Annotated in this window: 57 protein-coding genes (2 of these 57 cut by a window edge); 35 read left to right on the forward strand and 22 right to left on the reverse strand. The window is 59.8% G+C overall.

Going from position 1 to position 55300, the window contains the following annotated elements:
- Nucleotides 1-523, reverse strand: partial view of a Tim44/TimA family putative adaptor protein gene (locus AB1A62_RS05115; protein WP_366660403.1) — the 5' portion only. The gene continues 134 nt to the left of window position 1, outside the view; only the first 523 of its 657 coding nucleotides appear in the window; its start codon is at nt 521-523; the stop codon falls past the left edge of the window.
- A gap of 115 nt (nt 524-638) precedes the next feature.
- Here AB1A62_RS05115 and AB1A62_RS05120 point away from each other — a divergent pair, with 115 nt between their 5' ends.
- Nucleotides 639-1139, forward strand: a complete 501-nt coding sequence (locus AB1A62_RS05120) for an FxsA family protein (protein WP_366660404.1) — start codon at nt 639-641, stop codon at nt 1137-1139.
- A gap of 56 nt (nt 1140-1195) precedes the next feature.
- Nucleotides 1196-1684, forward strand: coding sequence for a protein-export chaperone SecB (secB, locus tag AB1A62_RS05125; protein ID WP_366660406.1), 489 nt, complete (start codon nt 1196-1198; stop codon nt 1682-1684).
- A 72-nt stretch (nt 1685-1756) separates the two neighbouring features.
- On the opposite strand, the gene dnaQ is transcribed toward secB, so the two are convergent.
- Genes dnaQ through AB1A62_RS05145 form a run of 4 tightly spaced genes read right to left on the reverse strand, consistent with a single transcriptional unit; the run spans nt 1757 to nt 4497 of the window.
- Nucleotides 1757-2485, reverse strand: coding sequence for a DNA polymerase III subunit epsilon (dnaQ, locus tag AB1A62_RS05130; RefSeq protein WP_366660407.1), 729 nt, complete (start codon nt 2483-2485; stop codon nt 1757-1759).
- The gene (gene coaE, locus AB1A62_RS05135) at nt 2478-3071 is read right to left on the reverse strand and encodes a dephospho-CoA kinase (protein WP_366660409.1); all 594 of its coding nucleotides are present in this window, start codon (nt 3069-3071) and stop codon (nt 2478-2480) included. The genes dnaQ and coaE overlap by 8 nt, the downstream gene beginning before the upstream one ends.
- Nucleotides 3068-3901, reverse strand: coding sequence for a shikimate dehydrogenase (locus AB1A62_RS05140; protein ID WP_366660410.1), 834 nt, complete (start codon nt 3899-3901; stop codon nt 3068-3070). Before AB1A62_RS05140 ends, coaE begins: the two co-directional genes overlap by 4 nt.
- Nucleotides 3898-4497: a nucleoside triphosphate pyrophosphatase gene (locus tag AB1A62_RS05145; RefSeq protein ID WP_366660412.1), complete on the reverse strand. Its 600-nt coding sequence runs from the start codon at nt 4495-4497 to the stop codon at nt 3898-3900. Before AB1A62_RS05145 ends, AB1A62_RS05140 begins: the two co-directional genes overlap by 4 nt.
- 410 nt (nt 4498-4907) lie before the next feature.
- Here AB1A62_RS05145 and AB1A62_RS05150 point away from each other — a divergent pair, with 410 nt between their 5' ends.
- The 7 genes from AB1A62_RS05150 to AB1A62_RS05180 all read left to right on the forward strand — a co-directional run bounded on the left by AB1A62_RS05150 (nt 4908) and on the right by AB1A62_RS05180 (nt 12348).
- Nucleotides 4908-5363: a CopD family protein gene (locus AB1A62_RS05150; RefSeq protein WP_366660414.1), complete on the forward strand. Its 456-nt coding sequence runs from the start codon at nt 4908-4910 to the stop codon at nt 5361-5363.
- Between the two features lie 172 nt (nt 5364-5535).
- Nucleotides 5536-6807: a transcription termination factor Rho gene (gene rho, locus AB1A62_RS05155; RefSeq protein ID WP_174145217.1), complete on the forward strand. Its 1272-nt coding sequence runs from the start codon at nt 5536-5538 to the stop codon at nt 6805-6807.
- A 30-nt stretch (nt 6808-6837) separates the two neighbouring features.
- Complete coding sequence (gene mnmE, locus AB1A62_RS05160) at nt 6838-8124, forward strand: tRNA uridine-5-carboxymethylaminomethyl(34) synthesis GTPase MnmE (protein WP_366660415.1); 1287 nt, start codon at nt 6838-6840, stop codon at nt 8122-8124.
- Nucleotides 8125-8137: 13 nt separating this feature from the next.
- Nucleotides 8138-10012, forward strand: coding sequence for a tRNA uridine-5-carboxymethylaminomethyl(34) synthesis enzyme MnmG (gene mnmG, locus AB1A62_RS05165; RefSeq protein WP_366660417.1), 1875 nt, complete (start codon nt 8138-8140; stop codon nt 10010-10012).
- Nucleotides 10009-10626, forward strand: a complete 618-nt coding sequence (gene rsmG, locus AB1A62_RS05170) for a 16S rRNA (guanine(527)-N(7))-methyltransferase RsmG (protein WP_366660419.1) — start codon at nt 10009-10011, stop codon at nt 10624-10626. The genes mnmG and rsmG overlap by 4 nt, the downstream gene beginning before the upstream one ends.
- Entirely contained in the window at nt 10619-11428 is an 810-nt protein-coding gene (locus AB1A62_RS05175; RefSeq protein WP_366660420.1) for an AAA family ATPase, read from the forward strand. The genes rsmG and AB1A62_RS05175 overlap by 8 nt, the downstream gene beginning before the upstream one ends.
- 26 nt (nt 11429-11454) lie before the next feature.
- A complete protein-coding gene (locus AB1A62_RS05180; protein ID WP_366660421.1) occupies nt 11455-12348 on the forward strand; it encodes a ParB/RepB/Spo0J family partition protein in 894 nt (297 codons plus the stop codon).
- On the opposite strand, the gene AB1A62_RS05185 is transcribed toward AB1A62_RS05180, so the two are convergent.
- Genes AB1A62_RS05185 through rph form a run of 4 tightly spaced genes read right to left on the reverse strand, consistent with a single transcriptional unit; the run spans nt 12338 to nt 15167 of the window.
- Nucleotides 12338-12691, reverse strand: a complete 354-nt coding sequence (locus AB1A62_RS05185) for a YbaN family protein (RefSeq protein ID WP_366660423.1) — start codon at nt 12689-12691, stop codon at nt 12338-12340. The genes AB1A62_RS05180 and AB1A62_RS05185 overlap by 11 nt on opposite strands.
- A 4-nt stretch (nt 12692-12695) precedes the next feature.
- The gene (gene hemW, locus AB1A62_RS05190; RefSeq protein WP_366660425.1) at nt 12696-13850 is read right to left on the reverse strand and encodes a radical SAM family heme chaperone HemW; all 1155 of its coding nucleotides are present in this window, start codon (nt 13848-13850) and stop codon (nt 12696-12698) included.
- Nucleotides 13843-14457: an RdgB/HAM1 family non-canonical purine NTP pyrophosphatase gene (gene rdgB / locus AB1A62_RS05195; protein ID WP_366660427.1), complete on the reverse strand. Its 615-nt coding sequence runs from the start codon at nt 14455-14457 to the stop codon at nt 13843-13845. Before rdgB ends, hemW begins: the two co-directional genes overlap by 8 nt.
- Nucleotides 14454-15167, reverse strand: a complete 714-nt coding sequence (gene rph, locus AB1A62_RS05200) for a ribonuclease PH (RefSeq protein WP_174145232.1) — start codon at nt 15165-15167, stop codon at nt 14454-14456. The genes rdgB and rph overlap by 4 nt, the downstream gene beginning before the upstream one ends.
- 142 nt (nt 15168-15309) lie before the next feature.
- On the opposite strand from rph, the gene hrcA reads away from it, so the two are divergent.
- Both hrcA and AB1A62_RS05210 read left to right on the forward strand, forming a co-directional pair.
- Nucleotides 15310-16374 carry a heat-inducible transcriptional repressor HrcA gene (hrcA, locus tag AB1A62_RS05205; protein ID WP_366660429.1) on the forward strand — a complete coding sequence of 355 codons (1065 nt, stop codon included), beginning with the start codon at nt 15310-15312 and terminating at the stop codon, nt 16372-16374.
- 9 nt (nt 16375-16383) lie between these two features.
- Nucleotides 16384-16947 (forward strand): nucleotide exchange factor GrpE, encoded by a 564-nt coding sequence (locus AB1A62_RS05210; protein WP_366660431.1) that lies wholly within the window; start codon nt 16384-16386, stop codon nt 16945-16947.
- Between the two features lie 87 nt (nt 16948-17034).
- Here AB1A62_RS05210 and mutS read toward each other — a convergent pair whose 3' ends face one another.
- Nucleotides 17035-19665: a DNA mismatch repair protein MutS gene (gene mutS, locus AB1A62_RS05215; RefSeq protein ID WP_366660433.1), complete on the reverse strand. Its 2631-nt coding sequence runs from the start codon at nt 19663-19665 to the stop codon at nt 17035-17037.
- 101 nt (nt 19666-19766) lie between these two features.
- Entirely contained in the window at nt 19767-20600 is an 834-nt protein-coding gene (locus tag AB1A62_RS05220) for a flagellin (RefSeq protein ID WP_366660435.1), read from the reverse strand.
- Nucleotides 20601-20898: 298 nt separating this feature from the next.
- Between AB1A62_RS05220 and AB1A62_RS05225 the strand changes: the two genes are divergently transcribed.
- A complete protein-coding gene (locus AB1A62_RS05225; RefSeq protein ID WP_366660437.1) occupies nt 20899-23154 on the forward strand; it encodes an NADP-dependent malic enzyme in 2256 nt (751 codons plus the stop codon).
- A gap of 6 nt (nt 23155-23160) precedes the next feature.
- Nucleotides 23161-24033 (forward strand): ribokinase, encoded by an 873-nt coding sequence (locus tag AB1A62_RS05230; RefSeq protein ID WP_366660438.1) that lies wholly within the window; start codon nt 23161-23163, stop codon nt 24031-24033.
- A 16-nt stretch (nt 24034-24049) separates the two neighbouring features.
- Here AB1A62_RS05230 and msrA read toward each other — a convergent pair whose 3' ends face one another.
- Entirely contained in the window at nt 24050-24715 is a 666-nt protein-coding gene (gene msrA, locus AB1A62_RS05235; RefSeq protein ID WP_366660440.1) for a peptide-methionine (S)-S-oxide reductase MsrA, read from the reverse strand.
- A 148-nt stretch (nt 24716-24863) separates the two neighbouring features.
- Here msrA and AB1A62_RS05240 point away from each other — a divergent pair, with 148 nt between their 5' ends.
- Both AB1A62_RS05240 and AB1A62_RS05245 read left to right on the forward strand, forming a co-directional pair.
- Nucleotides 24864-25772, forward strand: a complete 909-nt coding sequence (locus AB1A62_RS05240) for a D-amino acid aminotransferase (protein ID WP_366660442.1) — start codon at nt 24864-24866, stop codon at nt 25770-25772.
- Nucleotides 25772-26485: an HAD family hydrolase gene (locus AB1A62_RS05245; RefSeq protein WP_366660444.1), complete on the forward strand. Its 714-nt coding sequence runs from the start codon at nt 25772-25774 to the stop codon at nt 26483-26485. Before AB1A62_RS05240 ends, AB1A62_RS05245 begins: the two co-directional genes overlap by 1 nt.
- Nucleotides 26486-26540: 55 nt before the next feature.
- Here AB1A62_RS05245 and AB1A62_RS05250 read toward each other — a convergent pair whose 3' ends face one another.
- From AB1A62_RS05250 to AB1A62_RS05260, 3 genes are all read right to left on the reverse strand, one after another.
- Nucleotides 26541-26825, reverse strand: a complete 285-nt coding sequence (locus tag AB1A62_RS05250) for an SCP2 sterol-binding domain-containing protein (protein ID WP_366660446.1) — start codon at nt 26823-26825, stop codon at nt 26541-26543.
- A 79-nt stretch (nt 26826-26904) separates the two neighbouring features.
- Nucleotides 26905-27369 (reverse strand): DUF1810 domain-containing protein, encoded by a 465-nt coding sequence (locus AB1A62_RS05255; protein WP_366660448.1) that lies wholly within the window; start codon nt 27367-27369, stop codon nt 26905-26907.
- A complete protein-coding gene (locus tag AB1A62_RS05260; protein ID WP_366660450.1) occupies nt 27366-28592 on the reverse strand; it encodes an argininosuccinate synthase in 1227 nt (408 codons plus the stop codon). Before AB1A62_RS05260 ends, AB1A62_RS05255 begins: the two co-directional genes overlap by 4 nt.
- A gap of 138 nt (nt 28593-28730) precedes the next feature.
- On the opposite strand from AB1A62_RS05260, the gene AB1A62_RS05265 reads away from it, so the two are divergent.
- Nucleotides 28731-29495, forward strand: a complete 765-nt coding sequence (locus AB1A62_RS05265) for a hypothetical protein (RefSeq protein ID WP_366660452.1) — start codon at nt 28731-28733, stop codon at nt 29493-29495.
- Nucleotides 29496-29567: 72 nt separating this feature from the next.
- Complete coding sequence (gene ilvA / locus AB1A62_RS05270; RefSeq protein WP_366660454.1) at nt 29568-30794, forward strand: threonine ammonia-lyase IlvA; 1227 nt, start codon at nt 29568-29570, stop codon at nt 30792-30794.
- Nucleotides 30795-30805: 11 nt separating this feature from the next.
- On the opposite strand, the gene AB1A62_RS05275 is transcribed toward ilvA, so the two are convergent.
- Nucleotides 30806-31129 (reverse strand): Hpt domain-containing protein, encoded by a 324-nt coding sequence (locus AB1A62_RS05275; RefSeq protein WP_366660456.1) that lies wholly within the window; start codon nt 31127-31129, stop codon nt 30806-30808.
- 186 nt (nt 31130-31315) lie between these two features.
- Between AB1A62_RS05275 and AB1A62_RS05280 the strand changes: the two genes are divergently transcribed.
- The gene (locus AB1A62_RS05280) at nt 31316-32569 is read left to right on the forward strand and encodes a SpoIIE family protein phosphatase (RefSeq protein ID WP_366660538.1); all 1254 of its coding nucleotides are present in this window, start codon (nt 31316-31318) and stop codon (nt 32567-32569) included.
- A gap of 57 nt (nt 32570-32626) precedes the next feature.
- Here the strand turns inward: AB1A62_RS05280 and AB1A62_RS05285 are convergent, their stop codons facing one another.
- Nucleotides 32627-33070 (reverse strand): NUDIX hydrolase, encoded by a 444-nt coding sequence (locus tag AB1A62_RS05285; RefSeq protein ID WP_366660458.1) that lies wholly within the window; start codon nt 33068-33070, stop codon nt 32627-32629.
- A gap of 77 nt (nt 33071-33147) precedes the next feature.
- Between AB1A62_RS05285 and AB1A62_RS05290 the strand changes: the two genes are divergently transcribed.
- From AB1A62_RS05290 to AB1A62_RS05325, 8 genes are all read left to right on the forward strand, one after another.
- Nucleotides 33148-34134: an Hsp33 family molecular chaperone HslO gene (locus tag AB1A62_RS05290; protein ID WP_366660460.1), complete on the forward strand. Its 987-nt coding sequence runs from the start codon at nt 33148-33150 to the stop codon at nt 34132-34134.
- Nucleotides 34127-34735 (forward strand): CoA pyrophosphatase, encoded by a 609-nt coding sequence (locus tag AB1A62_RS05295; RefSeq protein ID WP_366660462.1) that lies wholly within the window; start codon nt 34127-34129, stop codon nt 34733-34735. Before AB1A62_RS05290 ends, AB1A62_RS05295 begins: the two co-directional genes overlap by 8 nt.
- Nucleotides 34735-35886: a CCA tRNA nucleotidyltransferase gene (locus AB1A62_RS05300; RefSeq protein ID WP_366660464.1), complete on the forward strand. Its 1152-nt coding sequence runs from the start codon at nt 34735-34737 to the stop codon at nt 35884-35886. Before AB1A62_RS05295 ends, AB1A62_RS05300 begins: the two co-directional genes overlap by 1 nt.
- A 214-nt stretch (nt 35887-36100) precedes the next feature.
- Nucleotides 36101-37939, forward strand: coding sequence for an ABC transporter ATP-binding protein (locus AB1A62_RS05305; RefSeq protein ID WP_366660466.1), 1839 nt, complete (start codon nt 36101-36103; stop codon nt 37937-37939).
- Nucleotides 37936-39780: an ABC transporter ATP-binding protein gene (locus tag AB1A62_RS05310; protein WP_366660468.1), complete on the forward strand. Its 1845-nt coding sequence runs from the start codon at nt 37936-37938 to the stop codon at nt 39778-39780. Before AB1A62_RS05305 ends, AB1A62_RS05310 begins: the two co-directional genes overlap by 4 nt.
- A gap of 54 nt (nt 39781-39834) precedes the next feature.
- Entirely contained in the window at nt 39835-41082 is a 1248-nt protein-coding gene (locus AB1A62_RS05315) for a class I SAM-dependent RNA methyltransferase (RefSeq protein ID WP_366660470.1), read from the forward strand.
- A gap of 1 nt (nt 41083) precedes the next feature.
- Entirely contained in the window at nt 41084-41893 is an 810-nt protein-coding gene (locus tag AB1A62_RS05320) for an ion transporter (protein ID WP_366660472.1), read from the forward strand.
- Between the two features lie 67 nt (nt 41894-41960).
- Nucleotides 41961-42488, forward strand: a complete 528-nt coding sequence (locus AB1A62_RS05325) for a L,D-transpeptidase family protein (protein ID WP_366660473.1) — start codon at nt 41961-41963, stop codon at nt 42486-42488.
- Between the two features lie 105 nt (nt 42489-42593).
- On the opposite strand, the gene AB1A62_RS05330 is transcribed toward AB1A62_RS05325, so the two are convergent.
- Nucleotides 42594-43076, reverse strand: coding sequence for a CAP domain-containing protein (locus AB1A62_RS05330; RefSeq protein ID WP_366660475.1), 483 nt, complete (start codon nt 43074-43076; stop codon nt 42594-42596).
- Between the two features lie 170 nt (nt 43077-43246).
- On the opposite strand from AB1A62_RS05330, the gene AB1A62_RS05335 reads away from it, so the two are divergent.
- Nucleotides 43247-43864, forward strand: coding sequence for a L,D-transpeptidase family protein (locus tag AB1A62_RS05335; protein WP_366660539.1), 618 nt, complete (start codon nt 43247-43249; stop codon nt 43862-43864).
- 138 nt (nt 43865-44002) lie between these two features.
- Nucleotides 44003-44185, forward strand: coding sequence for a hypothetical protein (locus AB1A62_RS05340; RefSeq protein WP_008557026.1), 183 nt, complete (start codon nt 44003-44005; stop codon nt 44183-44185).
- 78 nt (nt 44186-44263) lie between these two features.
- Here AB1A62_RS05340 and AB1A62_RS05345 read toward each other — a convergent pair whose 3' ends face one another.
- The 3 genes from AB1A62_RS05345 to AB1A62_RS05355 all read right to left on the reverse strand — a co-directional run bounded on the left by AB1A62_RS05345 (nt 44264) and on the right by AB1A62_RS05355 (nt 49331).
- Nucleotides 44264-47272, reverse strand: coding sequence for an aminotransferase class III-fold pyridoxal phosphate-dependent enzyme (locus AB1A62_RS05345; protein ID WP_366660477.1), 3009 nt, complete (start codon nt 47270-47272; stop codon nt 44264-44266).
- A 70-nt stretch (nt 47273-47342) separates the two neighbouring features.
- A complete protein-coding gene (hemH, locus tag AB1A62_RS05350; protein WP_366660478.1) occupies nt 47343-48404 on the reverse strand; it encodes a ferrochelatase in 1062 nt (353 codons plus the stop codon).
- Between the two features lie 102 nt (nt 48405-48506).
- Nucleotides 48507-49331: a methyltransferase domain-containing protein gene (locus AB1A62_RS05355; RefSeq protein ID WP_366660480.1), complete on the reverse strand. Its 825-nt coding sequence runs from the start codon at nt 49329-49331 to the stop codon at nt 48507-48509.
- A gap of 13 nt (nt 49332-49344) precedes the next feature.
- Between AB1A62_RS05355 and AB1A62_RS05360 the strand changes: the two genes are divergently transcribed.
- The 4 genes from AB1A62_RS05360 (at nt 49345) to AB1A62_RS05375 (ending at nt 51699) form a co-directional block, all read left to right on the forward strand.
- The gene (locus AB1A62_RS05360; protein WP_366660482.1) at nt 49345-50073 is read left to right on the forward strand and encodes a ComF family protein; all 729 of its coding nucleotides are present in this window, start codon (nt 49345-49347) and stop codon (nt 50071-50073) included.
- Nucleotides 50074-50155: 82 nt separating this feature from the next.
- Nucleotides 50156-50413 carry a glutaredoxin 3 gene (grxC, locus tag AB1A62_RS05365; protein ID WP_174145295.1) on the forward strand — a complete coding sequence of 86 codons (258 nt, stop codon included), beginning with the start codon at nt 50156-50158 and terminating at the stop codon, nt 50411-50413.
- Nucleotides 50414-50428: 15 nt separating this feature from the next.
- Nucleotides 50429-51259: a carbon-nitrogen hydrolase family protein gene (locus AB1A62_RS05370; RefSeq protein WP_366660484.1), complete on the forward strand. Its 831-nt coding sequence runs from the start codon at nt 50429-50431 to the stop codon at nt 51257-51259.
- Nucleotides 51259-51699 (forward strand): MarR family transcriptional regulator, encoded by a 441-nt coding sequence (locus AB1A62_RS05375; protein ID WP_019295272.1) that lies wholly within the window; start codon nt 51259-51261, stop codon nt 51697-51699. The genes AB1A62_RS05370 and AB1A62_RS05375 overlap by 1 nt, the downstream gene beginning before the upstream one ends.
- A 313-nt stretch (nt 51700-52012) precedes the next feature.
- Here AB1A62_RS05375 and ubiG read toward each other — a convergent pair whose 3' ends face one another.
- On the reverse strand, nt 52013-52759 hold the full coding sequence (gene ubiG, locus AB1A62_RS05380; protein ID WP_366660486.1) for a bifunctional 2-polyprenyl-6-hydroxyphenol methylase/3-demethylubiquinol 3-O-methyltransferase UbiG: 747 nt from the start codon (nt 52757-52759) through the stop codon (nt 52013-52015).
- Between the two features lie 50 nt (nt 52760-52809).
- Here ubiG and pip point away from each other — a divergent pair, with 50 nt between their 5' ends.
- The 3 genes from pip to rimP all read left to right on the forward strand — a co-directional run.
- Nucleotides 52810-53790, forward strand: a complete 981-nt coding sequence (gene pip / locus AB1A62_RS05385) for a prolyl aminopeptidase (protein WP_366660487.1) — start codon at nt 52810-52812, stop codon at nt 53788-53790.
- Nucleotides 53787-54632, forward strand: a complete 846-nt coding sequence (locus AB1A62_RS05390) for an ABC transporter substrate-binding protein (RefSeq protein WP_366660488.1) — start codon at nt 53787-53789, stop codon at nt 54630-54632. The genes pip and AB1A62_RS05390 overlap by 4 nt, the downstream gene beginning before the upstream one ends.
- A 181-nt stretch (nt 54633-54813) precedes the next feature.
- Nucleotides 54814-55300: the 5' portion of a ribosome maturation factor RimP gene (gene rimP, locus AB1A62_RS05395; protein WP_366660489.1), read on the forward strand. Its footprint extends 104 nt past the window's final position; only the first 487 of its 591 coding nucleotides appear in the window; the start codon lies at nt 54814-54816; its stop codon lies beyond the right edge, outside the window.

Genomic DNA, 55300 nt, shown 5'->3' on the forward strand with positions numbered 1-55300 from the left:
CCGAGGTCAGCTCCCCGACGAAGCGCATGGTGATCTCTGCACGGCCCGACTGCGCATCAAATTGCGCGTCAGCCAGAGTAGTTTCGCGGACACCGATGAACTCGGCCTCGATCTTGTAGCCCTGGTCCTCGCGATGCGCGACGGCTTCCACGAAGCTGTCGAACACATCCTCAGCCAGGAAAGGCTGGATGTCATCAAGGTTGCCATGCTCGAACCCCATCAGGATCATCTCGTAAGCGCCGCGGGCGCCTTGGACGAACTCCTGAACCTGGAAAGAAGGTTCAACCCGTTTCATCGCAGCCAGGGCCTGAGCCTGCGGGCTGCCTTCGGCAACGTAATCGGTGATGTCGCGGTCCGGTCCGCCTTCGATCACTTCCAGATCCGGGCGGCGGCTTTTGGCTTCGGACTTCGGCAGCGGCGGCTTTTCGAAACCTTCGCGTGTTCCCAGAACGCTTTTCAAGCGCAGGATCAGAAACACGGCAATACCGGCCAGAACCAAAAGCTGAATCACAGGCGACTCCATGGATACCTCATGCTAGGCGTTCGTGCTTTGTTTGAAACCAAAGCGGTCACGTCTTATGTAGGTGACGGGCGGGGGCAAGTCTACCGCCCGGACGTATGATCGCAAGGAAACCCCCATGTATCTCTTCCTGGCCTTTCTGATGGTTCCCATCATTGAAATTGCTTTGTTTATTCAAGTCGGCGGCGCCATCGGCCTGTGGCCGACCCTGGCCATCGTGGTCCTGACCGCGGTGCTGGGCACCTGGCTGGTGAGAACCCAGGGGCGCATGGCCATGGGGCAGCTGCGCTCATCCTTCCAGCAATTGTCCGATCCGGCGGAACCTTTGGCCCACGGCGCAATGATCCTGTTTGCGGGCGCGCTGCTGCTGACCCCCGGTTTCTTCACCGATGCGGCCGGCTTTGCCCTTCTGATGCCCCCTGTGCGGCTGGCGGTTTACCGCTATCTGCGCTCCCGTATCACCGTAGCGCAATTCCAGATGGGGCCAGGCAGCATGCAGGGCCGCCACTATCCCGGCGGCGCCGGCAAGCCGGATGACATCATCGATGGTGATTACGAAGATGTGACGCCGGGGAAGCAGCCTGGTGGCCCTTCGGGCTGGGTTGACGGCCCCCGTTGAGCTGGCCGGACCAAGCTGCTAAGCACGGTCCAAAGCATATTTTCAGGAGTATCCCGATGGCCGAAAACGGCGAAGCCCAGCAGCAGCCGCAAGTCCAGATGAACATTTTGGCCCAGTTCATCCGCGACATGTCGTTCGAGAACGTTATGGCGCAGAAAGGCACCGGCGGCGAGGTTCAGCCAGACGTCAGCGTACAGGTAAACCTGGATGCGAAAAAGCGTTCGGCTGAGAACCAGTATGAGGTGGTCACCAAGCTGACCGTCGAGTCCAAGAACAAGGAAAGCGGCAACGTCCTGTTCGTGCTGGAGCTGGAATATGTCGGCGTCTTCAACATTGTCGGCGTGCCGGAAGACCAGCTGCACCCGTTCCTGCTGATCGAATGCCCGCGCATGACCTTCCCGTTCCTGCGCCGGATCGTGTCGGATGTGACCCGCGACGGCGGCTTCCCGCCGCTGAACCTGGACAACATCGACTTTGTGGGGATCTACCGCAACGAATTGGCCCGCCGCCAGTCCGAAGCAGCTGCTGCTGCGCCCACGCAGTGAATTTTACAGCTATCTAACCTGGAAACGCCGCTGATCCTCAGCGGCGTTTTTCGTTTTATGGCTTCTTCGGGATCAGGAAGCCTTCCACAAGGCATTATCCCCCATCTTTTCGATGAAGGCCTCATGCGCTGCCATTTCCTCAGCCGTCATTCGCGGCGGCAGCGGAGTCTGCCGCGGGGCTGGGCGCCAATCATCCTCCACCTGCTCATTGCCGGACGAGGCCTTTTGCGTTGACAGGCCAAAATCCGGCTGCCGCCCGCCAATCAGTTCCAGGTAGACATCTGCCAGAATCTCGGAGTCGAGAAGTGCCCCGTGCAGGGTCCGGTTGGAGTTGTCGATGCTGAAACGGCGGCACAACGCATCCAGCGTCGCCGGCGAGCCCGGAAACCGCTGGCGGGCCATCGCCAGTGTATCGATCGCTTGATCCATCGGCAGCTTTGGCAGCCCCATCCAGTCCAGTTCCGCGTTCAGGAACTTCATGTCGAAGCTGGCATTGTGAATGACCAGTTTGGAGTCCTGCACAAAGTCCAGGAACTTCTGGCCGACCTTGGCAAATACCGGTTTGTCCCGCAGCGTTACTGCACCTGGTTCCGGTTTCTGCGGCGGTTCCAGCAGGTCCGGGCCGATACCATGGACCGAGAACGCCTCTGCCGGCATCGAGCGTTCCGGGTTGATATAAACGTGAAACGTTTCCCCGGTCGGCATGTGGTTATAGAGCTCCACCGCACCGATCTCGACGATCCGGTCGCCGGAGAACGGGTCAAAACCGGTGGTTTCGGTATCAAGAACGATTTCACGCATGGCTCAGTTTGCTCCTGATATCTGCGAGGATCTCTGCCACCTGCGCCTCGGCATGTTCGAGCGTATCAGTCTCGATCACGTAGTCGGCACGGGCCATCTTCTCCTCAATCGGCATCTGTTTCTGCAAGATATGCCGGAATTGCTCAACCGTCATCGTGCCGCGGGCAAGAACCCGTTCTTGCTGAGTAGCGGCATCCACGCTCACACAGGCCACTGCGTCCATCTCCGCGTCTCCGCCGGTTTCAAACAGCAGGGGGATGTCGAAAACCAAAATATCGCTCTGCGCAGCAGTCCGGAATGCCGCACGGTCCTGCGCGACAAGGGGATGCACGATGGCTTCGATGCGCTTCAAGGCTTCGGGATCCTTACCGATAATCTCCTTCAACGCAGCCCGGCTGACTTCTCCGTTCTCTATTGCACCAGGAAAGGCGGCCTCCATTGGCGGGACGGCGGAGCCGCCCTGTCCATAGAGCCGGTGAACCGCCGCATCCGCATCCCAAACTGCGCAGCCCTGGGCTGCGAACAGTTGGGCCGTGGTGCTTTTGCCCATGCCAATTGAGCCGGTGAGGCCGAGGCAGAAACTCATCCGAGCACCGCCGCACGGGTGGCGGCATCAACCTCTGGCCGGTGACCAAACCAGCGCTCGAAACCAGGTACCGCCTGATGCAGCAGCATGCCCAGACCGTCAACCACGGCGCAGCCCGCCTCCTCAGCCGTTTGCAGCAGATCGGTTTTCAAAGGCGCATAGATAAGATCGGTGACAACAGCGTTCGGCCGCAACCCGTCCAGCGGCACCCGCAGGCGCGGCTTGCCCACCATGCCAAGCGAGGTCGTATTCACGATCAGCGCACCTTCCTCAATGATATTGCCGGCCTGGACCCATTCCACCACATTAACGCGGCTGCCAAAATCCTTCTGCAGCTGGTCCGCCCGCTCGCGAGTGCGGTTGGTCAGCAGAATCTCTGGCACGCCCGCCTCCATCAGGGAAGCCACCACCGCCCGGCAGGCCCCGCCAGCACCCAGAACAACGGCAGGCCCGGACTGCGGATCCCAGTCCGGCGCGCCCAGGTGCAAGTTGGTGATGAAGCCGTAGCCGTCGGTGTTGTCGGCCAGGATGGTGCCGTCATCGCGGAAGATCAGCGTGTTGGCGGCACCGATCAGCCTGGCCCGGTCCGTCACCTTGTCGGCAATCTCCATCACCGCCTCTTTATGCGGGATGGTCACATTGGCGCCGACGAACCCCATTTTCGGCATCACCCGGATGGTCTCCGCCAAGTCCTCAGGCTCCACATGCATCGGGACATAATGCCCGGCGATGCCATGCGTTTTAAGCCAGTGACCGTGCAGCTGGGGGGACTTGGAATGCGCAACCGGACAGCCGATCACGCCGGCGAGCGGGATTTTTGCTTCTGTCATTGCTCGATTACCCCTTGCAGTCCCAGGTAACTGATAAGCTCCATCAGCGGTAATCCCAAGACATTAAAGTAACTGCCGTCGATGCTGGCAAACAGCCGCACGCCTTCTTCCTCCAGCTTATAGGCTCCAACCGCGTGGCGGATGCTGTCCCAGTTGCGGGTGACATACTCCTCAAGGTAGCTGTCAGTACATGCACGCATCACCAGCCGGACCTGGCCCACATGCCGCCAGACGGGTTCTCCATCGCGGTATATTACTGCCGCAGAAAGCAGCATGTGGCGTTTGCCGCGCATGTCTTTGAGCTGGCGCAGCGCCTCCTCGGCGCTGACAGGTTTGGACAGAAGGTTTCCTTCGAAATCAAGGACCTGATCGCACCCAAGCACCAGCTTGCCCGGATGTTTTCCGCTTATCTTGCGCGCTTTCGCCTCTGCCAGCGCATCAGCAATATCGCGGGGGGGCGCCTGTTCGGCCAGCAAGGCCATCTTGATCGCATCTTCATCCAGACGAGGCACGTCGGTCTCAAAGTCAATGCCCGCCTGACGCAACAGATGCGCCCGGATTTCAGAACCAGAAGCCAGCACTATGTGGGCAGTCATGTGGAAAACCCCGTGGGAAAGAAGCAGATCGTTTCAGGACGTTTTGTATGGTTTTCCGGGCTCAAGTAAAGACTCCAGGGGTTGACGGAAATCTCAGGATTCAGCCGGCTGAGTCGTCCTTTGTGAGTCAGGATAACTTTGTTTCCGTGGATATGCCGGCTTTCCCCGGATCATCCCGCTGTTATCCCCAAACGCAAAAAGGTAAACCGACCCTTAACTGGCCTTATTTCAAGTGCGTTCAGGAGATTTCAATGACTCTTGCCCCATGTGCGCTGGAATCTTGTCCCTGCTGGGGATAAGCGGAGGAAGATTCACTTATCCACCGGAATCCACGCACACTACAAAAACATCATCCTTTTAATATTTCTTTTTTTATTAGGGTGGTCCGAACTGACCCGGGAGAACAGCCCATGGACCTGAGCGATCTGATGTTCACGCTCTACCCATACGCCAAGTCACTGCACATCATGGCCGTGCTCAGCTGGATGGCCGGTCTCTTCTATCTCCCGCGTCTGTTCGTGTATCACGTGGAGCAAGCTGAGAAGGTGCAGGAGGCAGTGCCGATCTTCCTCACCATGGAGGAGAAGCTCCTCCGGATCATCATGCGCCCAGCCATGTATGTATCCTGGGTTGCAGGACTGTTTATCGTGCTGACACCGGGCATTGTCGACTGGAGCTATCTCTGGCCCTGGACCAAGGGCGTGTCGGTCGTCGCCATGACCTGGTTCCATCATTGGCTGCTGTTCCGCTTCCGGGATTTCAAAGAAGGGCGGAATTCAATGTCAGGCCGGCAGTTCAGGATGATGAATGAGGTGCCGACAGTACTGATGGCGGTGATTGTAGTCTCGGTCATCTTCAAATTCTGACGCAGCCGCGCTGCTAGGGGCCTGCAAGGGCGGAACGCTTGCAGCCGGCGTTTGACTCATCTGAAACGAGTCCCTATGTATGGCTCTCAGCGGGCCCGTCCGGGCATTCGTGTTTTCCTAACCTGTCGTGTGACCGACCCCCGGGTAAGCGGGGAGTAGAGGCCGTATCTATATGACCGTTCAATCCCTGAATCTGTCCGATCTCAAGGCGAAGAGCCCCAAAGCGCTGCTGGCGATGGCTGAGGAGCTGGAGATCGAAAACGCCTCGACCATGCGCAAGGGCGAGATGATGTTCCAGATCCTGCGGGAACGCGCGGACGAAGGCTGGGATATCGGCGGCGACGGCGTGCTGGAAGTGCTGCAGGATGGATTCGGCTTCTTGCGCTCGCCAGAGGCGAACTACCTGCCCGGTCCGGATGACATCTATGTCTCCCCTGACATGATCCGCCAGTATTCCCTGCGCACCGGCGATACCGTCGAAGGCCAGATCAAGGCGCCGCTGGAGACTGAGCGTTACTTTGCGCTGACCAATGTCACCAAGATCAACTTCGAGGAGCCTGAAAAGGCCCGTCACAAGATCGCTTTTGACAACCTGACACCGCTCTATCCGGATGAGCGCCTGAAGATGGAGATCGAGGATCCCACCATCAAGGACCGTTCCGCCCGTGTGATCGACCTGGTGGCCCCCATCGGCAAGGGCCAGCGCTCTCTGATCGTGGCGCCGCCGCGCACCGGTAAGACGGTGATCCTGCAGAACATCGCGCATTCGATCGAGAAGAACCATCCTGAGTGCTACCTGATTGTTCTGCTGATTGACGAACGTCCGGAAGAGGTGACCGACATGCAGCGCTCGGTGAAGGGCGAGGTTGTGTCCTCCACCTTCGACGAGCCGGCGACCCGTCACGTTGCAGTGTCCGAAATGGTCATCGAAAAGGCCAAGCGCCTGGTGGAACATAAACGAGATGTTGTGATTCTCCTCGATTCGATCACAAGACTTGGTAGAGCCTTTAACACCGTGGTCCCGTCCTCGGGCAAGGTTCTGACCGGTGGTGTCGATGCAAACGCCCTACAGCGCCCCAAGCGCTTCTTTGGTGCGGCCCGGAACATCGAAGAGGGCGGCTCGCTCACCATTATCGCCACCGCGCTGATCGACACGGGCTCGCGCATGGACGAGGTGATCTTCGAAGAATTCAAGGGCACCGGCAACTCGGAGATCGTGCTGGACCGCAAGATTGCCGACAAACGCGTGTTCCCGGCGATCGACATTCTCAAATCCGGCACCCGGAAAGAGGACCTGCTGGTCGACAAGGGCGACCTGGCAAAGACCTTTGTGCTGCGCCGGATCCTGAACCCGATGGGCACCACCGACGCTATCGAGTTCCTGCTTTCGAAGCTGAAGCAGACTAAGTCGAACTCCGAGTTCTTCGACTCGATGAACACCTGATCCGGGCCGGCAAAAGAGAAAGGCCACCCCATGGACACGATCTTTGCGCTGGCCTCCGCCCAAGGGAAGGCCGGGGTCGCGGTGATCCGCGTCTCCGGTCCGCTTGCGCTTGACGCCGGCGCGGCGCTGTGCCGCGGTCAACTGCCGGCGCGGGGTTCCTGCCTGCGGGTTCTGAAAGACGAATCAGGTGAGCGTCTTGATGAAGCCCTGGTTCTGAGTTTCACTGCTCCAAACAGTTTCACCGGTGAAAATACCGTTGAATTTCAAACACATGGCAGCACGGCAGTTGTTTCAGCGGTTCTTGATTCGCTGGGGCGAATCGACGGTCTGAGAATGGCTGAACCGGGTGAGTTCACCCGCCGTGCGTTGGAAAACGGTAACTTGGACCTGGCCCAGGTTGAGGGCCTTGCCGATCTGATTGATGCGGAAACCGAGGCACAGCGCAAGCAAGCTCAAGTCATCCTCGCCGGCGGCTTGGGGCAGCTGGCTGAAACCTGGCGGGCAAATCTGATCCGGGCAGCGTCCTTGATCGAAGTAACCATAGACTTCGCTGATGAGGAAGTACCGGTTGACGTAACACCTGAGGTCACAGCGCTTTTGGCAGAAGTCCAAGCCGGCCTCGAAAGGGAGACCGCCGGCGTCAAAATAGCCGAACGGATACGCAGCGGGTTCGAAGTTGCGATTATCGGCGCACCCAATGTCGGGAAGTCCACGCTGCTGAACGCGCTGGCCGGCCGGCAGGCCGCGATCACATCGGAATACGCCGGCACCACCCGCGACATTATCGAAGTGCGCATGGATTTGGCCGGCTTGCCTGTTACTTTGCTGGATACGGCCGGCTTGCGGGACACTGAAGATCATGTAGAGGGTATCGGAATTGCCCTTGCGCGAAAGCGGGCTGAAGACGCTGACTTGCGCGTGTTTCTCGCGGAAGACCATGAAGTCCTAGACGTGAAAATGCGAACGGGCGACATCCGGCTGCGTCCAAAGGCGGATCTGCGTTCCGATCAGGTGAATTCAGTCTCGGGCCGGTCAGGGCAGGGGGTCGACCAATTGGTTGACCATGTATCCTCAGTTCTCACGAAGCGTTCCGCGCAGGCGGGTATTGCCACGCGCGCCCGTCACCGGGATGCGATGTTGTCTGCTTTGCTCAGTCTGACGGAGGCACAGGACATCCTGCAGCGAGGACCGGAGTTTTATGATATAGCGGCCGAAGAAATGCGATCGGCGATCCGAGCCCTGGAAATGCTGGTTGGCCGGATCGGGGTTGAAAATCTCCTGGATGAGATTTTCTCTAGTTTCTGTCTGGGAAAATGAAGGAGTGTTTCACGTGAAACATTCATCTTATGACGTGATTGTGGTCGGCGGCGGTCACGCCGGTACAGAAGCCGCCCATGCATCAGCAAGAATGGGAGCAGCGACTGCGCTGGTGACCCTGGAACGCACTGGTATCGGTGTAATGTCCTGCAACCCGGCAATCGGCGGATTGGGCAAAGGTCATTTGGTCCGGGAGATTGATGCGATGGATGGCGTCATGGGCCGGGTAGCTGACCTTGCAGGTATTCAGTTCCGATTGCTGAACCGCCGGAAGGGGCCCGCTGTGCAGGGACCGCGCGCGCAGTCAGACAGAGCTATTTATCGGCAAGAGATGCTTCGCTTGACGGAAAGTCAGCCGAATTTGGATATCGTTGAAGGAGAAGTAACGGATTTCCTGATGAGCGGGGATACTGTCGCCGGCGTGACATTGGCAGACGGCAGCGAAATTGCGGCCAAATCAGTTGTTCTGACTTCGGGAACCTTTTTGCGGGGTGTCATACACATCGGTGATGTTTCAAGGCCCGGCGGCCGGATGGGGGACAAGCCTTCTGTCAAACTGGCCGAGCGTCTTGACAGCTTTGAGCTGCCGCTTGGCCGGCTGAAGACCGGCACGCCACCCCGGCTGGACGGGCGCACCATCAACTGGGATGCCCTTGACGCACAGCCCGGTGACGATGATCCTGTCTTTTTTTCGTTCATGACTAAGTCTCTGAGCGCAAAGCAGGTGTCATGCGGCATTACGCACACCAATGCCAAAACCCATGAGATTATCCGGCAGAACCTGGAACGCTCCGCGATGTATGGCGGTCATATCGAGGGCGTAGGGCCTCGGTACTGCCCGTCTATCGAAGATAAGATTGTTCGGTTTGCGGAAAAGGACTCCCACCAGATTTTCCTTGAGCCAGAAGGTGTGTCCGACCACACGGTATACCCCAATGGGATATCCACCAGCCTGCCCGTGGATGTTCAGGAGGATTATGTCCGTTCGATCGTTGGCCTGGAGAGTGCCGACATACTGCAACCGGGCTATGCGATTGAGTACGACTATGTGGATCCGCGCGCGCTCCAGTTGGATCTGTCTCTGAAGGACGTGCCAGGACTGTACCTTGCAGGGCAAATAAACGGCACAACCGGCTATGAGGAAGCGGCTGCGCAAGGACTCGTCGCCGGCTTGAACGCGGCGCGTCGGGCCAAGGGCGCCGGACCGGTGACCTTCAGCCGGTCAAACAGCTACATCGGTGTGATGATCGATGATCTGACGACCAACGGTGTCACGGAACCTTACCGGATGTTCACCTCAAGAGCGGAATTCAGACTCTCCTTGCGGGCCGATAATGCAGACCAAAGACTGACCCCGATTGCGATTGATCTGGGCTGCGCCGGCGAGGAACGCCGGGTGGCGTTTTTGCAGAAAAGCGAACAGCTGACCTCAGCCCGGCAGACGCTGGAAGCAAGAACCTTCACTCCGAAACAGGTCGCAGAAGCAGGGATCCGCGTCAATCAGGACGGTAACAGGCGTACTGGCTTGGATGTTCTGGCATTTCCGGATGTCGCCTTCGAGGATGTGATTGAGCTGATGCCAGAGCTGGATAGCGTGACTCCGGAAATTCGTCGTCAAATGGAGCGCGATGCCTTGTATGCAAATTACATTGCGCGGCAGGAGCGGGAAATTTCCGTGATGAAGCGTGATGAAGGCCATTTGATCCCTAAGGGTTTTGTCTATGACGAAATTGACGGGCTTTCCAAGGAGCTTCAGCAAAAGCTTTCGCGGGCTTGTCCGGAAACCCTGGCGCAAGCGGCCCGGATCGACGGCATGACGCCGGCAGCACTTGCGCTTATCCTGGCCCGTCTCCGCAAGGAAGGGACCAGGCAGGAGAAGACTGCATGAGTGGCAAGGCCCTCCTCGATCGGCTCAATGTTTCACGTGAAACAATCCAACGGCTCGAGACCTTTGATAGCGTTATTCGAAAATGGAACCCGAAGATCAATCTGGTGTCCCGGTCCAGCCTTGACCAGCTATGGACTCGGCACATAGCGGATTCCGTACAGGTCTTCCGCTGTGTCGACACGCCGGGGCACTGGGTGGATATCGGAAGCGGCGGGGGATTTCCCGGACTTGTAATCGCGCTGCTTGCCGCCGATGAGGCGCCTGAAATGCGGGTGACGCTGATCGAGAGTGACCAGCGCAAATCGGCCTTTCTTCGCACCGCAGCCAGGGAGTGCGGTGCATCAATTACGGTGCTGAGCGAGCGGATTGAAAAGGCTCCATCGCAGCTGGCGGATGTGTTGTCCGCACGGGCACTTGCAGGTTTGGATGATCTTCTCGGTTTTGCAGAGCGCCATCTTGCTGCCGATGGCGTTGCTGTTTTCCCGAAAGGGGAGAACTGGAAAAAAGAAGTGGATAACGCGCGGCAGAGATGGCGGTTTGAAGCTGAAACGGCTAAAAGTTTGACTGAGCCAGAAGCAGTAATCCTGAAAATCAGGGGAGTTGAACGTGTCTGATTATTCCCGCCCGGAGGGGCCTCGTATCATCGCGGTCGCAAATCAGAAAGGCGGGGTAGGGAAGACAACAACAGCCATCAACCTTGCCGCGGCACTGGTCGAATGCGGGCTGCGGGTTCTGGTTGTTGATCTGGATCCGCAGGGCAATGCTTCGACAGGTTTGGGAATTGAACCGTCTGACCGGGATCTGACGACCTATGATCTTCTCGTCGAGGATGCTTCCCTGTCAGATGTTATCCGGCAGACAGAAATTGAAGATCTCTGCATCATTCCGGCTACCGTTGACCTTAGCTCTGCGGACATCGAGCTGTTCACCAATGAAAAGCGCAGCTTCCTGCTGCATGATGCTCTGCGTCAGACGGCAATGGATGAATATGATTGGGACTATGTTCTGATTGATTGCCCGCCGTCTCTGAACCTTCTGACCGTAAATGCAATGGTGGCAGCCCATTCTGTACTGGTGCCATTGCAGAGCGAATTCTTCGCCTTGGAAGGCGTGACGCAGCTTATGCTGACGATTCGTGAAGTGCGGCAGTCTGCGAATCCGGGTTTGAGGATCGAGGGGATCGTTCTGACCATGTTTGACCGGCGTAACAACCTGTCCCAGCAGGTGGAGCAGGATGCGCGGGATAATCTGGGAGATCTTGTGTTCCAGACGAAAATCCCACGCAATGTGCGTGTCAGCGAGGCACCCTCCTACGCGCAGCCGGTCTTGAACTACGACACAAACTCCCTGGGCGCACAGGCATACCGCGCTTTGGCGGAAGAAATCCTGAATAAACATCACAAAATAGCGGCGTAAATGAAGAACACTGACCGGAGGCAACCATGGCAGACAAGAAAACAAAACCACGCGGGCTTGGCCGGGGATTGTCGGCGTTGATGGCGGATGTGAACCCTGCGCCGGTGAGCACGCAGGCTGAGGCGCCGCGCAACGCGGAAGTTCTGGTGCCTATCGAGAATGTCGTTGCAAACCCCAACCAGCCGCGGCGTCAGTTTCTGCAGGAAGATCTTGATGACCTAACGGCGTCCATCAAGGAAAAGGGGGTTCTGCAGCCGCTGATCGTGCGGCCCAGATCTGGCGGCAAATTTGAGATTGTTGCCGGCGAACGCCGCTGGCGGGCGTCTCAAGCAGCGCAGCTGCATGAAGTTCCGGTATTGATCCGGGATTATTCCGACCTGGAAATGATGGAAGTAGCCATCATTGAAAACATCCAGCGCTCGGATCTGAACGCCATGGAAGAGGCGCAGAGCTACAAGCAGCTTATGGAGAAGTTTGGCCATACGCAGGAGAAGATGGCGGAGGCGCTCGGCAAGAGCCGCAGCCACATTGCTAACCTCGTGCGCTTGCTGCACCTGCCGCAGGATGTTCAGATCCTTGTCCAGGAGCGTAAGCTGTCTGCCGGCCACGCGCGTGCACTGATTACTTCAGACAATGCTTCCGAACTGGCGGCGAAAATCGTTAAGGGCGGCTTGTCTGTCCGGGCAACTGAAGCCTTGGTCAAGAAGGACGCGGCTGGGATTCAGGCGGGCGGGGCGAAGAAGCCCAGGAAAGCGCCAGAGAAAGACGCAGACACCCGGGCACTTGAGGGTGATTTGTCCGCAATGCTGAAGATGAAGGTCTCGATTGATCATAAGCCTGGAGGAGAGGCCGGCGCGGTGACGATCAATTACGAGAACCTGGATCAGCTGGACGAGTTGTGTAATCTGCTCAGCCGTTAGGGCGGGTCCAAATAAAGACAAGGACAGCTGACAAAACTACTGCCTGAATGCCTAGGACATGTCCGGGAGCGCCAAGCAGAAGAGAAAGGCCAAAGACGGCGGCAATCGAGACGGTTGCCGCCTTTTTTGCGCCTGGACGGATCGCCCCGTGATCGCGCCAGTCCATAATCATCGGACCAAAGACGTTGTGAGCGACAATCCAGTTGTGCAGGCGCTCAGAAGAGTTGGCAAAGAAGAAGGCAGCGAGAAGCAGGAAGGGAACTGTTGGCAAGAGTGGGAGGACAATTCCGATGACGGCCAAGGCTACGCAAAACAGTCCCAAGCCGGCATAGAGGAAACGCATTGCTTCAATCCATCAAGAGTTCACGGAGGACCGCATTCAATACCGCGCGGCCTTGATCCGTCGCACGAAGCTTTTGGTCAGAGATAGTGATCATGCCCATTTGTACAAGATCTTCCAGCCGGTCTTTAGGTAGTTGCTGACCCGAGAGCTGGTTAAATCGCACCATATCCAGACCTTCGGACAGGCGCATACCCATCATAAGGTATTCAGCCGCAGCATCTTCCATGTTCAGAAGCTCACGCAGGGATTCACCGCTGCCTTTGCTCACCGCATTCAGCCAGGCCCCGGGCGCCAGATGGGTTTCGGTGGCGTAACGGTGGCCATTCAAGGTCAGTCTTCCATGAGCGCCGGGGCCGATGCCGGCATAGTCGCCATAGCGCCAGTAGATCAGGTTGTGCCGGGATTCCGCGCCTGGTTTGGCGTGGTTTGAGATTTCATAACCGGCCATTCCAAAGCCGGCGCAGATCTCCTGGGTGGCGTGGTACATGTCCGCGGCGGTGTCATCTTCCGGCAGGCCGCGCAGTTTGCCGCGGGCATACCGGTCGCCGAAGGCGGTGCCCTCTTCGATGGTAAGCTGATAAAGAGACAGGTGGTCAATCGCCATTGAGAGCGCTTCGCGCAACTCTGTCTGCCAAGCTTTCAATGTCTGTCCCTGGCGCGCGTAGATCAGGTCAAAGCTTACCCGGTCAAAACACTTTCGGGCTATGTCAAATGCGGCTTTGGCTTCAGTGACGCTGTGAATGCGGCCGAGGCGGCGAAGATCCTCGTCATTCAGAGCCTGGATGCCCATGGAGACCCTGTTGACCCCGGCATCCCGGTAGCCTGCAAAGCGGCCGGCCTCGACGGAACCCGGGTTAGCTTCAAGAGAGATCTCTATGTTGTTGGCAAAAGGCCAGATTTCACGTGCCCTTTCGATGACTGCGGCGACCGTATCAGGCTGCATCAGGGAAGGGGTGCCGCCGCCGAAGAAGATGGAGTTCAGAACCCGGCCTGAGAGCTGTTCCGAGAGTCTGTCAAGTTCGCTGAGATAGGCCCTAACCCACAGCTTCTGGTCTATTTTTGCTGAAACATGGCTGTTGAAATCGCAATAGGGGCATTTGGCCTGGCAAAAAGGCCAATGCATATAAAGGCCAAAGCCCCCATTGCGCCAGTCATCCACCGAAACAGCCCTGGATAAACTGAGCGACAGCCTTGCCGCGGTGGCTGATCTTGTTTTTCTCTGCGGGATCCATCTCGGCGCAGGTGATACCGTAGCCGTCCGGCTGGAACATCGGGTCGTAGCCAAATCCGTGTTCGCCACGGATTGGCCAGACCAGCTGACCCGGCATAACGCCCTCGAACACCTCGTCATGGCCGTCCGGCCAGGCGATGACCAGGGTGCAGCGGAACTGGGCGGTGCGGGGAGAATCGGCGCCGGCTGCGGTCAGCTCGTCATTGGCGCGGGTCATCGCCAGTTTGAAATCGCGGCCACTCGGTGTTTCCGCCCAGTCCGCAGTGTGGACGCCGGGGGCGCCGTTCAATGCGTCGATGGTTATGCCGGAATCATCAGACAGAGCCGGCAGGCCGGTAGCCTTGGCAGCGGCATGAGCCTTGATGCGAGCATTGCCGACAAATGTGTCTTCGGTTTCCTCGGGTTCCGGCAAGTTCATCTCGCCGGCGCCAATGACCTGCACCCCGAAGGGGGCAAGGATCTCGGCGATCTCCTTCAGCTTGCCTTTGTTGTGGGTGGCGACAAGCAGCTTGCCGCCTTCCAGCTTGCGGGTCATTTGCTGGCGGCCTTCTGCATCTCTGCCAGCTCGGAGGTGCCTTTGGCGGCCAGGTCCATCAACTGGTTCATCTGATCGCGGGAGAAGACGGAACCTTCCGCAGACATCTGCACTTCGATCAGTTTGCCGGAGCCGGTCATGATGAAGTTGCCGTCTACGCCGGCTTCGGAATCCTCAGGGTAATCCAAGTCCAGCACCGGCTGGCCGGCATAGATGCCGCAGGACACGGCGGAAACCGGATCCATCAGCGGGTCGATCTGCACGTCGCCAGCCTTCATCAACTTGTTCACCGCCAGACGCAGGGCGACCCAGCCGCCGGTGATCGAGGCGCAGCGGGTCCCGCCATCGGCCTGCAGCACGTCGCAGTCGATGGTGATCTGCCGTTCTCCCAGAGCGACACGGTCGACGCCGGCCCGCAGAGCGCGGCCGATCAGGCGCTGGATTTCAACGGTGCGGCCGCCCTGCTTGCCAGAGGCAGCCTCGCGGCGCATGCGGGTGTTGGTGGCACGCGGAAGCATGCCGTATTCGGCGGTCACCCAGCCCAGGCCGGTTCCCTTGATGAACGGCGGCACGCGGTCTTCGATGGTGGCAGTGCAAAGGACGTGGGTATCGCCCGCCTTGATCAGGCAGGAGCCCTCGGCGTGTTTGGTGAAGCCGGTCTCGATCGAGACAGGGCGCATTTCATTCAATTCTCGTCCTGAGGGTCGCATGGCACATCCTTTTGCTGTTGGCTTGGGATATCCCCCGGACGCGGGGCTATGCAAGCCCGATTGACCTTTTCACGAAGTGCTCTTTAATGACATTTTGGCGCTGGGTTCCTATGTTTAGACCGGAAGAAATGCTGGTAGGCTGATGAGCGATCCGAACAACATTCTGAAGGACCTGAATGACCGCTCCCGGGACGTGTTCCGGGCGGTGGTGGAAAGCTATCTGGAGAGCGGCGATCCAGTGGGAAGCCGCACGCTGACCCGGTCGCTGAGTGAAAAGGTCAGTGCGGCCACGGTGCGCAACGTGATGCAGGACTTGGAATACCTTGGCCTGCTGGACAGCCCCCATGTGAGCGCAGGACGGGTGCCCACGCAGATGGGCCTGCGGATGTTTGTTGATGGTTTGCTAGAGGTTGGTGACCTTAATGCAAAGGACCGCGAGAAGATTGACGCGACGCTTGGCAGGAATGCAGGCGACGTTGGCGGCATGCTTGACCGCGTTGGTGCGGCGTTGTCGGGCGTGACGCAGGGCGCCTCCCTGGTTCTGACACCCAAGCACGAAGCTGAGATCCGCCACATCGAATTTGTCTCTCTGGCCCATGACCGCGCTCTGGTGGTTCTGGTGTTTTCCGACGGGCATGTGGAGAACCGGCTGTTTACCCCGCCGCCAGGGCAGACACCCAGCTCGATGCGGGAGGCCGCGAATTTCCTGAATGCGCTGATTGAAGGCAAGACACTGAGCGAGGTTCAGCGGCAGATCCAGCGGGAGATTTCAGCGCGCCGGCAAGAAATAGACAGCCTTGCACACGCAATGATTGAAAGCGGACTGGCGGTCTGGGAAGAGGAAGGCAGCGAACAGGCCCGGCTGATAGTGCGGGGACGGGCGAATCTTCTGGCAGAGACCGGCGCCGCGGAGGAGCTGGAGCGTATCCGCACGCTGTTTGACGACCTGGAGCGCAAGCGTGACATCGCTGAATTCCTCGAACTGACCGAAGAAGGCGAGGGCGTGCGCATTTTTATCGGGTCGGAGAACAAACTTTTCTCACTTTCGGGTTCCTCTTTGGTGGTGTCTCCCTATATGAACGCGGATCGAAAGATCATCGGTGCGGTTGGGGTGATTGGCCCGACGCGCCTGAATTACGGACGGATTGTGCCGATCGTGGACTACACGGCACAGCTGGTTGGCAAACTGTTGTCCGACCGGAGTTAGAGGTGAAACATGGCAGAGCTCAAGGACGAAGACTTTCTGGATGACATCGCCGCCGCCGAGGCTGAAGAGCTGGCTGCGCAGACCGAGGAATTTGATGATGCCTCGCTGGAAATCGATGCGCTCCGGGCGGAACGGGATGAGCTGAAGGACCGCTTTATGCGGGCGCTGGCGGATGCGGAAAACGCACGCAAGCGGGGCGACAAGGCGCGCCGTGAAGCAGAGAATTATGGCGGTTCGAAACTGGCCCGCGACATGCTGCCGGTTTACGATAACATGAAGCGCGCGATCGAAGCGGCCACCGAAGAGCAGCGCGAGGTATCGGCGGCTCTGATTGAAGGCGTTGAGCTGACCATGCGCTCGCTGCTGGGTGTATTCGAGAAGCATGGCATCCGGATTGTGTCGCCCGAGGTGGGCGACAAGTTCGACCCGAAGGTACATGAGGCAATGTTCGAGGCGCCGGTGCCGGGCACCAAGGCGGGCGACATCATTCAGGTGTCTGCGGAAGGCTTCATGCTGCATGACCGGCTGCTGCGCGCCGCACAGGTTGGTGTATCGTCCACGCCGGCCAGCTGATGTAGACAGGCCCTAGCGGGCCTGTGCCTCCGGCGGGAGTACTTCTTGAAAGATGAAAGAGCGGTCCTGATCAGGGCCGCTTTTTTTTCAGTTCGCTGTTTCTTTCATCTTGTAGAGAATCTCCAGCGCTTCCCGCGGCGACAGGTCATCGGGGTGAATGGCTGCAAGCATTTCTTCTGCAGGAGAAGGAGCGGCTGGCTCCTTGGGCTGCGGCGGCGGAGCAGCTGCGAACAGGGGCAAATCGTCAATCTGGATTTTGGAGCCGCCTTCGCGGCTGCCCTGTTCCAGCATGTCGAGCACATCACGCGCACGCGCAACAACCGAGGCAGGCAGGCCGGCGAGCTGGGCGACCTGGACACCGTAAGACCGGTCGGCAGCACCTTTGCGCACCTCATGCAGGAAGATCACTTCGCCCTCCCATTCCTTTACCGCTACGGTGGCGTTATCAACACCTTCCAGTTTGGCGGCAAGCTGGGTCAGCTCGTGGTAGTGGGTGGCAAAGAGCGCGCGGGAGCGGTTCACCTCGTGCAAATGCTCCAGCGTTGCCCAGGCAATCGATAGGCCATCGTAAGTGGCAGTACCGCGGCCGATTTCATCGAGAATGACGAGAGCGCGATCGTCCGCCTGGTTCAGGATTGCGGCGGTCTCGACCATTTCCACCATGAAGGTGGAGCGGCCGCGGGCCAGATCGTCAGAGGCGCCGACGCGGCTGAACAGCTGGCTGACCAGACCGATGTGTGCAGCTTCTGCCGGGACATAGCTGCCCATCTGGGCGAGCAGGGCAATCAAGGCATTCTGGCGCAGAAAGGTTGATTTACCGGCCATGTTGGGGCCTGTCAGCAGCCAGACAGCGGCACCGTCCTGCGCAGTCAGGTCGCAGTCGTTGGCCACAAAGGTCTCGCCGCCTTGCTGGCGCAGGGCCTGCTCCACCACCGGATGGCGGCCGCCTTCGACGTGGAACGCACGGCTGTTGTCGACCTTGGGCCGGGTCCAATTCTCGCCGCGGGCCAGATCAGCCAGAGCTGACAGAAGGTCCAGCTCTGCCAGACCACGGGCGGCAGTGTTGAGGCGCGCCGCTGTGTCCAGAATGGCGCCGGAAAGTCTTGCGTAGAGCCGCTTTTCGATCTCCAGCGCCAGGTTGCCGGCGTTGAGGATGCGGGTCTCGATCTCGCTCAGCTCCACCGTGGTGAACCGGACCTGGTTGGCGGTGGTCTGGCGGTGGATATAGGTCTCGTTCAGCGGCGGCGACATCATCTTGTCCGCGTGGGTCGCGGTGGTTTCGATGAAGTAGCCCAGCACATTGTTGTGCTTGATCTTCAGCGAGGCGACGCCGGTGTGCTCCGCATACTTCTTCTGCATCGAGGCGATAACCGAGCGGCCTTCGTCGCGCAGGGTGCGGGCTTCGTCCAGTTCCGGGTCATATCCGGCCGCGATGAATCCGCCATCACGGGCCAGCAGCGGCGGTTCGGCGACAAGAGCTGCGTCGAGGAGGGAGAGCAGATCATCGAACCCCTGTAGATCCGAGATAGCTCCGTCCATCAGTGCAGGAAGTTCCATCCCGGTACAGAGGTCTGCAATCACCTCTGCCTGCGACAGACCGTTGCGGATGGCGGCCAGGTCGCGCGGGCCGCCGCGCTCCAACGCGAGACGCGAAAGCGCCCGGTCGAGGTCCGGTGTCTTGCGCAAAGCAGCACGGAGGTCCTCGGCGGTCCGCGTGTGCTCAACCGCGAAGTCCAGGGCCGCTAGGCGCTGATGGATGGTGTCCAGATTGCGCGAGGGGCTGGACAGCCGCTGTTCCAGCAGACGGGCGCCGCCCGGGGTGACGGTCCGGTCCACGACGGACAGCAGAGAGCCGGTCCGGCCGCCGGACAGGGACCGCGTCAGTTCCAGATTGCGGCGGGTGGCGGCGTCGATCTGCACCACCCGGTCCTGAGCTTCCTGCTGCGGCGGCTGCAGCAGCGGCAGTTTGCCCTTCTGGGTGATCTCCAGATAATCGATCAGCGCGCCCATCGCCGAGACTTCGGCGCGGGTGAAGGTTCCAAAGCCGTCCAGCGCGCTGACGTTGAACAGAGTGCAGATACGTTTTTCGGCAGCGGTGCTGTCAAAGCTTGCTTTTCCCAGAGGGGTCAGCGGGATCTTGTATTCATCCGCCAGCGGGCGGGCGGCGTCATAGGCGGGACCATCGGCGACAATCAGTTCAGATGGTGCCAGGCGGGCCAGTTCCGGCGACAGCCGCACCCTTGCAACCGGCATCACATGGAACGCGCCGGTGGAAATGTCGGCCCAGGCCAGCGCCGCGTCATCCCGCAGCTCGGAGTAAGAGACCAGGAAGTTGTGGCGGCGGGCTTCCAGCAAGGAATCTTCGGTCAGGGTGCCGGGGGTCACCAGCCGCACGACATCGCGTTTCACGACGGACTTGGAGCCGCGTTTCTTGGCTTCGGCCGGGCTTTCCAGCTGCTCACCCACTGCCACGCGGAAACCCTTACGGATCAGCGTCAGCAGGTAGCCTTCGGCGGCATGGACCGGCACGCCGCACATCGGGATGTCTTCACCGTTGTGCTTGCCGCGTTTGGTCAGTGCGATGTCCAGCGCCTCGGCCGCATTGACCGCGTCCTCAAAGAACATCTCGTAGAAGTCGCCCATCCGGTAGAAAAGCAGCGCATCTGCGTGCGCTTCCTTGATCTCTAGATACTGCGCCATCATCGGCGTTACGGTCATTGGAGGTCCCCCGGGTCGTCTTTGCAAGACATCTACAATGGGGGCGGACCGAGGAAAACCCGGATATGGCTGCCGCCAGGGGCTCCGGCGGCAGCCTGCTGTCAATAGAGATTGCGCAGCGTGTCAGGCATCGTGTTGACGATGGAGAGAGACAGGGTGCTCAGCTGCTGCTGCGCCTGCAGGGCCAGCAGTTTGGTCGCAGCTTCTTCCATGCTGGTATCGATCATCGAGCTGACACCCCGGGTGAGGGCATCGGACTGCTTGCTGACATAGTCGCCTTGGCCAGCCAGCTGATTGGCGCTGGCACCCAGGGCTGCGGAACCGTCGATTGCGTAGGCGAGAAAGCCTTCGATCTCCCCTAAGGCCGTCAGGGCACTGGCGCTGTCTGTGATTGCGGTCCGGCTACCGAGGTCGAACTGCGGGCTGCCTTCAAAATCCACTCCGTCAATGCTGAGGGTGCTCAGGCTGCCGTCGCCGGAAATCGCAGACGGTACTGTCAGACCGGTGCCGCCGGCACCGTCGACATCGGTTTTCAGGAGGTTCACTCCGTTAAAGCCGGAAGATGAAATGATCGAATTGATCTGCTCGGTTTTCTTTTCCATGGCGGCCTCATACTTGCTGAAGTCGCCCATGCCGCTGCTGGCCATGATGGCAAGTGACCGCATTTCGGTCAGGGTTTCCGTGATCTGCTCAGCCCCGGCTGAGGCTACCGCCACTGTAGCTTCGCCCAGCGACAAAGAGTCCGAGACTGAGCGCAATCCGGAAATATCGGAATTCATCAGCTCGGAGATCGCCCAGAGGGCTGCATTATCTTGCGCGGTACTAATATTCTGACCGGTGGAAATGCTGTCCTGCGTTTGGTTGAGCTGAGAATTGACTCCGCCCAATGTTTGCAAGGCCACCATTGCACCGGAATTGTTGTGGAAGCTTATCATTCCTCACTTTTCCTTTGATCCTTTGCCCTTTTGCGGGCGGACAAACGCCGTTCTGACCGTTGCTTGCAGGCCTCTGACTTCCCGGCCTCAGCGCCACCTGGGCCACAGGTGCGCGTTAATACCTATTAAGAAATTGCAGCATTCCGCGGTCTGCTTTGAGGCGAAAACCTGACGGTACCTATCGTCTTTTAGCCGCTTTTTTCTAAAATCTGGCAATACAGATTCTTGAAACCGCGGATTGAGGGGCGCCGTGGGCTGGGCTAAGACGGTCCGCGACGAGGAGAGGACACGAGATTAAATGCCCAAGAACAAGATCACCGACGAAGAAGCCCTGGCGTTCCACCTGGAGCCATCTCCGGGCAAATGGGAGATCAATGCCACGGTCCCGATGACCACACAGCGGGACCTGTCGCTGGCGTATTCTCCGGGCGTTGCGGTGCCTTGCGAGTCCATCGCTGAGAATCCGGAGACCGCCTATGATTACACCAACAAGGGCAACCTCGTTGCGGTGATCTCCAACGGCACGGCAGTATTGGGCCTTGGCAATTTGGGTGCGCTGGGCTCCAAGCCGGTGATGGAAGGCAAATCGGTCCTCTTCAAACGCTTTGCCGATGTGAACTCGATCGACATCGAACTGGATACTGAAGACCCGGACAAGTTCATCGAGGCGGTTAAGCTGATGGGGCCGACCTTTGGCGGCATCAACCTGGAAGATATCAAGGCGCCCGAATGTTTCATCATTGAGCAAAAGCTCAAGGAAGAGATGGACATTCCGGTGTTTCATGATGACCAGCACGGCACTGCGGTGATCTGCGCGGCAGGCCTGATCAACGCGCTGCATCTGTCTGGCAAAAAGATCGAAGATGTGAAGATCGTCCTCAATGGCGCCGGCGCGGCGGGCATCGCCTGCATCGAGCTGCTGAAAGCCATGGGCGCGCGGCATGAAAACTGCATCGCCTGCGATACCAAAGGCGTGATCTACCAGGGCCGCACTGAAGGCATGAACCAGTGGAAATCGGCCCATGCGATCCAGACCGATCTGCGTACCCTCGAAGAAGCAATGCGCGGGGCTGATGTGTTCCTCGGCGTTTCGGTCAAAGGCGCAGTGACTCAGGAGATGGTCGCCTCGATGGCCGACAATCCGGTGATCTTTGCGATGGCCAACCCCGATCCGGAAATCACCCCGGAAGAGGCGCATGAAGTGAGGGTTGACGCAATCGTCGCCACCGGCCGCTCGGATTACCCGAACCAGGTCAACAACGTCCTGGGCTTCCCCTATCTGTTCCGCGGCGCGTTGGATATTCATGCCCGCGCCATCAATGACGAGATGAAGATTGCCTGTGCGCATGCGCTGGCGGCGCTGGCGCGCGAGGATGTGCCGGACGAGGTAGCACTGGCTTATGGCAAATCGCTGACTTTTGGCCGTGATTATATAATTCCAACCCCGTTTGATCCGCGGCTGATCCACCGGATTCCGCCGGCCGTGGCCAAGGCGGGCATGGACACCGGTGCGGCGCGCCGCCCGATCGTGGACATGGACGCCTATGAGGTTGGTTTGAAGTCGCGCATGGACCCGACGGCCTCGATCCTGCGCGGCCTGAATGCCCGCGCACGCTCCGCCCAGTCGCGGATGATCTTCGCCGAGGGCGACGACCCGCGGGCGCTGCGTGCCGCAGTGATGTACCAGCGCTCGGGCTTTGGGAAATCGCTGGTCGTGGGACGGCCGGATGACGTGCGCACCAAGCTGGAGAAAGCCGGTCTGGGGGATGCTGTGCGTGAACTGGAAGTGGTGAATGCGGCCAACACGCCGCATTTCGAGATGTACAAGGAATTCCTGTACAACCGCCTGCAGCGCAAAGGGTTTGACCGCAAGGACATCCACCGCTTGGTGGGCCGCGACCGGCATGTGTTCTCCAGCCTGATGCTGGCGCATGGGCATGGTGACGGCCTGGTGACTGGCGCAACCCGCAAGTCGGCGCATGTGCTGGACCGGATCAACCATGTGTTCGATGCCGACGCTGATCACGGTGTGGCTGGTGTGACCGCGCTGTTGCACAAGGGCCGGATCGTGCTGATCGGCGACACGCTGGTGCACGAATGGCCGGACGAAAACCACCTGGCCAACATCGCGGAACGAGCGGCCGTGGTCGCCCGCCACATGGGGCTTGAACCGCGGGTGGCCTTCGTCAGCTTCTCAACCTTCGGCTATCCGGTGTCGGAACGGGCCGAGAAGATGCATGTCGCTCCCACTGTGCTGGACAAGCGCGGCGTCGACTTCGAGTATGAAGGTGAGATGACCGTCGACGTGGCTCTGAACGAACGCGCGCAGCGGTATTATCCGTTCCAGCGGTTGACTGGCCCGGCCAACGTCCTGATCGTGCCGGCCCGCCACTCGGCTTCAATTTCGGTCAAGCTGATGCAGGAAATGGGCGGTGCCACGGTGATCGGTCCGATCCTGTCGGGCATCGACAAGCCGATCCAGATCTGCTCGACCACCTCCACCACCAATGACATTCTGAACATGGCGGTTTTGGCGGCCTGCAATATCGGGTGATCTGACATGGCGATCTGGAACCTCGGCTCGATTAATGCGGACATGGTCTATGCCATGCCGCATTTGCCAGCGGCGGGGGAAACCCTTGCCGCCCGCAGCCTTGACCGTTTTCTTGGCGGCAAGGGTGCCAATATGTCCGTTGCTGCGACCCGTGCCGGCAGCTCTGTGAACCATATAGGTGCTGTGGGTCCTGACGGAGAATGGGCGGTCGAGAGGCTGAAGGCGTATGGGGTTGGCACCAGCCACATTGTCCAAGCAGTTACCCCGACCGGCCATGCGATCATCGCGGTCGAGCCTGAGGGCGAAAACCAGATCATCCTGTTCCCCGGCGCCAATCGCGCACTGAGCCAGGATCAGGTGGATCGGGCTCTGTCTCAGGCGAGTGCCGGTGACATCCTGGTCATGCAGAACGAAACCAGCATGCAGGCAGAGGCGGCGCGGTTGGGCCGGCAGAAGGGGCTGCGCGTCTGCTACGCTGCCGCCCCGTTTAATGCAGACGCTGTGCAGGCGGTTCTTCCATACTTGGACTTTCTGATCCTGAATGAGATCGAGGCACAGCAGCTGGCGCAGGCAACGGGGAAACAACCGGGAGAGCTTGGCATCAAGGATGTGATCATCACCCTGGGCGCCAAGGGCGCACGGCATATTGACGGAGACACGGGCGCTGTCAGTGACGTGCCTGCCTTGCCAGTCACACCGGTTGATACAACCGGTGCAGGCGATACCTTCACCGGCTACGTTCTGTCAGGTTTGGACCTGGGCCTGACAGTTGCGGAGGCGATGGAACAGGCAAGCCGGGCAGGGGCCCTTATGGTCACGCGCCGGGGCACGGCTGACGTCATTCCTGATTTGAAGGAAGTGCAAGCCGCCCGGTTCTGACCTGGGCACCCCTGCCTCAGTGCCCTTTGGCGAAGGGCGCCGCGTCACCCCAAAGCTGCGACACCTTCGCATCGCGCCCGCAGGCCTGACGGTAGCGTTTGTAAGCTGCCGCCTGCCGTTTGGGGCCGAACCGGGTGAAAACCAGGCTGTCGCCCTTGTAATAGTCCTGGTGGTAGTCTTCCGCCTCGTAGAAAGCCTTGGATGGCAGGATCGGGGTCACGATTTTCTGTCCCAAGGCCTGCTGCGCTTCTGTCTTTACTTGTTCAGAAAGAGCCCTTTCTTCCTTGTTAGAAACAAAAATTGCGGTGCGATAACTGTTGCCACGGTCGCAGAACTGGCCGCCAGGATCGGTGGGGTCCACTGAGCGGAAGAAAAGCGAGAGAAGGTGCTCGCGAGAGACTTTGGCTGGATCAAAGAAAATCTGCACCGCCTCATAGTGGCCGGTGCCACCGCGGGTGACGTCCTTGTAAGTGGGGTTCGCCGTGGTGCCACCCGTGTAGCCGGATACGGCTTCAACCACACCCGGCACCCCTTCGAAATCACTTTCCACACACCAGAAACAGCCGCCGGCAACGGTCAGAACTTCGGTCGACTGCGCGCGCAACGGATTGCCGTTTGCCGCAATTCCGATGGCAATCAAACCGGTCAAAACCAGGGGTTTCAATTTTTCCAGAACTCGCATTCCCGACTCCATCCTGTCATGTTGCCAGCCTGCCGGCTGCCGCGCCTCTGCTCAAGCCGGCACGTCAGGATTTCACGGACTGGTGACAGCACGTTATCGTTTGGATTCCGGATCCAGTATTACTAACGTGCCGGCCAAGGAGGATTCCATGACCGACAAGATGAGCACCCACCAGGCCGAAGAAGATCAGCGCAACGAAGCGATCCTGATTTATCTGAATGGTGAAATCGTTCCCAAGGCTGAGGCCAAGGTCAGCGTTTATGACAGCGGTTTCATGCTGGGCGACGGCGTTTGGGAGGGGCTGCGGCTGTACAATGGCACCTGGGCCTTCATGGATGAACATCTTGACCGCCTGTTTGAAGCAGCCAAGGCCATTGATCTGGACATCGGCTTGGACCGGGATGGTGTCAAGAGCGCTTTGTTAGAGACACAAAAGGCCAATGGGATGACTTCGGACGCTCATGCCCGCCTGATGGTCACGCGCGGTGTTAAAACCCGCCCGTTCCAGCATCCTTCTCTGTCGCGCCAGGGGCCGACGATGACCATTATCATGGAGCATTCGCGCCCCAACCTGCCGCGGCCGATCAAGCTGGCAACGGTGCCGCATCTCCGCGGGCTGCCGATGACACAAGATCCCAAGCTCAACTCCCATTCCAAGCTGAATTGCATTCTCGCCTGTATCGCGGCAGAGAAGGCTGGCGCGGACGAGGCGCTGATGCTGGATGTGAATGGCTTTGTGAACACCACCAACGCCTGCAACTTCTTCATCGTCCGAAAAGGGGCGGTTTGGACTTCCACCGGTGACTACTGCATGAACGGTATCACCCGGCAGAAAGTAATTGATCTTTGCCGCGATAACTGCATTCCGGTCTACGAGCGGAACTACTCTCTTGTTGATACTTATGGTGCGGATGAGGCCTTTCTCACCGGGACGTTTGGCGCGCAAACCCCGGTGGGCAGCATTGATGGGCGGCAGATCGGCAGCGGTCAGATGGGTCCCGTGACAGAGCATATCCGCGGCCTCTACAAGGCGCTGATCGAGAAGGAGTGCGCCTGATGCGGATTGCCATGTGGTCCGGGCCAAGGAACCTGTCGACGGCGATGATGTATGCTTTTGGCAACCGCGGAGATTGCGCCGTTGTGGATGAGCCGTTTTATGCGGCATATCTGGCTATGACAGGCCTCAATCATCCGATGCGTGCGGAAATCCTGGAAAGCCAGCCGCAGGATCCTGAGACCGTGGCGCACACACTGTTGGGGCCGGTGCCGGCCGCCAAGCCGTTCTACTACCAGAAACACATGACGCAGCACATGATCCCAGGCGTTCCGCGTGAATGGATGCGGGATGTCACCAATGTCTTTCTGATCCGGCACCCGGCACGGGTGATCGCCTCTTATGCGGCAAAACGGGAGAATCCGGTGCTGGAGGACATAGGCTTCCGCCAGCAGGCAGAGCTGTTTGATCTGGTGCGCGGCTGGGGACAGGTGCCGGTTGTGGTGGACAGCCATGACATCCGCGAGAACCCGGCTGCCAAGCTGGAGCAGCTGTGCGAGAGGATTGGCGTGCCGTATTCACCTAAGATGCTTAGCTGGCCCAAGGGCGGGCACAAGGATGACGGCGTCTGGGCCACCCATTGGTATGGAGCAGTCTGGACTTCAACCGGTTTCGCCGGCCCGGAAGGCCGTCTGCCTGAAGTGCCCGAAGAACTGCAGCCGGTATTGCAGGCTGCGATGCCATATTACGAGCAGATGAAGGCTGCAAAGATCTGACCGGCGGAGGGGCATTACCCTTTGGGCCTGGACACCTGCAGCCGGAGAAAGCGGGTCAGCCGATCAGCTTGCTCAGTTTCATGGCGACGCCCATGTCGCCGGAAATTTTGATCTTGCCCATCATGACGGCTGTCATCGGATTGAGGTTTCCGGTCAGCAGCTTCTGCAGATTTTCAGCCGACAACCTCAGCGTGCAGTCCGTTTCGCGGTCGTCTGTGCTGGCACTTCCATCCAGCAGGACAATCACACCGTCGGGTCCGCAATCGAACTTCAGTGATCCGTCGAAACTCTTTCCGGCCAGTCCGTCCCGGATTCCAGCCGCAATATCGTCCAATGCCATTTCGTCCTCCCTCGCTTTGCCAGAGGGTTAGGCAGAGAGATAAAACCGGGCAAGATTGACCGCGGGAGAGGCGGAAAGGTTACGCTGCGGCAAGCGCGGCCTTGGTCAGCGGGCAAGGCTGGCCCCCGTAAAAAGCATCCAGAACCTCTTGGAATTCCGCCGGCGCGCCGGGAACGGCGGCAAACAGCGTCATCGAGGAGCGCAGTTTCTTGGCGTCGATGCCGCCAAGGATTTGCGCGGCATCCGCGCCCTGATGAGACAGCATCAGCCGACTGACCTCGACCAGTCGGGCGCGCAGTATCTCGTGGTTCAAATAGGCTGTGGCCTCGGCCAGGTCTTCGATCCCGTAAAGCTGCGCCATATGGGAGCGGCCAAGCTCAGCCAGTTGGGGAAAGACGAACCACATCCAGTGGCTCGTCTTCTGACCTGCAGAGAGTTCGCTCAGGACAGCCGCCCAGACGGTGTCCTGAGCTTCGACGAACATATCCAGCTCTTCCGCGAAATCGTCCTGGAATTCGCCATCTATGCCGTCGTGATCACTCACTTCTTGATCCGGCGCTCGCGGGCGGCCAGCAGTTTGAGACGCAGAGCGTTCAGCTGGATGAAGCCTGCGGCGTCCTTCTGGTCGTAGGCGCCGGCGTCTTCCTCGAAGGTCACATGTGCCTCCGAGTAGAGCGAGTTGTCCGACCAGCGGCCAACGGTGGATGCCAAGCCTTTGTAGAGCTTCACGCGCACGGTGCCGGAGACGAACTCCTGGCTCTTGTCGATGGCGGCTTGCAGCATTTCGCGCTCCGGCGAGTACCAGAAGCCGTTATAGATCAGCTCTGCGTACTGCGGCATCAGCTGGTCCTTCAGGTGCATCGCGCCGCGGTCCATGGTGATGGATTCGATGCCGCGGTGGGCTTCCAGCAGGATGGTGCCGCCCGGGGTTTCGTAAATGCCGCGGGACTTCATGCCGACAAAACGGCCTTCGACCAGGTCGAGGCGGCCGATGCCGTGCTTGCGGCCGTATTCGTTCAGTTCGGTCAGGATGGTCGCCGGCGACATGGCTTCGCCGTTGATCGCAATCGGGTCGCCCTTTTCAAAGGTGATCTCGATGAATTCCGGGGTGTCGGGTGCTTCCTCGGGGTGCACGGTGCGCTGGTAGACGTAATCGGGCGCCATTTCCGCGGGGTCTTCCAGAACTTTACCTTCGGAGGAGGTGTGCAGCAGGTTGGCATCGACCGAGAAGGGGGCTTCGCCGCGCTTGTCCTTGGCAATCGGAATCTGGTGCGCCTCGGCAAACTCCAGCAGCTTGGTGCGCGAGGACAGGTCCCACTCGCGCCAGGGGGCGATCACCTTGATTTCGGGGTTCAGCGCGTAGGCCGCCAGTTCGAAACGGACCTGGTCATTACCCTTGCCGGTGGCGCCATGGGCGACGGCATCGGCGCCAGTCTGTTCAGCGATCTCGACCAGACGCTTGGAGATCAGAGGGCGGGCAATGGAGGTGCCGAGCAGGTAGAGACCCTCGTAAACCGCATTGGCGCGGAACATCGGGAACACGAAGTCGCGGACAAATTCCTCGCGCACATCTTCGATGAAGATGTTTTCCGGCTTGATGCCCAGCATCTCCGCTTTCTTGCGGGCGGGCTCCAGCTCTTCGCCCTGGCCGAGATCGGCGGTGAAGGTGACAACTTCGCAGCCGTATTCGGTCTGCAGCCATTTCAGGATGATCGAGGTGTCGAGGCCGCCGGAATAGGCGAGCACAACTTTCTTGGGCGCGGACATGGAATTCCCTCTCAGGTCAGAACGCCTGCGGCGTACCGGGTTTTGGACGCAAGGGCAAGGTTTTCCGGGGTTTCACGCCAAGCCGGCGGCAACTATGGTCCGCGCCTGACAAGATTTTCAAAACTGGAGCGGATTTTCATGAAACCTTGGGCGCTGTTCAGCCATTCGGTCGGAATGCTTGTACGGAACTTTGGCGATATGCTGCGCGTGTTTCTGGTTCCCACGCTGCTGATAGTCGCACTGTTTGCGACGTTTTTGAGAATGACTGGCCTGTGGGAAATTTTGCAATGGGGTGCAGTAACTCAGTTGCCGGAGAACTCAGGCTTAAGCGGCCCGTTGTTTTTAGTTATCGTTCTCTCGCTTTTGGTCGGGATGTGGAGCGTGGTGGCCTGGCACCGCTTTGTTCTGCTGGAGGAAACGCCGCAAGGCTGGCTGCCGCGCCTGGAAGGTAGCCGGGTGATGGCCTATTTCGGACGTTCTGTGCAGATTGCGCTGGTACTTATCTGTTTGATGATCCCTGTGTTGCTGGTGGTGCTTCTGCTGACGACAATGCTCAGCGGAGCAGGACCGGCTGCCCTGCAGTTGATCAATCTGCCGATTGCGATCTTCATCACCTATCTTGTTCTCAGGCTTTCAGTAATCCTGCCTGCGGCAGCCCTGGGCGCGGACATGGGATTGCGCGCAGCTTGGAATTACACCGGAAACGCCTTTGGCGACCTTCTGGGGCTTGCTGCCATAATGGTTGCCGCACAATACGCAGCCCAATTCATTGCCGAATCCCTAGCTGCATCCCCAACTCTTGCTGCCGGTGTTTCAATCCTCGTGTCTGCTGCCCTGGCGTTGCTGAACATCAGCCTTTTGACCACCCTTTACGGTCACTACGTCGAGGGCCGCCCGGTTTGATTGCCGGTATTCTTATGTATGCTTGTCTCCCGCCTCTTGCCTTGGAGGCGGGCTTGCGCCACTGAAGGATACATGAGCGATTTCAAGACCCAGGCCCGCGCCGCCGAGCAGGCGATGCGCGATGTGTTCCCCGCAACGCCGCTGCAGCGCAATGTGCATCTGTCGGAGCGCTTCGGTGCCGACATCTACCTTAAGCGCGAGGATCTGAGCCCGGTCCGCTCCTACAAGATCCGCGGTGCGCTGAACGCGATGCGCAAGCAGCCGGATCAGGAGCTGTTTGTCTGTGCCTCGGCAGGCAATCACGCCCAGGGCGTCGCCTTCATGTGCCGCCACATGGGCAAGCGCGGCGTGATTTTTATGCCCGTCACCACGCCGCAGCAGAAAATCCAGAAGACCCGGATGTTCGGCGGCGCCAATATTGAGATCCATTTGGTCGGGGATTACTTCGACGTCTGCCTGGCCGCAGCGCAGGAATGGTGCGCCCAGGAGGGCGGTCATTTCCTGTCGCCCTTTGACGATGCCGATGTGATCGAAGGCCAGGCCTCCATCGCGGTGGAGATTGAGGAACAGCTGGGCAAGGCGCCTGATCACGTGCTGCTGCCGGTTGGCGGCGGTGGCATGTCTGCAGGCGTTTCATCGTGGTTTGGCGATGAGGTGCACAGCCTGTTTGTCGAACCCGACGGCGGCGCCTGCCTGCGTGCGGCGCTGGCGGCGGGCAAGCCGGTGCCGTTGGATACTGTCGATACCTTTGTGGATGGCGCCGCGGTGGGGCGGATAGGCGATTTGCCCTTTGACATCCTGAAAGACGTGCCGCTGCCAGATGTTCTGGCGATCTCCGAAGACCGGATCTGCGCCACCATAATTGAGATGCTGAACGTCGAGGGCATCGTGCTGGAGCCTGCCGGCGCGCTGTCAGTTGAGGCGCTACAGGATGTACGCTCATGGATCCGCGGGAAGGCCGTCGTTTGCGTTACCTCCGGCGGGAATTTCGATTTCGAACGGTTGCCCGAGGTCAAAGAACGTGCGCAGCGCTACTCGGGGGTGAAGAAGTATTTCATTCTGCGGCTGCCGCAACGGCCCGGCGCACTGAAGGAATTCCTCGGCATCCTGGGGCCGGAGGACGATATCGCCCGCTTTGAGTATATGAAGAAGTCAGCCCGCAATTTTGGCTCAGTTCTGATCGGGATCGAAACCAAACGGCCGGAAAACTTCGAGCAGTTGTTTGCGCGTCTGGATGCTGCCGGGATGACCTACACGGACATCACCCGGGACGAGACACTGGCGCAGTTCGTGATCTGACGGCGGCGGCGTCAGAACTTCTCGGACAGGCCGGTCAGAAACGCGGACTTGGACGCTTGGAAATTGGCGACGATGGCAGGGATATCGACACCCCCCGCTTCGCCTTGTGCAGACTTCCGCTCGCCATCCAGGCACATCGTGGAAAATTCGTCGAAGCCAAGGTTGAGCGCGCTGCCTTTCAGGAAGTGCAGGTCCTGCTCAAGCTGACCGCGGTCGCCGCCTTCCAGCTTGCCGATTACTTCTTCGACCTCTTCCAGAAATATTTCAACAACTTCCCCGAAGTCCTCGGCGCCCACTTCTTCGCGCAGCTCGGTCACGCGTGGCCAGTCAATCATGTGATACTTCCTTACGATCTTTCGCTGTGCGCACTTCTTAAGTTGATTGCAGTAAAAATATGGTGAAATAAAGGAGGAAGCTCAAATTTTAGGCTTCACCGCCTGTTAAATCTCTGGACCGATAGTATCACAAGATCTTCTGATTTTGCCATTTGTGAGGTGCCTTCGGTGCTGCCAAAAAGTTCGATGGACGACGAGGACCAGACAGTGGCCGGATCAATACGCCGTGTGCTGGTTGTGGACGACAGCCGCCTGCAAAGACGTATCCTTGTGGCATCGCTCAAGAAGTGGGGATTCGAAGTTGTCGAGGCCGACAGCGGCGAGGCAGCGATGGAGATCTGCCAGCAGGAAACCCCTGATCTGATTCTCAGCGACTGGATGATGCCGGGCATGAACGGGCTGGAGTTCTGCCGCGCGTTCCGCGCCCGAGCCAGTGAAGATTATGCCTACTTCATCCTGCTGACGTCCAAGAGCGAAAAAAACGAGGTGGCCGAGGGACTTGATGCTGGTGCCGATGACTTCCTGACCAAACCGGTCAGTTCGGATGAACTGCGGGCGCGGATCTCCGCGGGCGAGCGGATCTTGCGGATGCAGCGGGAACTCTCCGAGAAGAACCGTATCGTGTCTGAAACCCTGGGTGAGTTGCAGCGGGTTTATGACGCGATTGACAAGGATTTGATCCAGGCCCGCAAGATCCAGGAATCTCTGGTGCCGGAACTGTCCAAGGATTTCGGTTCTTCAACAGTCAGCCTGCTGCTGAAACCCTGTGGCCATATCGGCGGTGATCTGGTCGGGATGTTCTCCCCTGGTGTGAACCGAATCGGCTTCTATTCGATTGACGTGTCCGGCCATGGCATCACCTCTGCAATGATGACGGCGCGATTGGGGGGCTACCTGTCTTCCAACTATTTCGACCAGAATGTCGGGATGGAGAAGCGCTTTAACCGGTTCTATGCCCTGCGCCAGCCGGAGGAAGTGGCCAGCCTTCTCAATGCACGCCTGATTGCTGATACCGGTATCGAAGAATATTTTACGATGGCTTACTGCATCGCTGACCTGCGCAGCGGGGTCGTCAAGATGGTGCAGGCCGGCCACCCGCACCCGCTGCTGATGCGCAAGAACGGCGAGTTGGAATTCATCGGCAAGGGTGGCGTTCCCGTCGGCCTGGTGCCGGATATCGGCTACAGCCAGGAAGAGTTCACGATGGAGCGGGGCGACCGCCTGCTGCTGTTTTCAGACGGTTTTACAGAAGCGCGTTTGCAAGACGGGTCGATGCTGGAGCCCGAAGGTCTTCTGGACCTGGTCCAGAAGTGCGGGCCGGAGCAGAACGGCAAGGAGTTCCTTGACGATCTCTATTGGCATTTGACCCAGATGATGAGCAAGGAACATGGGCTGGAGGATGACGTTTCAGCTACCTTGTTCGAGTACCAAGGCCCATAACAAGTTCCAGCTGCGTTCTCTGATGTCCTGGTTGCGGCCGGGATTTTGTGCTTCTTGCTACATGCGGGCTGCAAGCTGGGCGGCAAAATGACGGTCGCCAGCGTTGCCCAGGCGGGCTGCAGCTTCCTGCGGACCTATCCAAAGCGCCTCATGCCCCTGTTCCGCTGGCGGGCCGATCCGGCGCAGCGGCCGGGCCATATAGATGTGGCACAGCTTTTCTGCCCAGAGATCATATTCCGGCATGTAGGCAAAGCGCCTGAAGACGCCCAGTTTTCGCGGGGCCGAGATTTTCCAGCCGGTTTCCTCATACACCTCGCGGTGCAGGGCGGGGATCGGTGATTCGCCCGGATCAATGCCGCCACCCGGCAGTTGAAGATCAGGGTGCGGATCATACTGGCAGGTGATCAAAAGCTTTCCGTCACGCGGCAGCAGGGCATAGGCACCGGGGCGCATCCGGTAGCGCTTCCCTTTCTGGGGAATTTCGCCAAATCGCCTGATCACGGGCCGGCCCCTTCACTCTGGTGTCGTTTCTCCTATATAGCCCCGGTATGCCAATCCCCGGCGCGTAAGGAAACCCCATGACCATTGGTTCGAAAATCGCGTGGGACGACACCGTCCTGCCCTTCCAGCTTGATGCATCCGACATGCGCGGCCGCGTGGCGCGGCTGGACGGTGTGCTGGATGGTATTCTGAAACAGCATGATTACCCGCCAGTGGTCGAGGCGCTGGTCGCTGAAATGGCCCTGCTGACGGCGCTGATCGGCCAGACGGTCGCGCTGCGCTGGAAACTGTCGCTGCAGGTGCAGTCCAAGGGCGCGGTTCGGATGATCGCAACCGACTACTACGCGCCGCAAAAGGAAGGTGAGATCGGCCAGATTCGCGCTTATGCGAGCTTTGACCGTGACCGTCTGACGGACGGCAATCCCTTTGACCAAGTGGGCGAGGGGTATTTCGCCATTCTGATCGATCAGGGCAACGGCACACAACCTTATCAGGGTATCACGCCGCTGTCCGGCGGATCGTTGAGCGCGTGTGCAGAGGCCTATTTCGCGCAGTCCGAACAGCTGCCGACCATGTTCAAGCTGAGCTTCGGAAAATCGGCGGAGCCTGGAGTGGCTGAGCACTGGCGTGCGGGCGGCGTAATGCTGCAAAGCATGCCAAAGGCTTCTCCGTTTGCGGCACAGGGCGAAGGGTCCGGCGAAGTTCTGCAGGCAAGCGATCTGGTGTCCGGGGATGAAGAAGAAAATTGGAACCGGGCCACTACGCTGCTGAGTACGGTAGAAGAACTGGAACTGATCGGCCCGTCGGTTACACCCACCGAACTGCTGATCCGGTTGTTTCACGAGGAACAACCGCGGGTCTACGACACCCAGCCGGTGCGGTTTGGCTGCACCTGCTCAGAGGACCGGGTGCGGCAAAGCTTGTCGATCTATTCAGCCAAGGACATCGAGAAGATGACCACCGACGACGGCCGGGTGACTGCCGACTGCCAGTTCTGCGGAGCGCATTACGACCTGGATCCGTCGAGCGTAGGGTTTGATGCGGAAAACCCGCCCAGTGAGTGAACCTGCCAAGGATCTGAGGGAGCGGATTGCCGCCGCCTTGAAACGTCAGGGCGGCGGCTCGTCTGATTTTGATCTGAACCCGGGTACGGTGCTGCCGGAGGGGCGCAAGCTGCGCCCTGCCGGTGTGCTGGTAGCGGTCTCCATAGGTTCGGGCGCGCCGCGGCTGATTCTGACCAAACGGTCCTCGGCGCTGAAACACCATCCAGGGCAGATCGCCTTTCCTGGCGGCAAGGTGGACGCGGGCGACAAGGATGCCTGTGCCGCAGCGCTGAGGGAAGCCTGGGAAGAGATCGGCCTGCCACCCGACTTGCCCAGGATCATCGGCTGCCTGCCGGAGCATGAAACGGTCACCGGGTTTGCAGTGACCCCGGTTGTTGCGCTGATCCAGGAAAGCTTTGCCGCGCGGCCGGAAGCCGGTGAGGTGGCGGAAGTGTTTTCCGTGCCTCTTGACCATGTTTTGGGCCTTGAGAACTACATCATCGAATCCCGCCGCTGGCGCGGCACCCGCCGCCGCTATTATACCGTGCCCTATGGCCCCTACTATATCTGGGGCGCCACCGCGCGTATGCTGCGCGGGCTTGCGGCACGGATGGAGCAATAATGCGGATAAATCAGCCCTGGTTGAAGGACCGGGCAACTCAGGCGGTGTGTGAGGCTGTCACTGCGGATGGCGCGCAGGTGCTGTTTGTCGGAGGCTGCGTGCGCAATTCACTGCTGGGTGAACCGGTCTCAGATATGGACATCGCCACGGATGCGCGGCCGGAGCAGGTGATGGAGCTGGCTGCCCGTGCCGGGATCAAGGCGGTGCCGACAGGGATCGACCATGGCACCGTGACACTGGTAAAGAACGGCATCCCGCATGAAATCACCACTTTCCGCAAGGATGTGGCGACCGATGGCCGCCGGGCCGTGGTGGCGTATTCCACCGATATCGCCGAGGATGCCCGCCGCCGCGATTTCACGATGAATGCGATTTATGCGCGTCCGGATGGCGAAGTCGTCGACCCGCTGGGCGGGCTGGCGGATCTCGCCAGGCGCCGAGTGCGGTTCATCGGCACCGCGGAAAACCGGATCCGCGAAGATTACCTGCGCAGCTTGCGGTATTTCCGCTTTCATGCCTGGTACGGCGATCACGCAGAGGGTTTTGACGCGGATGCGCTAGGAGCGATAGCAGCCAACCTGGACGGGCTGGTCTCTCTGTCCAAGGAGCGGGTGGGGGCGGAGCTGTTGAAATTGCTGGCAGCACCCGATCCGGCGCCCTCGGTTGCAGCAATGCGGCAGGCTGGCGTACTGGCACAGATTCTGCCTGGGGCCGATGACCGTTCCCTTGCACCGCTGATACACTTGGAGGCAGGCCGGGCGGCTTCTGGCATCCGCCGCCTTGCCGCGCTGGGCGGGGAGGGTCTTCAGGAAGAGCTGCGCTTGAGCAAGGCCCAGGCTTCTCATCTGGCAACGATACGGGAGGCGGCCGCCGGTACTGCGGGGGCAGGGGAGCTGGGGTACCGGTTGGGTGCGGAGAAGGCGCTGGATGCGCTTCTGCTGCGCGCGGCCCTGCTGGAACAGCCGCTTTCCCCAAGTTTAGAGACTGATATTGAGCTGGGCGCCAATGCCAAGTTTCCGGTGAAAGCGCGGGATCTTTTGCCAAATTTGAAGGGGCCGGAGCTGGGCGCGGCGTTGAAGAAAATGGAAGCCGACTGGCTTGCGTCAGGTTTTACCCTTAGCCGCGAGGAGCTGCTGGGCTCTCTTCGCTGACAAGGGGTGTCAGCAGCGTCACAACCTTGGGGGGTGACAAAACGGCAAATCTTGCGTAGCCATAAGGCAGCCACCACATGACGGAGGAATGCTGATGTATTACGGGATCTGGTTTCTTTAACGCCTGAGACCTTGCCCCGTGTGACGTGGGAGCCTTGGGCGGCCCGCTGTCTTCATCTGTATTCCGATTTGCTCGAACTCTTGGAGCACCCGCATGTTTCGCTTTTTTGAAAACCTAATTGACCCTTATTGCGCCTATCCGGAAACCAACACGCCGCCGACGCGGCTGTGGCCGTTCTTGCGCGACTACTCCAAGCCATTCAAAAAGATCTTTGTGCTGACTGCGCTGATGTCGGTTATTGTCGCCGCGATCGAGGTGGGCCTGATCTATTACATGGGCCGGGTTGTGGACCTGATGGCCGGGACGCCGGCGCAAGTTTGGGAAAATCACGGCACCGAGCTGATCCTGGTCGCCCTGTTCATCCTGTTAGTGCGGCCGCTGATCCAGTTCCTGGATGTTGTGCTTCTGAACAACGCCATCCTGCCGAACTACGGCACATTGATCCGCTGGCGGGCGCACAAGCACGTGCTGCGCCAGTCGGTGGGCTGGTTCGAGAATGATTTTGCCGGCCGGATTGCCAACCGGATCATGCAAACCCCGCCTGCCGCGGGGGAGGTGATCTTTCAGGTCTTTGATGCCATCACCTTTTCGCTGGCCTATCTGGCCGGGGCGGCGGTTCTGCTGTGGGTCGCGGACGTACGGCTGATGCTGCCGCTGGCGGTGTGGTTTGCGCTTTATGCGCTGCTGGTGATGTGGACAGTCAAACGGGTCGGGCCGGCCAGCCAGGCTTCGTCTGACGCACGCTCGACCGTGACGGGGCGTGTTGTCGACAGCTACTCCAACATCCACTCGGTGAAGATGTTTGCGCATCACGACCGGGAACTGACCTATGCGCGCGATGCGATCGAGAACACCCGCAAGACGTTTCAGACGGAGATGCGCATCTTCACCATCATGGATGCAACGCTGGTTACGCTGAACGGGCTGCTGATTGTCGGTGTGGTCGGCTGGGCCGTGATGTTGTGGGTGCAAGGTACGGCGTCGGTCGGGCTGGTGGCGGCGGCCACGGCGCTGACCCTGCGGCTGAACGCAATGACCGGCTGGATCATGTGGGCGCTGACCTCCTTCTTCCGCCAGCTGGGGGTTGTGGCTGAGGGGATGGAAACCATCGCCCAGCCCATCGACCTGGTGGATGCCGCGAATGCGGAGTCGCTGAAGCTGACCAAGGGCGAGATCCAGCTGCGAAACCTCTCTCACCACTACGGGCGCGAAGCGGGTGGGCTCGACCGGATCAGTCTGACCATCCAGCCGGGGGAGAAAGTCGGACTGATCGGGCGCTCTGGCGCAGGAAAATCGACCCTGGTGAAGCTGCTCCTGCGGTTCTATGACGTCGAGAGCGGCCAGATCTTAATAGACGGCCAGGACATCCGGGCAGTGACACAGGATAGTTTGCGCAGCCGCATCGGCATGGTCCAGCAGGACAGCGCGCTGATGCACCGCTCTGTGCGGGACAACCTGCTGTACGGACGTCCGGATGCCACAGAGGAACAGATGATCGCCGCTGCCAAACAGGCGCAGGCGCATGAGTTCATTCTGGATCTGGAGGACCCGCAGGGGCGCAAGGGGTATGACGCCCACGTGGGGGAGCGCGGTGTAAAATTGTCAGGTGGTCAACGCCAGCGGGTTACACTGGCAAGGGTGATCCTGAAGGATGCGCCGATCCTGGTGCTGGACGAGGCCACCTCGGCGTTGGACTCCGAGGTCGAGGCGGCGATTCAGGAAACGCTTTATGGGATGATGCAGGGCAAGACGGTGATTGCCATTGCACATCGGCTGTCCACCATTGCGCAGATGGACCGTATCCTTGTGATGGATCAGGGCCGTATAGTTGAAGAAGGCTCGCATGAGGCGCTATTGCAGGCGCAGGGGCTTTATGCACAGCTGTGGGCGCGCCAGTCCGGCGGCTTCCTGAACATCGAGGCAGCAGAATGAACATAGGCAACCTGATCGACGCCTTCCGCCCGGCAGAGGGCCCGCCGCCGCAGCGGCTGGGGGCCTTCCTGCGCTGGTGCCTGGCCGGGGCCTGGCCGATGCTGCTGCTGGCTGCGGCTTTCTCGGCGCTGGCCGGCGGGATGGAGGCGGGCACCGCCTTTATCCTGGGGATGGTCATCGACACCGCCATCGCCAGCGGGCCGGAGCAGTTCTTCTCGGCCGGCAATGTGGCGGTGATCGCATTGGCGCTGGGCTTCTTCCTGTTTGTGCGCCCTGTTCTGTTCGGCCTGTCTGCGGCCTCCAACGCCATCGTCGTGCAGCCCAATGTGAACCCGCTGGTGCTGTCGCGGCTGAACCGCTGGACGCTGGGCCAGTCGGTGCGGTTCTTTGACGATGATTTTGCCGGCCGGATCGCTCAGAAGCAGATGCAGACGGCAACCGCCGTCACCTCCGTAACCACTGAGATGATCAACGTGGTGGCCTTTGCGCTGGCGTCTCTTGCGGGTTCTTTGGCCTTGTTAGGTTCTATTGACTGGCGCATCACCGGCGTGTTTCTGGTTTGGCTGATCGCCTATTTCGCGCTGATCCGGTGGTTCCTGCCGCGCATCCGCAAACGCTCCGGGGCGCGGGCCGGGGCGCGGGCGATGGTGACCGGACAGGTGGTCGACTCGATCACTAACATCAAGACGGTGAAGCTGTTTGCCCATGCCGATCACGAGGAACGTACCGCCCAGGACGCCATGGTGCGGTTCCGCGACAAGTCACTGCATTTCGGCTACCTCTCCGCCAGCTTCCGGTTCTGCCTGATGTGCCTGGCGGGTGTCCTGCCGGTGCTGCTGATCGGTGCGACGCTGTTTCTGTGGCAGTCGGGCACGGCGACCGAAGGCGACATCGTGGCGGCCGGTGCGGTTTCGATCCGCATCGCCCAAATGACCGGTTGGGTCAGCTTCACGCTGATGGCGATTTATTCCAATGTGGGTGAGATCGAGAACGGCATGAAGACTCTGTCGGTCCGCGATAGGGTCGAGGACAAGCCCGATGCCAAACCGCTGCAGGTCAGCGAAGGCGAGATCGTCTTTGACCAGGTGGAGTTTGCCTATGGCCGCGATGTCGGCGGGGTGCAGGGGATCGATCTGACCATTCATCCAGGCGAGAAGCTGGGCATCGTCGGGGCCTCGGGGGCGGGGAAGTCCACGCTCGTGTCGCTGCTGCTCAGGCTCTATGACGGGGAGAGTGGCCGGATTCTGATCGACGGTCAGGATATTGCCACTGTCACTCAGAACTCTCTGCGCAGCGAGATCGGCATGGTCACCCAGGAAACCGCCATGTTCAACCGCTCGGCGCGGGAGAACATTCTCTACGGGCGGCCGGATGCCTCAGAGGAAGAGCTGATCGCGGCGGCGCAGAAGGCTGAGGCGCATGAGTTCATCTCCGAGCTGGAGGACGGGCAGGGCCGCACCGGCTATGATGCCTTTCTTGGAGAGCGCGGGGTGAAACTGTCCGGCGGTCAGCGGCAGCGGATTGCTCTGGCGCGCGCGATTCTCAAGGACGCGCCCATTCTGGTGCTGGACGAAGCCACCTCGGCGCTGGACTCCGAGGTTGAGGCCGCGATCCAGGCGGCGCTGCACCGGGTGATGGAAGGCAAGACGGTTCTGGCCATCGCTCACCGGCTGTCGACGCTCAGCGAGATGGACCGGATCATTGTGATGGAGAAAGGCCGCGTTGCCGAAAGCGGGAGCCACGACGAATTGCTGGCCAGGGGCGGCCTCTATGCCCAGTTCTGGGCGCGACAGTCCGGCGGTTTCATCTGCACAGACGAGGAGCAGGCGGCGGCTGAATAACCTGACTGGCGCATTTTACTTTTGCTGGTCCCTGCGCCGCGCTATTGAGCCGCCATGACTGACACAGCCAGAACCACAGCAACGATCAGCCGGCTGGGCCATCAGGGTGATGGCGTGGCCGATGGTCCTTTGTTTGTCCCGCGGACGCTTCCGGGTGAGGTCGTCAGCGGCATTGCCGAAGGCAGCCGCTTGACAGAGATCCGCATCGAAACCCCATCAGAACACAGGGTGCAGCCGCCCTGCCGGCACTACAAGGCTTGCGGCGGCTGCCAGCTTCAGCACGCCAGCGATGCCTTTGTGGCAGGGTGGAAAACGGATGTGGTGCGCAATGCACTGGCAGCGCAGGGACTGGAGACGGAGTTCCGCCCTATCCAAACTTCCCCGCCCCGGTCGCGCCGTCGCGCCACATTGGCAGTGCGGCGCACCAAGAAGGCCGCGATGGCCGGGTTTCACGGCCAGGCGTCAGATGTGATTACAGAGATTCCCGATTGCCAGCTGCTTGAACCCGCCCTGATGGCAGCAATTCCGGTGGCGGAAGCGCTTGCTCTGGCCGGAGCCAGCCGCAAAACGCCGCTGGCCGTGACAATCACAACTTCGGATGCGGGCCTTGATATGCTGGTCCGCAACGGTAAGCCGCTGGATGGCCCCTTGCGGATCGAACTGGCGCAGCTAGCCGACAGACATAGGATTGCCCGGCTGACCTGGGATGATGAACCGGTGGCAATGGAGCAGCCGCCCGAGCAGCCCTTTGGCGCTGCACATGTCTGCCCGCCACCAGGTGCCTTCCTGCAGGCAACGCGCGAAGGGGAAGGCGCCCTGCTGGCTGCCGTTCAGGAAATAACCAGTGGCGCAAAGAGGATCGTGGACCTGTTTGCCGGCTGCGGCACCTTTACGCTGCCGTTAGCTCAAACCGCGGAGGTGCATGCGGTTGAGGGCGAGCGGGATATGGTGAAGGCTTTGGATGCCGGCTGGCGCAAGGCAAAGGGGCTGAAGAAAGTCACTACCGAAGCCCGCGACCTGTTCCGCAACCCGCTGCTGCCCGAAGATCTGAACCCCTTTGGTGCCGCCTTTGATGCGGCGGTGATCGACCCGCCCCGGGCTGGTGCCGAGGCACAGGTGGCGCAGCTGGCCAAGGCGCGTACGCCGGTGATTGCCTATGTCTCATGCAATCCGGTCAGTTTTGCCCGCGATGCAAAGGCGCTTGTTGCGGCGGGTTACAGTCTGGACTGGGTCCAGGTTGTTGACCAGTTCCGCTGGTCAGCCCATACCGAATTGGCCGCAAGATTTTCCCTGAAAGACTGAGATGACGGATATTCAAGTGATGACACCGACCCGCCGCCTGGAAGCCATTCTGGATAGCAGCCGTTTCGGCCGCTTCATCACCGCGGTGATTCTGGTCAATGCCGTGACCCTAGGGCTTGAGACCGCCCCGTCGGTCATGGCGAAGGTTGGCGGGTTGATCCATCTGATTGATAAAGTCTGCCTGTCGATCTTTGTGGTCGAGATCCTGGCCAAGCTGCTGGTGCGCCGGCTGCGGTTTTTCCTCAGCGGCTGGAACGTGTTTGATTTCGTGATTGTCGGGATCGCGCTGTTGCCCGGCACGCAGGGATTGTCGGTGCTGCGGGCGCTGCGTATTCTGCGGGTGCTGCGGGTTATCTCGGTCGCACCGCGGCTGCGCCGGGTGGTCGAAGGCTTCATCACCGCGCTGCCGGGGATGGGCTCGGTGTTTCTGCTGATGGCGATCATCTTCTACATCGGTTCAGTCATCGCGACCAAACTGTTCGGTCAGGACTTTCCGGAATGGTTCGGGGACCTGGGTCTCAGCGCCTATTCGCTGTTCCAGATCATGACGCTCGAAAGCTGGTCGATGGGGATCGTACGCCCTGTGATGGAGGTGCATCCGCATGCCTGGGCTTTCTTTGTCCCTTTCATCATGGTTACGACCTTTGCAGTGGTGAACCTTCTGGTCGGCCTGATCGTAAACTCGATGCAGGACGCTCATGGCGAGGAAGAGGGGGAACGCACCGATGCCTACCGGGATGAAGTGCTGAGCCGTCTGGAAGCGATTGAGCAAAAGCTATCAAGTCAGGCGGCCCAAGACAGGAAATTGTGAATTTCCTTAATAGCTATTTCGCGCTAAAGCCTGAATAGAGGCAAAAAACAAAATACAGGCTGGGACAATGAACAGAAGGGCATTTGGCATCGGTGCGGCCGTGAGCCTTGCGCTGGCTGGCTGCAGCACCACAGGCGGAACGGTGAGCAGATTCCGCGCCTATGACGGTCCGCAGGTCACTTCGATTGTGATCAACAAGGGCGCGCGCAAACTGTACCTGATGCACAACGACGAAATCCTGCGGGAATATAGGGTCGATCTGGGGTTTGCACCGCTCGGGCCTAAGCAGTTTGAGGGCGATGGCAGGACGCCGGAAGGCACTTATGTGATCAACCGGCGTAACCCGAACAGCCAGTATCACCTGTCAGTTGGCATCTCCTACCCCAACAACCAAGACCGCGCCCACGCGCATGCCAATGGCAAGCGGCCTGGGGGAGAAATCTTCATTCATGGTCAACCGAACAACCCCAAGGAACGCAAGCGCGCTGCCCGGGTTGACGACTGGACGGCGGGTTGTATCGCCGTAACCAATGAAGAGATCGAAGAAATCTATGCGATGGTGCAGGACGGTACCACCATCGCACTGCGGCCCTGATCAAAGAAAAAGCGCGAGAGGTGAAGTCCTCCCGCGCTCAACGAAGCGCTGCCGCTTCTTGCAGTCTTGTGGGGAAAGCGCCGTGCTGAAGCAAGGCGCAGCGGCCTAGTTGGCCATTACCAGTGTCCACCAAATCTTGCCGTTCGGCTCCTGGAACCAGGAAAACCCCATGTTCGCGGCCTTGGGATCAAGAATCACTGCGCGGGTAGCGGGTTTTTCCAGCCATGCGGTCAGGGTTTGCTGCTCGTTTTCGTAGGTTTCAGAAATGTTTTCACCCAAAAGCGTGCCGGTGTAGCCCGCTCGGGCGATCCGGTCCAGCGGCGACGACCCGTCCGATCCGAAATGCCAGGGCCGGTTCTGCACTGACATATCGCGGGAATGGGTGGCTGCGGCTGCGGTCAGCTCAGCGTTCAGCTGCACGGCTTGCGCGCCGGAAGCCTGGCGCAGCGCATTGACTGAGTCGAGCATCCGCAGCTGCACCTTGTCTGCATTCCTGATGCGGTAGGAGCCGCCGGATTCCGACGACGGCGTACAAGCCGCCGCTACTGTAAGAATTGCAGCAGCCATCAGCAGAAAAACGCGGTTCATAATGCTCTCTCGCTCCATCAGTTGCCGATGCATTTATCCTTCCTGTGGCAGCTGTGCAAACGGGCCGGCAGAATTATGCAGACTTGGCGGCCGGATTGATTTGCGACTGCGGCTTTACGGCCATAAAATGCCGCAACCCTGGATCCAGTATGCGCAAGTTGGAAGATGTGATGTCCCGAAAACCTTTTGAAATTTTCAGCCGGCGGCAGTTTCTTGCCGGTAGTGTTGCTTTGATTTCCTCTTCCGCCCTTGCGCAGGAGGATGGTGATACTGCCGAGCAGGTGTATGATCCCTTGCGCCCGCCGCCGGAGCCAGAGCCGCCTGTCCAGCGAAATATCTCGGCCTTCCGTGCCAAGTCTTGGCGGCCCTATTTCGACAATCTTCGCAATGGGGCGATTCTGGTCGATATCGACAGCCGTGCGCTGCATTACTGGTCGGCAGATGAAGGCACCTACAAGCTGTTTCCGTCATCGGTGCCGCTGTCGGACGACCTCACACGCCGCGGCCGCACCCAGGTTGTTCGCAAGGTGGAGGGGCCAAGCTGGGCACCGACACCCAACATGCGCAAGCGCAACCCGGAATGGCCGGCCTATATTCCGCCGGGCCCGGATAATCCGCTGGGCACTCATGCTCTGTACTTGGGCTGGAAGTACTACCGGATACACGGAACCCACGATACGCGCAAAATTGGCCGTAAATCTTCGAACGGATGCATCGGGCTTTACAATGAGCATATCGCCGAACTGTTCAGCCTGGCAAAAGTCGGCACACAGGTGTTGCTAATTTGACGACACGGGGCGGGGCGCTAAGCTGTTAACTATAACAAGCAATTGCAATCCCGCGTTTTTGCTGGTTAGAAAAAAATACGAGGTAAGTCTTGGGTGCGCGGTTCAGTTGTTTGATCCGCGCAAATTCTGGAGGTTAACATGAAAAAACTCGTTATCGCTGCTGCGCTGACCGCTGCTGCTTCGACCGCCACCGCTGGCAACCTGTCCGAGCCGGTTGTTGAACCGCCGGTCATCGTGGAAGAAGCTCAGGGCTCTTCCAGCGGCATCCTGCTGCCGCTGCTGCTGCTGGTTCTGGTTGGCGCAGCTGTTGCAGCAAACTAAGTTTGCGACTCAGTTACGGAAAAGGCGGTGGTTTTCCACCGCCTTTTTTGTTGCCTGAAGCTGATGCGGGAAAGGCCGTCAGGCTGCCTCCACTTCCTGCAGAATGCTATCCAAGGTTTCGACAATCATGTCCGTGCCGTCTGAGTCGATAGTGAGCGGCGGCCGGATTTTCAGGATATTGTCCTTGGGGCCTTCACTGCCAATCAGAATCCGATGATCCCGCATCCGGTTTTTGACATAGGAACAAATTTCTGTGGCTTGTGAGCCATCCGGATTGATCAGTTCCACCCCCAGAAACAAACCCATACCGCGGACATCGCCAATACAGGCATATCTTTGCTCCAGCATTTTCAGGCCTTTAATCAGCCGCGTGCCCTGGATACGGGCGTTGGCCTGCAAACCTTCGTCATCAACGATATCCAGCACTTCCTTACCCGTGCGGCACGAGAGTGTCGAACCACCGAAAGTCGAGAAAAACTCGATTCCGTTGTCGAAACTCTCCGCAATTTCTTTTGTGGTCACAATCACGCCCAAGGGATGGCCGTTGCCGATTGGTTTGCCCATCACAACGATGTCAGGTACTGCTCCCTGATGTTCAAATCCGAAATAGTAGTCGCCAAGCCGCCCCAACCCGGTTTGCACTTCGTCAGCGATACAGACACCTCCCGCAGCGCGAATCTTGTCGTAAACCGCAGGCAAATATCCTGTGGGCGGAATGATTTGGCCTCCGACTGAGGGGAATGTTTCCGCGATGAAGCCGGCTATGCCATGGCCTCTCTCCTGCAGGCGCCGGATTGCCGGTTCCACAAGGTCGGCAAACTTTTGTGCCCGGTCCGGATCATCGCGCCGGAATGAGCCGCGGTAATCATCTGCAACCTCGACGAGCTCTACCCAGTCTGCCTGTCCGATCCCTCGGGGCTTATTGAACTTGTAAGCTGAGATGCTGATCGCACCCGTGGTATTGCCGTGATAGCCATGGTCAGGTGTCACTATGCCTTTGGCGCCGGTATGGGCGCGGGCCAGGCGCAGGGCCAGCTCGTTTGCCTCTGTCCCCGAATTGACAAAAAAACAGACTTCGAAGGGGCCCGGCAGCTTGGACAGCACTTTGTCGGCAAAGGCGGTCTGCGCCGGGTGCAAGTAACGGGTGTTTGAGTTCATCCGCTTCAGCTGGTCTGCGGCAACTGCCTGGATGCGCGGGTGGGCGTGGCCCACATGCGGCACATTGTTGTAGGCATCCAGATACGGTCGGCCCCACTCGTCGAACAAATGATGCTTCCAGCCGCGTACCAGCATCACGGGATCAGTGTAGGTCAGGCTAAGGTTGCCGCCGAAATGCGCCTTGCGCCCGGCGAGAACTTCATCCTTGCTGGTGGGCTGATAGAGGACCTTGTCATCCGGCAGGTTAAGAAGCGCAGCCGGGTTCGGGCAAAGCGCGCGCCACAGGTACATCTCGTCCGGGTCGCCAACCCCTGGCCAGTCGGCTTCGATCCCTTCAGTGGTCAGGGCCAGCTGGAAATGCACATGCGGAGCCCAGCCGCCGTTTTGGCTAGGATCGCCAAGGCGGCAGAATTCTTCACCTTTTTCGACCGCATCGCCCGGCTTCAAACGGTCCAGGACCTCAGGATCCAGGTGGCCGTAAAGAGTGTAGAAGAAATCACCCTCGGGCGTTTCATGACACAGGATGATCACCCCGCCATAGTCCAGATGTCCGCTGCGGTTCTCGGCAACAAAAACCTCGCCTCGCAGAGGTGCGAACATCGCCGTGCCCGCCGGGGCAAAGGCGTCCACGGCCAGATGCACGGTGCGGCGGTTGCTGGCTTTCCACGGCCCGTTGCGAAAGGCTGTGTCCGTGTAGATCAGCCGCGGCTCGTGGTAGTAGCCAAGCCAGATACGGCCGTTATCCTCAAACTCTTCGCCGACCCTGGCCGCTTCTTCCAGAGGCATGTGAAAAGGATTCAGCGGCCATGTAGATTTCTCAACTGACAGTGAACCCATTGGGGCGTCATTGAGATCCTGGCTCATAAGAGGAGCAAAATTTCCGCGTTCCTGTTCCAGCCAGGCTATGACACGCTCGGCGCCCTCGACCACAGGCAGACTGCAGGCTGCGCGCAGCCGGGCATTCAGAAGGCCACCATGCAGCGTGTTACCTTCCAGGAACCGCCAGGCCGGCGCCTGGGAGACGGTGACATAGGGATCATCCGGGTTTTCCGCGGCCATCAGGGTGGAGTTCACCACGCTAACCGCCAGCCGCATCCGCAGCAGCGGCCAGACCATGTCCACCTCGGCGGCGGTCAGCGGGTAGGCTTCGTGGTAGCCCGCTACCAAGGCCGCAAGCGCTGCCTCCGGTGCCGAGTGGCCCAAAACGATGTACGCTGCAGCTATTGCCAGATCGCAAATCCTCGGCGCAGTGCACATGTCACCCAGGTCGATCAGGCCGGAGACCCGGCGCGGCGCGTTCAAATCGCCCGCCACTATAATGTTATAGTCATTGGCATCGTTGTGGATGGCTTGTTTGGGCAGCTCGGCCAAAACAGGCTCTAACTTGGCAAAATCTGCCAAAGTCTGATCTAGAATTTCTCGGCGCGCAGGGTCAGTGATGCAGGAGAGTTGATCCGTAATCCATCCCGCGCGCATCAGGTCCCATTTGAAATCGCGTTCAAGGCCTTCGTGCCGGAAGTCCGCGAGAGATTTGGCCGAGCCGCCCAGAACTTGGCCGATCTCAAAGATCAGCGCGTTGCTTTTCGGCTCTGACTTTGCGTAGCAACGCCCTGGCAACTGGCTCAGCAGCCAGACCAGCCTGTCCTGTCCTTCTTCGTCCTGAAGGGTCAGTAGTGTCTCTCCGGCAAGAGAAGCAATCACTCGCGGGCAGGGCAAGTCTGGCTGGCGCTCTGCGATGTGCCGAAACGCCTTTACCTGCATATCGACCAGCCATACCTCGCAGCCGGGGCGCATGGCCTTGAGGATATAGCCTTGGCCATCAGACCTTTTGGCAAGAAAATTGAGGTCGTATTCACCATCCAGGCGGCTCAATTCCGCTTCGATGCCCCAGTGTTCCCGGAGGGCAGCCGCCCAATGCGCAAGCGTCATCCAATATCTCCCCGTTTTCCGGCCGGTCCGGAAATTGAATATTGGATACTTTCTGGACTGGGGAGGCGTGTTAGTCCAGCCAGCCTTTCAGGTTTTCCTCAATCACGCCTGCCAATGCCGCAACGTGATCGTCATCGTCATTGAGGCATGGGATATAGAGGAAGTCCTCGCCGCCGGCATGCTCAAAGCTTTCGCGGATTTCTTCATTGATTTCTTCCAGCGTCTCAATGCAATCCGCAGAGAAGGCAGGCGCGATCACCGCGATGCTTTTCTTGCCTTCTTTGGCGAGCGTGGCGACGTGGTCTACCGTGTAGGGTTTCAGCCATTCCTCTGGTCCGAACACCGACTGGAAAGTACTGGTGATTTGGGTGTCATCCCAGCCAAGCCGCTCTTTCAGCAGCCGCGTCGTTTTCTGGCACTGGCAATGATAGGGATCACCCTGCATCAGGTACCGCTTCGGCATTCCGTGGTAGGAAACCACCAGAATATCCGGGCGCCTTTCTGCCTTGGCATAGGCTTCTTCCACCGACCGCGCCAAGGCATCGACATAGGCTGGCTGGTCGAAATAGGGTGCAATTGTGCGGGCGGCGGGCTGCCATGGCTCTTCCATAAGCGCGCGGAAGAACTGATCATTCGCAGTACCGGAGGTCGCGCCGGCATATTGCGGGTAAAGCGGCACAAACAGGATTTTTTGGCAGCCGGCCTCCACCATCTGGCGCACCTTGGACTTGGTCGAGGGGTTGCCGTAGCGCATGCAGAAATCGACCATCACCTGATCGCCGTACCGAGCTTTCATCACCTCAGCCATCTTGGCGGTCTGGTCCTTGGTGATGGTCATCAGCGGGCTTTCGCCCTTGTCGTGGTTCCAGATCGATTTGTAGGCCGCACCTGAGGAGAATGGGCGTTTGGTCAGGATGATCAGCTGCAGCAGCGGCTGCCATTTCCACGACGGGTAGTCGATCACCCGTTTGTCGGACAGGAACTCGTTCAGATACCGGCGCATCGGCCAGTAGGAATAATCGTCCGGTGTGCCAAGGTTGGCCAGCAGGATGCCGACCTTCTCTGCCGGGATCTTGGGATGATCGGCAGGGGCGTGGGCAGGGCATTTGGCGGTCCGGGCGGCGTCCAGCATGGGCAGGTCCTGTGGGGCTGAGAATTCGATGGTTGGCGGGAAACTACTGTCTTTACGCGCAGAAGGCCAATTGGATCACATTGGCGCAGCCATTGCGGAAACTTATCGGGGTTTGAGCTTGGTTTCCGGCACTTTCAGCGCATCGGCCAGGCGCATCTGGGCAGAGCCGGGGCGCAGGGGTTTCTGCTGGCTGTCCGATGGCGACCAGCCGGTGAGGCAGACCAGCTCATATGTCGCTGGCAGCCGGCTGTCTGCGGTGGCGAAATGCTCGCGGTAAATGTGATCGGCCAACTGGAACAGGGTGCGCGGGGCCGGGCGCTTCAGGCGCTGGGCGAGGGCATTGGTTTCTCCCATGCCGCGCAGGTCGTGGATCAGATGGGTAAGATCCCGGTATTCTGCGGTCAGCGACACCAGGTCGGCCACCGGCAGCGCAAAACCGGCCCGCTGCAGCAGCCCGCCCAGGTCCCGGATCTCTCCCATCGGGGCGACCCGCGGCGACAGGCCGCCCATCACCACGGTTTCTGCTTCAGCCATGGCCGCGCGCAGCTCGTGCAGGGTCTGGCCGCCGAGTAGGAGGACCAGCAGCAGCCCGTCTTCCTTCAGGGCGCGGCGGCATTGGATCAGCTGCCCGACCGGATCATTGGCCCAATGCAGGCACATGGCATGGATCACCACATCGTGCGCGCCTTCAGCCAGTTCGAGCACTTCCTCGTCCGCAACGATTTTCGCCTCGGGCTGAAACCCTTCCCAGACCTCTGGGAAAGGGCAGATCACCGCAGGGGCTGTAAAGGTTCTGTTAACCAATCTCAGGCGATCCTCTGCCTCGTTCCTTGCCATCTGGTGCAGGAACAGGGCATCCGGCCGCCGGCGTGCACGGCGGGCTTCCAGTGTGCGGCGGTCGAAAAGCTGCATGGGTGCTTGTGTCATGGGGGCTATTTAGATGCTGACGGCCCGGATTCAAACTGCTGTTTCGCTGATCTATCCGTCTCAGTGCCTAGGATGCGGCGGGCTGGTAAGCAGTGACTTTGGCTTGTGTGCTGCCTGCTGGGCAGACGTGCATTTCATCAGCGGCACGGTTTGTGAAGGCTGCGGTGTTCCGCTGCCAGGGCAAACGGACGGGTTTCGCCTGGAGTGCGACAGCTGCCTGCGTCACCCGAGGCCGTGGAGCCAGGGGAGATCTGCACTACTTTACGAGGGGCAGGGCCGCAAACTGGTGCTTGCCCTGAAACATGGCGACCGCACGGAAATTGCCGATACGGCTGCCGACTGGCTGCACCGCGCCGCAGAGCCTCTGCTTAAAGGTGATCCGCTGATTTGCCCGGTGCCGCTTCATTGGACCCGGCTGCTGAAGCGCAAGTACAATCAATCTTCCTTGCTGGCCGCGGCGTTGGCCCGAAAAAGCGAATTGCACCATTGCCCTGACTTGCTGCGGCGCACCCGGCGGACACCTGCGCTTGAAGGAAAAACCCGCGATCAGCGCTATCGTCTCCTGGGGTCAGCAATAACGGTGCCGCCAAAACGAAAAGGCAGGATCAAGGGGCGAGTGGTACTGATCGTGGATGATGTGATGACGTCGGGCGCTACGCTCAACGCCTGCAGTGATGCCTGCCTGCAGGCCGGCGCGACCGAGGTGCGGGTGGCGGTTCTGGCCCGGGTCACGCAAACGTGAGGCTAGCCTCCTGCCTCTGGCAATTGTTGCAATGAATCCCCAATTCCTCCACAACCTTCGAAACCAGAATATGGGGTCCTGAATGAAAACGGTTGAAATCTACACCTCGCCTCTGTGCGGCTATTGTCATGCGGCCAAGCGGCTGCTGAACCAGAAGGGTGTGGCCTTTTCGGAAGTCAACGTGCTGGAGGAGCCGGAGCGCAAGGCGGAGATGATCCAGCGCGCCAACGGCGGCCGCACGGTGCCGCAGATTTTCATCGGCGAGACCCATGTCGGCGGCTGTGACGACCTGTTCGCGCTGGAACAGGCGGGCAAGCTCGACCCGCTGCTAGCGGCCTGATCCCGGAGAGATAAAATGCGCGCAGCTCTGCTTCAGATGACATCCACCGATATCCCGGCCGAAAACCTGGAAACGGTGAAAGCCATGATGGCAGAAGCTGTGCAGGGCGGGGCCGGTTTCGTGCTGACACCCGAGGTCACCAATTGCCTCTCCGGCAGCCGGACGCATCAGAATGGTGTCCTGTGCCACGAGGAGGACGACCCGACCCTGGCTGCCCTCCGCGAAGAGGCATCCAGGCACGGGGTTTGGCTGCTGCTGGGCTCGCTGGGGATCAAGACCCATGACGGCGACGGGCGCTTTGCCAACCGGCAGTTCCTGATCAGCCCGCAAGGTGAAATCACGGCGCGTTATGACAAGATTCACATGTTCGATGTGGAGGTCACGCCGGAGGAAACCTACCGTGAATCCGATGGCTACCGCCCGGGCACCAAAGCCGTCGTGGCGGAAACGCCCTTTGCCAACATTGGCATGACCATCTGCTACGACGTGCGCTTTCCGCGTCTGCACCGTGCACTGGCCAAGGGCGGGGCGCAGATCCTGACTGTGCCTGCGGCGTTCTCCTATGTGACGGGCGCGGCGCATTGGCATTCGCTGTTACGCGCCCGGGCGATCGAGACCGGCTGTTTCGTGCTGGCGCCGGCGCAGACCGGCAAGCACCCGGCCTCCCGCGGGCCCAGCCGCAAAACCTATGGCCATTCCCTGGCTGTTGCCCCCTGGGGCGAGGTGCTGGCGGATGCGGGGCAGGAGCCTGGCGTGACTTACATTGATCTCGACCTCGAAAAAGTGGCAGAAGCACGCAGGCGCGTGCCTTCCCTCACCCACGACCGGGAGTTTGACGAACCCTGATGGACGAGACCCATTCCCTGGCGGTATCGCTGTTCAGCGAGATACTCATGGCTGACCAGCTGGCCCGGTCACGCCTCAGCAAAGTGCTGCCAAAAGGGATGGAACTGTCGCATTTCTCGGTATTGAACCACCTGGCCCGCGCCGGGCTGGAACGCTCGCCCGCCCAGCTGGCCAAGGCGTTCCACGTGACACGCGGGGCGATGACCAACACGCTGAACAAACTGGAAGTGGCGGGCTACATCCACGTCCGCCCCGATTGGGATGATGCGCGGCGCAAGATGGTGGCGATTAGCCCGGCCGGCAAACAGGCCCGTGATGCGGCGCTGGCCGGGATCATCCCGGTGATCTCCGAAGTGGTCGGCGAGCTGGGCAGCGACCGGGTCCGGGCCACTCTGCCGATCCTGCGCGAGCTGCGCGGCAAGCTGGAAGAAAGCGGCTGAGCCGGCCGGTCCCGGCAGCCTGTTGATTGAAACGATTTCCCAAAAAAGAAGGACGCCTGCAAGCAGGCGCCCCTCTTCCCCATCGGTTCCCATCAATCCGTGAGTGGCGGCATCGGCAACCTTTGGGCGGACCCGCCATAAACAGTGGAAAGCAAGCCCTCGGTTCGGGGACTCGACCCCTGGCGGACCGGATAATATTCCAAATCCGATATTTGAGATTAACAATCGGGGCGCTGCAGCTAAAGAGTGCATAAGCGTTAGCACCTATCCTTAAGGATAGGCGGCAAGTCAGGCGCGGCGGCAGGGGGGCAGCTCAGACGGGTTTCACGCTCGCAGTCACATAGTTGACCGACAGGTCCCGTTCGGAAATCGACCAGTTCCAGGTGATCGGATTGAACACGAAACCCTTGCGGTCCACCGGTTTCAGCCCGGCCTTGCGCAGCAGTTCGAACAGCTCATCCGGGGTGATGAACTTGGACCATTCATGAGTGCCGCGCGGTAGCCAGCGCATGATCACCTCGGCACCGACGATGGCCATGGCAAAGCTCTTGGGGTTGCGGTTGATGGTCGAGCAGATCTCCAGCCCGCCGGGTTTCAGCAGCTGCTGTGTCGCGGTCAGATAGCTGAGCGGGTCGGCGACATGCTCCACCACCTCCATGTTGAGCACCACGTCGAATTGCTCGCCGGCATCAGCCAGCGCTTCGGCGGTGGTGTGGCGGTAGTCGATCTCCAGCCCGGATTGTTCCGCATGGATGCGCGCCACCGGCAGGTTGCCCTCGGCAGCATCGGCGCCCACAACCGCGGCGCCCAGCCGCGCCATTGGTTCGCTCAGCAGTCCGCCGCCGCAGCCGATATCCAGGAGCCGCAGCCCCTCGAACGGGCGCCGTGACGTGAGGTCGCGGCCAAACTCGCCGGCGATCTGGCTGGTGATGTAGTCGAGCCGGCACGGGTTCAGCATATGAAGCGGCTTGAACTTGCCGTTCGGATCCCACCACTCCGCCGCCATCGCTTCGAATTTGGCGATTTCCGCAGGGTCGACCGTGGATTGAGGCGCTTGCATTCCTGTCTCCGTGTGCTCTTTTGTAGTCTGACGTTTCACTAAGGTCAGTAATGGATAGATACCCGGACCAAAAGCGCGCTGTGCATTATCTTTACCCGCCGGTCGAGCCTTTTGACCAGCGCATGATCGACGCAGGCCAGGGACACCGCATCTACGCGGAGCAAAGCGGCAACCCGAACGGTATTCCAGTGATCGTCTGCCATGGCGGGCCCGGCGGTGGCAGCAGCCCGGCGATGCGCCGCTACTTCGATCCGCATGTCTATAGAATCATCTTGTTCGACCAGCGCGGATGCGGCCGGTCGCGCCCCTATGCCTCCTGCGAGAACAACACCACCTGGCATTTAGTGGCCGACATGGAGCTGATTCGAAGCCAGTTCGGCATCGACTCATGGATCCTGTTCGGCGGCAGCTGGGGCGCAACCCTCGCGCTGGTCTATGCGCAGACTCATCCAGACCGGGTGCAGCAGATCATTTTGCGCGGTGTCTTCCTGATGACCAACGCTGAGCTGGACTGGTTCTACGGTGGCGGCGCAGGAAAATTCTGGCCGGAAACCTGGGCCAAATTCGTTTCGCTGATTCCGGATTCTGAACGCGGCGATATGATCGCTGCCTACACGAAGCGGCTGTTCTCCGGAAACCTGGAGGAAGAGGTGCGTTATGGCCGGGCGTGGTCTGCCTGGGAAAACGCACTGGCCTCGGTTCACTCCAATGGCCAGAGCGGCGAAAGCCCCGGTGACTATGCGCGCGCTTTTGCACGGCTTGAAAACCACTACTTCAGCAACGGCGGATTTCTTGACTACGACGGCCAGATCCTTGCCAACATGGGCCGCATCTCCCATATCCCCGGTGTAATCGTGCAGGGCCGCTATGACATGATCTGCCCGCCGTCCTCCGCCTGGCGCCTGAACGAGCTGTGGCCAAATGCGGAGTTGAAGATGGTGCGCAATGCAGGCCATGCTCTGTCGGAGCCGGGAATCAGCGCTGAGCTGGTCCGGGCGATGGACCGGATTGCAGGAGAGCTTGTGCCATGACGCGCATCGACCGCCGCGCGCTGTTCACCTCTGGTGCTGCTGCTGCCTTGCTGGCGGCGGCAGGCGGTTCGGTTCATGCGTCACCCAAGGCTGGCGGTGTGCTGCGCCTTGCGGTTCCGCGTGAGGGCGGAATGCTGGAGCAGGCCGCCCGCGGCGCGGTGTATGACACGCTGACTGAAATCGCGCCTGACGGGCTGCTGCGCGGCGAACTCGCAACCAGCTGGCAATCCGCGCCGGATGCACGCGCCTGGACCCTTGATCTGCGTGAAGATGTCACTTTCCACGATGGAACACAGTTGGTGGCGGAAGATGCTGCTGCCTCGCTTGATGCGCTGGGCGTGACCGGTGCTGATCTACAGGCCGTCACCGCGTTGGGCAGTCATCAGTTGCTGCTGGAACTGGCACAGCCCAATCCGCATCTGCCTTATTTGCTGGCCAGTGCCGATCATTGTATTGCCCCGCGCGGAGAAATGCCTGCCGCGCTTGATGAAGCGGTTGGAACCGGCTGCTACCGCGTTGAACGTGCTCAAGAAGACCGCCACTTCCGCGCGTCCAAAGTGGCAGGGCATTACAAGGCCAGCACAGCGGGCTGGGCAGACACGGTGGAAATCATCGTGATTCCGGATGCTTTGGTCCGGGCTGAGGCGCTACGCGACGGTTATGTCGATGTGGCGGCCCTGCCGGAACCGCGTGGCCTGCTGAAACGCGGTGAGTTTCTGTATCATCCGTCCTCCAAAGACATGGCTTTGGCAGCACGACACGATGTCGGAATTCCACGAAAAGTGGGCCAGCGTGCACCACTGGACGATGGCCGCATTGCAGAACGGTGGTGGCGGCTTTAAGGCCACCCGGAGGCTCGTCACAACACAAGCCTTGCAGTTTTCCCCAATCCCGCCTATATGCCTTTGACAACAGCGGCGCGTTGAACCTCTGGCTCAAGGCTCCACCGGGAATTTCGACGGGCCGCGCGCCCGTTTTTTTGTGTTTGCAGGCCTGTGTCTGCACGCCTCAAGTGGAGGTCTGATGACCAACGACCTGATTGCCAAAGCTGCCATCGACCGGCGCCTGGCCGAGATCGTCACTCCGGTGATCGAGGATCTGGGATATGAGCTGGTGCGAATCCGGCTGATGTCTGGTAAGGCGACCACGCTGCAGATTATGGCTGACAAGCCGGATGGCGGCATTGAAGTGGATGACTGTGCCGAGATTTCGAACGCCGTGAGCGCGGTGCTGGATGTCGAGGATCCGATCATTGACGCCTATGCGCTGGAGGTCTCCAGCCCCGGCATCGACCGCCCGCTGACCCGGCTGAAAGACTTTGAGATGTTCGAAGGCTATGAGGCCAAGCTGGAAACCGCCGAGATGGTTGGCGGCCGCCGCCGCTTCAAGGGCGAGCTGGCGGGCACTGAAGAAGATGAGGTTCTGATCAATATCAATGATCAGGGTGAGACAGTGACCATTGGTCTGAAATTCGACTGGCTGAGCGACGCCAAGCTGGTCCTGACTGATG

This window comes from Leisingera sp. JC11, assembly GCF_040704725.1.
Classification (GTDB): domain Bacteria; phylum Pseudomonadota; class Alphaproteobacteria; order Rhodobacterales; family Rhodobacteraceae; genus Leisingera.

Excerpts from the sequence above, each read along its gene's own strand:
- AB1A62_RS05120 (WP_366660404.1), top strand. The coding sequence starts at position 639 with ATGTATCTCTTCCTGGCCTTTCTGATGGTTCCCATCATTGAAATTGCT.
- secB (WP_366660406.1), top strand. The coding sequence starts at position 1,196 with ATGGCCGAAAACGGCGAAGCCCAGCAGCAGCCGCAAGTCCAGATGAAC.
- dnaQ (WP_366660407.1), bottom strand. The coding sequence starts at position 2,485 with ATGCGTGAAATCGTTCTTGATACCGAAACCACCGGTTTTGACCCGTTC.
- coaE (WP_366660409.1), bottom strand. The coding sequence starts at position 3,071 with ATGAGTTTCTGCCTCGGCCTCACCGGCTCAATTGGCATGGGCAAAAGC.
- AB1A62_RS05140 (WP_366660410.1), bottom strand. The coding sequence starts at position 3,901 with ATGACAGAAGCAAAAATCCCGCTCGCCGGCGTGATCGGCTGTCCGGTT.
- AB1A62_RS05145 (WP_366660412.1), bottom strand. The coding sequence starts at position 4,497 with ATGACTGCCCACATAGTGCTGGCTTCTGGTTCTGAAATCCGGGCGCAT.
- AB1A62_RS05150 (WP_366660414.1), top strand. The coding sequence starts at position 4,908 with ATGGACCTGAGCGATCTGATGTTCACGCTCTACCCATACGCCAAGTCA.
- rho (WP_174145217.1), top strand. The coding sequence starts at position 5,536 with ATGACCGTTCAATCCCTGAATCTGTCCGATCTCAAGGCGAAGAGCCCC.
- mnmE (WP_366660415.1), top strand. The coding sequence starts at position 6,838 with ATGGACACGATCTTTGCGCTGGCCTCCGCCCAAGGGAAGGCCGGGGTC.
- rsmG (WP_366660419.1), top strand. The coding sequence starts at position 10,009 with ATGAGTGGCAAGGCCCTCCTCGATCGGCTCAATGTTTCACGTGAAACA.
- AB1A62_RS05180 (WP_366660421.1), top strand. The coding sequence starts at position 11,455 with ATGGCAGACAAGAAAACAAAACCACGCGGGCTTGGCCGGGGATTGTCG.
- AB1A62_RS05185 (WP_366660423.1), bottom strand. The coding sequence starts at position 12,691 with ATGCGTTTCCTCTATGCCGGCTTGGGACTGTTTTGCGTAGCCTTGGCC.
- rdgB (WP_366660427.1), bottom strand. The coding sequence starts at position 14,457 with ATGACCCGCAAGCTGGAAGGCGGCAAGCTGCTTGTCGCCACCCACAAC.
- rph (WP_174145232.1), bottom strand. The coding sequence starts at position 15,167 with ATGCGACCCTCAGGACGAGAATTGAATGAAATGCGCCCTGTCTCGATC.
- hrcA (WP_366660429.1), top strand. The coding sequence starts at position 15,310 with ATGAGCGATCCGAACAACATTCTGAAGGACCTGAATGACCGCTCCCGG.
- AB1A62_RS05210 (WP_366660431.1), top strand. The coding sequence starts at position 16,384 with ATGGCAGAGCTCAAGGACGAAGACTTTCTGGATGACATCGCCGCCGCC.
- mutS (WP_366660433.1), bottom strand. The coding sequence starts at position 19,665 with ATGACCGTAACGCCGATGATGGCGCAGTATCTAGAGATCAAGGAAGCG.
- AB1A62_RS05220 (WP_366660435.1), bottom strand. The coding sequence starts at position 20,600 with ATGATAAGCTTCCACAACAATTCCGGTGCAATGGTGGCCTTGCAAACA.
- AB1A62_RS05225 (WP_366660437.1), top strand. The coding sequence starts at position 20,899 with ATGCCCAAGAACAAGATCACCGACGAAGAAGCCCTGGCGTTCCACCTG.
- AB1A62_RS05230 (WP_366660438.1), top strand. The coding sequence starts at position 23,161 with ATGGCGATCTGGAACCTCGGCTCGATTAATGCGGACATGGTCTATGCC.
- msrA (WP_366660440.1), bottom strand. The coding sequence starts at position 24,715 with ATGCGAGTTCTGGAAAAATTGAAACCCCTGGTTTTGACCGGTTTGATT.
- AB1A62_RS05240 (WP_366660442.1), top strand. The coding sequence starts at position 24,864 with ATGACCGACAAGATGAGCACCCACCAGGCCGAAGAAGATCAGCGCAAC.
- AB1A62_RS05245 (WP_366660444.1), top strand. The coding sequence starts at position 25,772 with ATGCGGATTGCCATGTGGTCCGGGCCAAGGAACCTGTCGACGGCGATG.
- AB1A62_RS05250 (WP_366660446.1), bottom strand. The coding sequence starts at position 26,825 with ATGGCATTGGACGATATTGCGGCTGGAATCCGGGACGGACTGGCCGGA.
- AB1A62_RS05260 (WP_366660450.1), bottom strand. The coding sequence starts at position 28,592 with ATGTCCGCGCCCAAGAAAGTTGTGCTCGCCTATTCCGGCGGCCTCGAC.
- AB1A62_RS05265 (WP_366660452.1), top strand. The coding sequence starts at position 28,731 with ATGAAACCTTGGGCGCTGTTCAGCCATTCGGTCGGAATGCTTGTACGG.
- ilvA (WP_366660454.1), top strand. The coding sequence starts at position 29,568 with ATGAGCGATTTCAAGACCCAGGCCCGCGCCGCCGAGCAGGCGATGCGC.
- AB1A62_RS05275 (WP_366660456.1), bottom strand. The coding sequence starts at position 31,129 with ATGATTGACTGGCCACGCGTGACCGAGCTGCGCGAAGAAGTGGGCGCC.
- AB1A62_RS05280 (WP_366660538.1), top strand. The coding sequence starts at position 31,316 with ATGGACGACGAGGACCAGACAGTGGCCGGATCAATACGCCGTGTGCTG.
- AB1A62_RS05290 (WP_366660460.1), top strand. The coding sequence starts at position 33,148 with ATGACCATTGGTTCGAAAATCGCGTGGGACGACACCGTCCTGCCCTTC.
- AB1A62_RS05300 (WP_366660464.1), top strand. The coding sequence starts at position 34,735 with ATGCGGATAAATCAGCCCTGGTTGAAGGACCGGGCAACTCAGGCGGTG.
- AB1A62_RS05305 (WP_366660466.1), top strand. The coding sequence starts at position 36,101 with ATGTTTCGCTTTTTTGAAAACCTAATTGACCCTTATTGCGCCTATCCG.
- AB1A62_RS05310 (WP_366660468.1), top strand. The coding sequence starts at position 37,936 with ATGAACATAGGCAACCTGATCGACGCCTTCCGCCCGGCAGAGGGCCCG.
- AB1A62_RS05315 (WP_366660470.1), top strand. The coding sequence starts at position 39,835 with ATGACTGACACAGCCAGAACCACAGCAACGATCAGCCGGCTGGGCCAT.
- AB1A62_RS05320 (WP_366660472.1), top strand. The coding sequence starts at position 41,084 with ATGACGGATATTCAAGTGATGACACCGACCCGCCGCCTGGAAGCCATT.
- AB1A62_RS05325 (WP_366660473.1), top strand. The coding sequence starts at position 41,961 with ATGAACAGAAGGGCATTTGGCATCGGTGCGGCCGTGAGCCTTGCGCTG.
- AB1A62_RS05330 (WP_366660475.1), bottom strand. The coding sequence starts at position 43,076 with ATGAACCGCGTTTTTCTGCTGATGGCTGCTGCAATTCTTACAGTAGCG.
- AB1A62_RS05335 (WP_366660539.1), top strand. The coding sequence starts at position 43,247 with ATGTCCCGAAAACCTTTTGAAATTTTCAGCCGGCGGCAGTTTCTTGCC.
- AB1A62_RS05340 (WP_008557026.1), top strand. The coding sequence starts at position 44,003 with ATGAAAAAACTCGTTATCGCTGCTGCGCTGACCGCTGCTGCTTCGACC.
- AB1A62_RS05345 (WP_366660477.1), bottom strand. The coding sequence starts at position 47,272 with ATGACGCTTGCGCATTGGGCGGCTGCCCTCCGGGAACACTGGGGCATC.
- hemH (WP_366660478.1), bottom strand. The coding sequence starts at position 48,404 with ATGCTGGACGCCGCCCGGACCGCCAAATGCCCTGCCCACGCCCCTGCC.
- AB1A62_RS05355 (WP_366660480.1), bottom strand. The coding sequence starts at position 49,331 with ATGACACAAGCACCCATGCAGCTTTTCGACCGCCGCACACTGGAAGCC.
- AB1A62_RS05360 (WP_366660482.1), top strand. The coding sequence starts at position 49,345 with ATGCTGACGGCCCGGATTCAAACTGCTGTTTCGCTGATCTATCCGTCT.
- grxC (WP_174145295.1), top strand. The coding sequence starts at position 50,156 with ATGAAAACGGTTGAAATCTACACCTCGCCTCTGTGCGGCTATTGTCAT.
- AB1A62_RS05370 (WP_366660484.1), top strand. The coding sequence starts at position 50,429 with ATGCGCGCAGCTCTGCTTCAGATGACATCCACCGATATCCCGGCCGAA.
- AB1A62_RS05375 (WP_019295272.1), top strand. The coding sequence starts at position 51,259 with ATGGACGAGACCCATTCCCTGGCGGTATCGCTGTTCAGCGAGATACTC.
- ubiG (WP_366660486.1), bottom strand. The coding sequence starts at position 52,759 with ATGCAAGCGCCTCAATCCACGGTCGACCCTGCGGAAATCGCCAAATTC.
- pip (WP_366660487.1), top strand. The coding sequence starts at position 52,810 with ATGGATAGATACCCGGACCAAAAGCGCGCTGTGCATTATCTTTACCCG.
- AB1A62_RS05390 (WP_366660488.1), top strand. The coding sequence starts at position 53,787 with ATGACGCGCATCGACCGCCGCGCGCTGTTCACCTCTGGTGCTGCTGCT.